Here is a 43,725-nt window from a genome sequence, read left to right as displayed (position 1 = left end):
CGAGGGGGAGGGGGGGGCGAAACTGGCCCGCCTAAGGGGCGGGACCGGCAGGTTAACTCGCTCTTTTTCTGCGCGAAATTCGCGCTGGCGAAACTTTTTCTTTTGGGACGTGGGGTCGGGTTGGCCGCGCGAAAGGGTGAAGCATGGGACGACGCAAGGACGATCCCGCCTTGCAGGCGGCCAAAGGCTATCCCGGCAAGCGCAAGGGAATGACGGATCGGGCCATCAAGGCCCAAGCTGAACGCGCCGAGCATGAGGCGACGGACGCCGATCCGTTCGCGGTGCCGGCTCTATTCAGAAAGGCCCCGGCTTACTACCGGCGCGCAACCGACCTCTGGAAATCGCTGACGGAGACGCTTCGGACCTCCGGGCGTCGTCGGCCTGGCTATCGCGCGGCGCTGACACGTTATTGCATGTGGTCGCAGATGTACGAGGACGCGGCCGAAGAACTGCGCCGGGACTGCCCGAAAGGCGGCAGCACCTACAAATGGACGCCGGTCGGCGGCGAGGAGCGCGTCGGCCAGCATCCTGCGGTCAAGATCATGCGTGAAGCCGAGCCGATCCTGCGCGCGATTGAGGATGATTTCGGCTTCAATCCTCGCTCCGATAGCGCCCTGACCCGCGTCGAAAGCTTCAACCGCTCGCAGCAACCCGACTTGTTTGCGCGATCGGCACCGGCTCCCGAGGCTTCCAGCGCAGTGCCTGCCGAGGCTGATACGGGGAGCGATCCTTTGGACCTTATGAACAGCGCGGACACGCGGTCCCCGCCGACGATGCAGTGACGCCATGACGAACACGATCGCGGCGGCGCTGCCCTCTTGGCTAGAGCCCGTCGCCGACGATCCCGCCTATGAATGGGCGGTGCTGGCGTGGCGGCGCGCCTCGGCCATTGAGGGTGCATGGTTCGATGCGGGCAAGGCGGACAAGATCGTCGCCGCTTGGCCCCGTATCTTTCGACTGACGAACGACCGTTTCCGGGGCGTCCCGTTCAAGCTCCTGCTCTGGCAGGAGATCACGGTGCGCCTCTTGGTCGGCTGGAAAATGTCGATCGAGATCATCGATCCGGCAACGCATCTCCAGACCACGGCGGACGTTCGCGTTTATCGACGGCTAGACCTCTGGATACCGCGTAAGAACGGCAAGTCGGAGTTCCTGGCGGCGCTCGGTGTCCTGTTCTTCTGCTTGGAGAAGCTGCCGGGCGCGGAAGGATACGTGTTCGGCCGCAATGAAGATCAGGGTCGTGTGCCCTTCGAGAAAATGGCGGCGATCATTTCGGAAGGGGTGGGGCTTCGCGAGGACCGGCACGGAAACGTGCGGATCATCCTCATGAAAAAGTCCATCTTCCTGCGCGAGACCGGCTCCACGCTCCATCTTTTGACCGGAAAGCCGGACGGGAAGCACGGGCGCTCGCCGACTGTGATCCTGGGCGACGAAATCCACGAATGGATCACCCGCGAACTGGCGGACACGCTGCGACAGGGAACGGGTGCCCGGCTCCAGCCGATCGAACTCTACGCCTCGACGGCGGGCCGCAAGTCGGGCCGCGTCGGCTGGGAGTGGTATCAGGAAAGCCTGGAGATCATGTCCGGGGCGAAGGACGATCCCCGGACGCTGGTCGTTCACTTCGCAATTGGCGAAGAGGACGATTGGACGGACGAAAAGGTCTGGCGAAAGGCCAACCCTTCGCTGGGCCTGACCCCGACGCTCGATTATCTGCGGACAGAGTTCAAGAACGCCAAGGGAAGCCCGGTCAAGGAAGCCATCTTCCAGTGCTATCACCTGAACCGTTGGGTCGATCAGGTCGGCGGCTGGCTTCCGAAGTCGCAATGGAAGCGGTGCGCTGTCGAGCCGAACGGCTGGCGAGCGCTTCGCCAGCGGATGCGGGGCCGGCGCGCTTGGGGTGCCTGCGACGTGTCGGCAACGCGCGACATCACGGCGCAAGTCTGGCTGTTCGAGCCCGAGGACGAGGACGATCGGTGGACGCTCCTGCCGCTCTTCTGGGTGCCGGAAGAGACCCTGAAAGAGCGCGCTGAACAGGATCGGCGTGTGGACTGGCTCGGCTGGGTTCGCGAAGGCGCTCTCCTGACGACGCCGGGCAACAGTGTCGATCAGGATTTCGTCAAGGAAGCCATCATCGAAGGTGGTCGAGAGTTCGAGCTGTTGGGGCAGGGCTTCGACCCGTGGAACGCGGTGAAGCTGATAAGCGATCTGGAGAAGGGCGGTTTCCCGATCGACATCTGCCACGAGCAACGGCAGGGCCACGCCACGCTTGGCGAGGGCACGAAGCGTTTCGAGCGGCTGGTGTTCGCCAGCCAGCTCGATCACGGGGGGCACCCGGTGCTCGCCTGGATGGCAAGCCATTGCCGCGTCCGGTTCGATGAAAACCTGAACTATGTGCCGGCCAAAAAGGCCAGCGCGGACAAGATCGACGGCATCGTTGCCGCCGTCATGGCGACGGCGCTCGCCGTCAACGCAACCGAGGCCGGCGATCTCGACGGCTTCACCTCCAACCCTGTGATGGTGATTTGATGGGCAAGAAACGGGAGCGGCAGGCGAAGGCCGCGCCGTCGAATGCGATCACGCCGATCGGGTCGAAAGATGAGCGGAGCGGGCTCGCCGATGCCGGCGCGCTGGCGGCGGCGATCGGGCGCAAGAGCCATGCCGGCAAGTCGGTGACGCTCAACGCTGCGATGCAACTCGCCACGGTCTGGGCCTGCATTCGCCTGACGGCGCAAGCCGTGTCGGCTCTGCCGCTCGGCACTTTTCGGCGCGAGGCGGATGGCGGGCGAACGGCGGTGGACGATCACCCGCTCGCCGAAGTGCTGGAAGTCAGCCCGAACGCCGATCAGACCTCGCTGGAGTTTTGGGAGGCGACGGTGGCTTGGCTGATCTCGACCGGCAATTCCTACGCGGAGAAAGTCGAGTTCGGAAAGCGCCTGTCGTCGCTCCAGCCGCTCGCCAGCACCCATTGTCGTCCGGTTCGCCAGCCTGACGGCGAGTTGGTCTATCGCGTCACGGATCGCGGCAAGAGCGAGGACATGCCGCGTTCCAAGGTGTTCCACATCAAGGGGTTCGGCTTCGGTGGCGACCTCGGCCTCTCGGCCATCGCCAACGGTGCCGAAACCTTCGGCGCGGCCATGGCGACAGATGAGGCGGCGGGCAAGATTTTCGGCAACGGCTTGAGTGTCAGCGGCGTCCTGTCGTCCGACCAGCTCTTGAAGGCGGAACAGCGCGAAAACCTGCGCAAGTCGATGCTGGCCTATGCCGGCTCGACCAATGCCGGCAAACTGATGATCCTCGAAGCCGGGCTCAAGTATCAGCAGATGACGCTGAACCCGGAAGACGCCCAGATGCTGGAAACCCGGCGCTTTCACATCGAAGAGATGTGCCGGTGGTTCGGGATGCCGCCCATCATCATCGGCCACGCGGCCGAAGGGCAGACCATGTGGGGCTCGGGTGTCGAGCAAATCCTCCTGGCTTGGCTGGCGCTCGGCATCAATCCGATTTGCCGGCGGATCGAAGCGCGGATCGTCAAAGACCTCGTTCCCCCTGGCGAAAAGCGTCGGCTCTACTGCGAATTCAACCGCGAAGGGCTGCTCCAGATGGACAGCACGGCCAAGGCCGCCTTCCTGTCGCAGATGACGCAGAACGGCCTGATGGATCGCAACGAAGGCCGTGCCAAGCTCAATCTTCCGCGCCGGGAAGGCGCGGGCGTCCTGACCGCGCAGACCAATCTCGCGCCGCTCGACCAGCTCGGCGCGATCGGCGGCGATGCGTCCGCTGCGCGCAACGCTCTGGCCTCCTGGCTCGGCCTTTCTGGGAACTGACGATCATGAGCAAGCGAACACTTCCCGCCGCCACGATCGTGGCGCGTCCCGGTATGCGCACGGAAACGACCCCGGCCGCACTGGAGCGTTGGAACCCTGATGTGCAAGCCGCCAGCGACGGCGAGGCTGACAACACCATTTCCGTGCTCGATGTGATCGGGGCGGACTGGTACGGCGAAGGCGTCACGGCGAAGCGCGTCTCGGCTGCGCTTCGCGCGATCGGCAAGCGCGACGTGGTGGTCAATATCAACTCGCCGGGCGGATCGTTCTTCGAAGGGCTCGCGATCTACAATGCCCTGCGCGAGCATCCGGCGCATGTGACGGTGAAGGTGCTCGGGATCGCGGCTTCGGCGGCGTCCGTGATCGCCATGGCCGGCGACGAAATCCAGATTGCCCGATCCGGCTTTCTGATGATCCACAACACCTGGATCGTCGCCTCCGGGGATCGCCATGCCCTTCGCGACGTGGCGGACTGGCTGGAGCCCTTCGACGCGGCGGCCGTGGACATCTACGCCGCTCGCACCGGCATGGACGCCAAGGAACTGGCGAAGATGCTGGATCGCGAAGCGTGGATCGGCGGCAATGATGCCGTGTCCAAGGGCTTCGCCGATAGCCTTCTCTCGGCGGATGCGGTTGAAAACCGCGCCCGCAACTCGGCCGAGGGCCGCTCCACCGTGGCGGCTCACAAGCTCGATACCCTTCTCGCCCAGCTCAATGTCCCGCGCTCGGAGCGCCGGGAGATCGTCCAGGCGCTGAAAGGCGGCACGCGCGACGCTGCCGCAACCGGCACGCAAGACGCTGCCGTGATCGCCGAGGTTTCCGACCTCCTCGCCAGCCTGAAATCCATCTGATCCCAAGGGGACACTCCCATGTTGACCAAAACGATGCCGCTGGCTCCGCTCGCGGCCCTTCTTGCCATGTCTCGTCCTGCGGCGGCTCTGTCGGACGTGCGCAATGACGCGATGGACGCCGGCAAGCTCGAACAGCTCCTGAAGGACGTGAAGAGCGAGCTGACCCGCGTCGGCGACGACGTGAAAAAGACGGCTGAAAACGCCCTCAAGCAGAGCGCCGACGCCGGCAAGGTGACGGCCGAAGTTGCCCAGAAAGCCGATCAGCTCCTGACGGCGCAGGGTGCGTTGAAGGACGCTCATAACAAGCTCGAAAACCGTCTGAGCGAGCTGGCCGATCGCAATCTCGATCTCGAACAGCGGCTGTCCAGCCGGTTCGGCGGCGCTGGCGGGCGCGAGGCTCCCAAGTCGCTCGGCGAACAGGTCGGCGCGTCCGATGCCGTCAAGCAGTTCGCTGCGGGCGGCGCGCGCGGAACGGTGAAGGTCGAAGTCCAGAACGCGATCACGTCGGCGAGCACCAGCGCCGGCACCTTGATCGTTCCCGAGCGCGAGGCCGAAGTTCTCGGCATCCCGCGCCGGCAGATGACGATCCGCCAGCTTCTCGATCAAGGCTCCACCGCCTCGAACCTCGTCCAGTACGCCAAGCAGACGGCTCGCACGAACGCGGCGGCTCCGGTCGCCGAAGGGGCGCTCAAGCCCGAGTCGAATTACGAATGGCGTCTGTCGGAGGCAGCGGTGCGCACGATCGCGCATTGGATTCCCGTATCGCGTCAGGCGATGGACGACATTCCGCAGCTTCAGGGCGAGATCGACGGCGAGTTGCGCTATGGTCTCGACTTTGCGGAAGAGGCCCAAATCCTCAAGGGCTCGGGCGTCGGCGAAAATCTCAACGGCCTGATGACGCAGGCGACGGCCTATGCGGCGGCCTTCACCCCGTCCAGCAAAACGATGATCGACACGATCCGTTTGGCGCTGCTTCAGGCATCGCTGACGGAGTTTCCGGCTGACGGCATCGTGCTGCATCCGACCGATTGGGCTCGCATCGAACTGACCAAGGATGCCGGCGGAAACTACATCTTCGCCAACATCGTCCAGCTCGCCGGGCCGCAGCTCTGGGGTCGCCCGGTGATCTCCACGCAGGCGCAGGACGAGGATAACTTCCTGGTCGGTGCCTTCCGTTCGGCGGCGAAAATCTACGATCGCATGGACGTGGAAGTCCTGATCTCGTCCGAGGATCGCGACAACTTCGTCAAGAACATGCTGACGGTGCGCGCCGAAAAGCGCCTGGCTCTCGCTGTGAAGCGCCCGGCCGCCCTGATCAAGGGCCGCTTCTCGGCCTGATCCTGACCAGCGGGCGGCGTTCGCGCCGCCCCTTTTGCCCTTCTGACATCACTGGAGACAGGACCATGAGCGTGAAAGCGCGCGCCCTCTGGGGCTTCCAGCACGGCGCGGAAAGCGTCCGCGCTGGCGACACGATCGATGTGGAGCCAGAGACCTTCGACAAGTTGAAGGAAAACGGGCTGGTCGAGAAAGACGGCGGCTCGGCTTCTCTGCCGGCGGCCAGCGGTTCCGGGGCTCCGAATGCCTCGGCCATCGATCTCGACGGCATGTCGGTGCCCGAGCTGCGCGACTTCGCGGCCACGAAGGGGATCGATCTCGGCGAGGCCACGAAAAAGGCCGAAGTGCAGGCGGCTATCAAGGCCGGTCTCGCGGCGGCACCGGAGGCTTAAGGATGGCCGTCGCCGTCATAGAGCCGCCCCGGCCGCTTGTGACGGCGGCGGACATTCCCGGCGTTCACGGCGCGAGCGACCCGTTCGTGACGGCCATGATCGCGGCGGCGCAAGCCGCGATCGACGGCCCGACCGGACCTTGGGGGCTCGCCCTCGGAATTCAGGTGCTGGAATGGGAAACGGACGGGTTCGGCTGCGGGGCAGGCGAGGTGATCCGGTTGCCCTATGGTCCGGTGCTCGAACCCATCGCCGTCAGCTATCGAAACGCTGCCGGCGCTTGGGTGGCGATCAGCGTTTCGGGCTTGGAGGTCTCGCGGTCGGGGATCGTCGCGCCTATCGGCGGATGGCCGGCAACGGCGACGGGCGAGGGCGTCGTCCGCATTCGCTGGCGGGCGGGGTTCGCCAAGCGCGATGGCGGCGCGTTCGTTCCCGATCCGCCCGCAAGCGCGGTGGCGGCGGTGATCCTCGCCGCGCAGCATCTCAAATCCTTGGCCGGTCAGAACCTCTTCCTTCGATCCGAAAAGGTCGATGGCGTCGGCGATCAGACTTGGACGGTCTCGGAGGCGGCGGGCAAGGCGATCGAAGCCGCCACGGCCAATCTGATGAAGCCGCTTCGGGTGTTCTCATGACGCCGAAAGCTCTGAGGATGCTCCAGACCTACCGCCAGCTTATGCCGCGCGCGACGGTCACGTTTAAGCGCGTGGGCGAGGCAGATTGTCCGGCTCGGGCGCGGGTCGAAGGTCTGCCGCCGGATGAACTGGTCGGCGGGCTCGATCAGCTCGTGCGCCGGATGATTGTCCTGGCCGAGGACATCACATTCGCTTCGCCCCTGCGCCGGGGCGACAAGGCTGTCATGGCGAACGGCGACATCCTGACGGTCGAAGTCTGCGACGCGGACAAGCGATGCGTGGACGGGACTGTCATCGCCTACGAACTCACGGCAATCGGATGAAGATCAAAGGTCGTATCACGTCGATCCGTCGCCAAATTCAGGCGATCCAAGATCGGTCTCTCTCGCCGCAGGCAAGGGCCAAGATGCTGGCCGATCGTGCCGAGCGGGCGATCGAAGAGGCGTCCGCCCATAACCGGGCCTTGCTCGGCCGAGCCGTCACCCATCGCGTGACGGTGGACGGGCGCGAGGATGCGCCGCTTTCCAGCGTCAAGCCGAATGGCGTCATCATCGCCAATTTCGACCTCGGGCGCGACGTTCTGGAGTGGATCGGCGAACAGCTCGTGAAGGCGTCTCCGGTGCTGACCGGGGCCTATGCGCGATCTCATGTGCTGGAGATCGACGGCATGGAATGGGATGGTATCGGCCCTATGCCCAAGGGCAAGGTGTTCAAATTCTCGAACCGCCAGCCCTATGCCCGCAAGATGGAGCCGCGAAAGCGGGTCATCTCTGAGGTTCAAGACGCGGCGGGGAACACGGTGCGCGGTAGTCGGAAGATGCGCGGCGGTCGGCGCAATTGGCGCAAGCGGACGAAGACCGATGTCGGCCAATCCGATCAGGCGCCAGAGGGTGTCTATGCCGTCGTTGCGGCCATGGCGCGCGAGCGCTACGGCGATGTCGCCTCGATCAGCTATTCGGTCAAGAACTTCGACCCTGACACGGGGCTGAGCCGCCCCGCCATTACCGTGAAGCTTTACTGATGGCCCGGTTCGAAGTCGTCTTGGCCGTTCGGACGTTTCTGGCCGCGAACTGGACCGAATGCCCGATCGTTGAGGAAAACACCGGGTTCGAGACGCCCAAGAACGGTTCTCCGTTCGTGATGGTCCAGTACCCTTACTCGACATCTGAGCGCCTGACGTTCGGGACGCCCGGCGCGAACACGCATCGCGAGACCGGGGGCTTTCTGATCTCGGTCAATGTGCCGCGCGGCGAGGGCGTCGATCGCGGTCGCCAGTGGGCCGATCGGCTCGCCGACCTTCTGCGCGGAAAGACCTTCGGCCACCTGCGTATCCAGACGCCGAACTCGCCGCCGACAGACGATCGGAACGAGACCGGCAACTATTTCCAACTCAGTTTCGCCGTGCCGTATCGGTTCGATTACGTCGGCTGACGCTCCCTAACATCGCGAGGAGAATACCATGGCATTCGCTGATAGTAGCGAGGTGCGGGTCGCCTATGTGCCCGAAGCCGCGTACGGCGTTACACCCGCCACGCCGAGCTTCAAACAGCTCCGGTTGACCGGGGGTGGCCTGTCTACGAACAAGACGACGGGCGTGTCCAACGAGCGCCGCCCGGATCGCAATGTCTCGGGTGTGTTCGAGACGGGTCAGGACGTGACGGGCGATCTGCCGTTCGAGCTTACCTATGGCAGTTTCGATGACATCTTTGCGGCGGCTCTCTTCGGAGATTGGTCAGCGAACAAGCTCAAGAACGGGAAGGTTCGCAAGAGCTTCACATTCGAGGAGACGATCGAACTCGGCGTGACGGACGCCTATTCCCGCTTCACGGGCGTCATGGTCAATTCTCTGTCGCTGTCGATCAGCGCCCGCGCCGAGGTCACTGGCACCTTCTCGCTCATGGGGCAGAAGGAAGCGCTGGACAATGCGCCGGTGACTGGCGCGACCTATGCCGATCCGGCCACGACGCCGATCCTCACGGCGTCCGCCAATATCGCCAACTTCCAGGTGACGGGGCTGGATGCGGGCGCGAAGGTCCGCTCGATCAGCCTCCAGATCGCCAACAATCTGCGCACTCGGCCAGTCGTCGGCTCCAAGTTCTCGGAAGAGTTCGGGGCGGGGCGGTGTGAGGTCTCGGGCACCGTCGAACTCTATTTCAGTTCGAACGCCCTTTATCAGAAGGTTCTGGATCACGGCTCGGGAAGTCTGTCGTTCGAGATCGGGATCGCGTCCGGTGAGAAGTACCGCTTCACCCTGCCGAAGCTGATTTTCGGCAACGGGCCGCCTCAGAAGGGCGGCAACGATGCGGACGTGATGATCTCGCTTCAAGTGCAAGCCGTGTTCGATCCCGTGACGGCCTGCTCGGTCATGCTGGAAAGGGCCATCGCTTGAAGACGGTCCTGATTCTCGAAGGCTTCCACGCCTATCCGAACGGCCAGCGACGCGACTTCGCGGCGGGCGACACGCCCGATCTGGCTAACACCTTCGCCGATTTGATCATCGGCAAGGGCCTTGCCGAAGAGGCCGGCAAGTCCGCTGGCGGCAGCAAGGCCAATCCCGATCCCGATCCGGCCGCATAGGCCGGTACGTCCGCGCGAGCGGATCGGCCGTGGTGCTCGTCGGGACGCCACGGCCACCCATCCCGACAATCCAAGGACTATGATCATGGACATCGAAGCTATCGTTTCCGACCGCGCCGCCATCGAACAGGGTGCGTGGGTGGATGGCATCCCCGAAATGGGCGAGCTGCGCCTCAAGGTGCGCGGCCAGACGAACCCGGATTTCCAGCGCATGATGCAACGCCTGACGGCGGCTGTGCCGCGCAGCAAGCGCGAGGGCGGGCGCATCGATCCCGTCGAGATGGATCGCATCATCGGCACGACGCTTCACGCCACTGTGCTTCTGGATTGGGAGGGTGTGAAGGTGGGCGGCGAGATGAGGCCTTATGACAAGGCGCTCGCGTTCCGGCTCTGCACCGAACCGCGCTACCTCCGCTTCCGTCAGGCCGTCGCTTGGGCGGCTGGTGAGGTCGATGATCTTAACGCGGAAGCCGAGAAGGCCGACGCGGGAAACTGATCGAATATCTCCGCTGGAGCCGTAAGTGGGCGGACAAGCTCGACTTTCTGGAGCGTGTCGAGCGTGAGGATGGGAAGACGCCGCCGGCGCTTCGGGATCGCCCCGAGCTGGCGGATCATCTCGTCTATATCTGGAACGCCTTCCAGATCGTCTCCACCGACCGGCCCAGCGGCATGGGCCTAGCCCCCATCCCGTTCTCGGCCATCGATCGTTTCGCGCGGCGCTACGCAATCGCCTGCGTCGATGAGTTCGAGCGATTGCGCCGGCTGATCGGCGAGATGGATCGGGCCTTGCTGGACGATCTCGCGGCCGAACAGGAGCGGGACAGGGCGGCCCGCAAAGGTCGAAGATAGGGCGCGGTTGAACCCGCGCCCTTTTTTGTGTTGCGAGGGAGGGCGTCATGGCGACTGCGGGAACGGCGATCGACGAAATCAGGATCGAAGGTTCCTCGGAGGGGCTGGATGATCTCGTTCGCGATCTCAACGATGTCACGAACGCGCAAGACGACCTGGGGCGCAGCACCCGCGAGACCGAAAACATCACGGATCGCTCGACGCGCACGATCGCCGCCGCCGCGAAGGCCAATGAGCGGTTGGCGCGCACGCTCGATGACGGCTATCGACGGACGCAGGATTATTCGCGCGGCGTGTCCATCCTCAATCGCGGGCTCGAACAGGGCGTGATCGATGCCCAGACCTATGCGCACCGTATGGAGTTGCTGGGACAGCGCTTCGGCGTGACGAACGACAATGCCCGAAACGCCGGCAACCAGGTGCGCCTGACGGGCGGTCAGGTCCAGAACCTCGGCTATCAGCTCAATGACGTGACGACGATGCTCGCCAGCGGATCGTCTCCGTTTCAGGTGATGGCGACGCAGGCGGGGCAGGTGCTCCAGGCGCTCGGCGACGGGCCGGGCGGTGTTCGTGGATCGCTCGCCGCGATCGGCTCGGCTGTCATGGGTTTCATGCGCGGGCTTGGGCCGGCGGGCTTGGCGCTCGGCGGTGTCGCCGTGGCGGCGACGGCCTTCGCGCTCGTGATCAAGCGTGACGTGAAGCCGATCGAAGACGTGATCAAGCGGCAGGAAGAGGCTGTTCGCAAGCTGCGGGACGCCTATGGTGTCGCGGGGGATGCGGCCGAGGATTATGCTCGGCGCTCGCCGCAGGCCGTTCGGATGAGTGCGAACGACAATTATAAGGAAGACTTGGAGCGCGTTCGGAAAGAGGCCAGCCAGAAGATGTATAGCATCTTCGGCGGCCCGAGCCTCAGATACCGTGTGGTTCAAGAGCAATTCGAAGGAATTCGAAAGGCCGTCAGGGCGTTCAACGCCGAAGCGAAAGATGGCATTCCGCCATTCGCAAAGCTTGAGGCCGATCTAGCTCAATTCGAAACGGGTGGCGCAACAAAAGAGGCTCAGGCCCTGTCGAAGGCCATTCGGGAATGGACGCAAACCTATATCCCGTTGGAAGAAAAGCTCCGGGGCGTCAACGACCTCATGAGTGACAGTGCCGTCCGCGCGATGGAGATGAAGAAAGCTTACGGGACGGCCATGACGGGCCTTCTCGGGATGGTGCCGGATCTCCGAACGCAGGCCGAGCGGATCAATGATCTTTTCGCGGACGCCTCCAAGAGCGGGCAAGCTGCCGGCGACGAGATGGTAGCGCTCTATCAGAAACAGCGCGCGATGCAGCCGATCACGGACACGGCCAACGCTGCGGTTCGCGAAGAGCAAGCCAAGCGCGCGGCGATCGGGCTCGGCGAAGAGGCGACAGCCATTGCCGAGGTCGTCGCCAAGTATGACGGGCTGCGGGCGAGCGTCAAAGGCAATGCCGACGCCATCGCGGCCTATGATAAGGCGCAACAGGAAGCGATTGCCGGCGTCAAAGATCAGTCGGCGTTCAAGACGGCGGAAGAGGCCGCCAAGAAAGCCGATGAGGCGGCGAAAAAGGCGCAAGCGCAAGCCAAGGCCGCGCTGGATGCCACGCGCGCGCGCCTTGCCGGGATGGACGCCACGGTGCGCGGTCTCCAGACCGAAGCCGAAACCCTCGGCATGTCGGAAGGGGCGGCGGCGGGCTATCGCTTCCAAGTCGAAGCCTTGGCGGCGGCCAAGGCAGCGGCGGGCGCTCAAGGCGTCGTGTCGGACGAAGAGCTGCGCAAGATTGGCGAGGTGAGCGCGGCGATCGCGCGCATGACCGACAATCTGGCGGCTCGGCGCGAGGCGGATGCGGCGATCGGCCAATTCTTCCCGCTGGAAAAGGCCGCGCAGGAGGCCGAGCGGCTGCAAGCCATGGTGTCGAACACGGCCAACGGCTTGAGCGATCTCCAGCGCACGGCCTTGCAGCTCCAGATCGACAAGGGTTTCGTGGATGCGCAGGAGGCCGCCGAGCGGCTTCGCACGGGCGGCAAGGCGGCGGCGAAGGAAATCGGCCAAGCTTTTATCGAGAATGTCGGCGACGTGTTCGCGGACATCTTTTCCTCGGCTACGCGGGACGGCGAAAGCTTCTTCGCGTCGGTGATGCGCGGGTTCGCGGGGATCGGCTCGCAGCTCGCTTCGGCCGGAGCCAAAAATCTGTTCGGTTCGCTCTTCGGCCTGCCGCAGGACAAGGCGGCGGCCGGGATCGGGCCTGTCGGCTCTGCGCCCGTCGTCTCCGGTGGTGGGGTTCGCGTCGGTGCTGTCACGTCAGCCCCGCTCGCCGCCTTGAACGACAATCTCGCCAAGACCTCGCGATCGGCGCTCGACGTCGCTCGGCAGTTCCAAGGGCTCAACGAGCGCGCCGATAGCAAGGTGCTGGACGGCTTCATGCGGGCGTCCGGCAACTGGAGCGGGCTGTCAGCCAAGGACACGGCATGGTGCGCCGCGTTTGCCAATGCGGCGATCGTCCAGGCAGGCGGCAAGGGCACGGGCTCCAACGCCGCCTCGTCCTTCATGGGCTGGGGCACGGCGACAACGCAGCCCAAGGTCGGCGACATCGTGGTGTTGCGTCCGCAGTCTCGCGGCGCGACCGGGCATGTCGGTTTCGTCGCCGGGTTCGGCGACGGGACGGTCCAGATTTTCGGCGGCAACCAAAGCAATTCCGCGAAGGTCTCGACCTACTCGACGCGGGAAGTGGTCGGCTATCGCACCGGCACCGGAACGCAGTCGCAGGGCTCGGTGGTCCTCTCCAAGGCCGAGCAACAGCGGATTGTCGAGCAAGGTACGTCGCGCGGCATCCAGCAAGCCGCGCAACAGATGGCTCCGGGTTTTCATTACCAGAACGCCCAAGGCCAGACCGTCAACCATGTCGGGGTCACGCGCGGGCAACAGCTCATGGGTGGGCTCGGCGCGGGGCTCGGCATCTTCTCCTCGGGCTATCAGGGGGCCGATCCGCTCCTAGGCGGCGTCTCCGGAGCACTTGGCGGCTTCCAGGCAGCTTCCGCGCTGGGGGTGGCCGGGCCGATCGGCGCAATTGCCGGCGCGGCTCTCGGCCTTCTGGGTGGCGCTCTCGGCAAGCGCAAGCAACGGGAGGAAGCGCATCGCCAAGCTGCCGCGAAGTGGGAGGAAATGCTCCCGCAATACCGCGAATATCAGAAGCGCATGAAGGATGGCGTCGGGCCGAATAGCGGCCTGCGTGACGCCTTTGCCGCCGACGATCAGGCCCTCGACAGCTTCATGAAGGTGGGCGGCGCGGCGTGGAAATTCGGCAAGGGCAACTCCTCGGCCGAGTTCTGGCAAACCGGCCTCGACCGCTACTCCTACCAGGAGCGGACCAAGGCGGCCTTCCGCGACAGTTTCGGATCGACCGAAAGCAGCTTGCTTTCGGGGCAGGGTCTGGAAGGCCCTTGGGTTAAGTCGCGGGATGCGATCCGCGAGGCGGCCAAGGCCATGCTCACCTTCGCCGATGACGCCAAGGTGTCGTTCGGGGAAGGATCGGCCGAGGTCGAGCGGGCGAGGGCGGCAGGCGTAACGCAACTGCGCTCCGTCCTGCGGGGCGCGGATCAACTGACCAGCATCGGGGCCGGTCTCCAGTCGCTGGAAGGGGGGGCGTCCGCTCTTCGCACGGAGCTGGTCAAGCTCGGTCTGACCAGCGAGGAGGTCGCCCGCGTGGTGGCGGACGATCTCACTGTAGCCATGGGTAAGATGCGATCCGACTTCGAACGGGGGATTGCCGATCAGGTTGCAGACCTCGACGGCAAGAGCTACCTGACGAAGGTCCGCGATCTCATCGAAACCTTCCGCGCGACGCAGGAGGATGCGGCCCGTCTTGGGGCCGACACGTCGCTGTTGCCGACCCTGTTCCAGAAACAGGCGCAGGCGATCGTGGACGGAGCCGATCTCTCGGCCGACGCGCTCGGCGAGCTGGTCAAGGTCTTCCCTCAGCTCTCGGGCGTGGTGCGGACCTCCACGACGCAGCTTGAAAACGCGGTAGCGACGGCGCAAGGCAACCTGCGCACGGCGTTCGATCGGGTGTCGTCCTTCGTGGACAGCATCCGATCCTTTCGAGACAGCATCCGCCTCGACAGCAATCTCTCGACGCTGGGTCCGCAAGAGCGGTTGCTGGAGGTGCAGACCAAGTTTCGGGAGACGTCCGAGCGGGCGGCCAAGGGTGATGCCGAGGCGCAGGCCAAGCTGATCGAGCTGGGCCGGAACTACCTTGATGAGTCCAAGAGCTACAACGCTTCATCCGAGGCGTACTATGCGGACTTTTCAGAGGTCCAGGCGGTGCTGGGCCGAACGGAGACGGCGGCGATGTCCGAGCTGGAGATGGCCAAGTCTCAGTACGGCGCGTTGCTGGCGATCGACAATTCCGTCAAGTCGGTCACGGAAGCCGTCGCCGCGCTCAATGCCGCTCAAGCGGCTCGGGACGCGGCACAGGTGATCTCGCTCCAGCAATACGTCCAGGCTCTCAACCCAACTGTCGCCCTGCCGGCGGCGGCACAGCCTGCGCCGACGCCGGCCATCGTCTCGACGCCTGCACCGGCCCCGGCCGCCAGCGCGCCGGCCATGGAGTATCGCAACGGCCTCGCCGGACGAACCTTCAGCTTCAACGGCGCGTCGGTGTGGTTGAAGCAGGGCGGCACGTTCGAGGAAGCGTTCAACGCGTGGAGCCAAGAGTATGGCTACTATAACGCGGGGATCGCGCCTCACTTCATGACCGCCTGGAAACAGGCGGGCTTTGCGCGCGGCGGCTACACCGGGGCGGGCGGGGTCTATGATCCTGCCGGCATCGTCCATCGCGGCGAAGTCGTCTGGTCTCAATCCGACATCTCCCGGTGGGGCGGCGTCAGGGTGGTGGAAGCCCTGCGCACCGCACCAACGCCCGCCATGCCGGTGCTTCCGACAGGTTCGGGCTCGGACGATGGCGAGATCGTCGCCGAGCTGCGCGCCATGCGTGAGGCTCTGCGGCGGATCGCCGGCACGGACGACGTGCGCAAGCTGGCCGAGACGATCGTCGCCTCGGACGACGAAACACGCTCCACGATCGGCGAGACTTCGGAGGCCGAGCGCCGCCGGGGTGCCAGCTCCGACCGACTGGCGGCAAGACGCGCCACTATAGCGGCCTGACCGTTCCCGCCTCACGATACACGACTTGCGGCCTCGCCCCTGCGGCGGGGCCTTTTCTTTGCCCTGACGGAGCCGCGCCATGTCCGCGATGACGAACTATCTCGAAAAGAAGCTGCTGGATCACGTCATCGGAAAGACGGCGTATCCCATGCCGAACCCGGTTTATCTGGCGCTGTTCACGGCCGATCCGGGGGAGGCTGGAAGTCTGACGGCCGAAGTCTCTGCCGGCGGCTATGCCCGACAGGCCATCACGGACAAGCTGTCTCAAGCGGACGCCAGCGCCGGCACTACGTCCAATACTGGAGCCGTCACGTTCGGCCCTGCTTCGGCCGATTGGGGCACCATCACCCATGTCGGGGTCATGGATGCAGCGAACGGCGGCAATATGCTGCTCTATGGCGCGCTCGCCGTCTCCAAGGTCATCAACTCCGGCGACAGCCTCCAATACGCGGTCGGGCAGCTCACCATCACCTTCGCTTGAGGTAGGCCATGCTCGGGCTGGCTCCGCTTTCCACGGTCGCGCTCTCGGCCGCGCCACTCGCCGGGGCTGCCGAGTTGCAGGCAAGGGTGCAGGTGGCCGCTGCCGCCTCGTACCGCGTCAACATCTCGGCCAGCCTGACGGCGGGCGCAACGATCAGCGCGCGGGCGGGTCGGCTCCAGCCAACGCAAGCCAGCCTCACGACGCGGGCGGCGCTGGCTGCCGATGCCGATGCCACCTACGCCATTTCGGTCGCGCTCGTCGCCGGCAGCGCCATGGCAGTCGGTGCGCCGGCGGCGATCCGGCGAAGTCCAGCCATCATGACCGCCGTAGCGCTGCTCGATGTCGCCCCTCGCACCTCGTTCGAAGACCTGATTGCCGGCAACGGCCGACGCCGGGTCTATGCGGTCGAGATCGATCCGGTGTTGCTCCTGCCCTATGAGGATGCCGCTTGATGTTGGGGATCGCGCCGATCGGCTCCCTGCCGCTGTCCACCCTGCCGGAGCCTTCCGCGCGGCTGGAAGGTCGGGCGGCTTTTACGCCGGGCTACAAGGCTGTTTCGGCGGCCTTGATCGGTTCGGCGAGACTTGTGGTCAATGCCGATAACCGCCTTTTCGCGGCCACGGAGGATTTCATCAGCCGGACTTCGGATCGCATCCCGTCGCGCCTGTTCGCCGGCACGGTGCGTCAGGCCCTACGCTTCACCCGCTCCCTGCTCGGGGGCGGCGCCTTCTCGGCCTATACGGTGGGGCTCGGCGAGATGATCCTGAACAATGCCAGCGGCGAATATGACCACCTGATCGGCACCCATGCCGTAGACGGGCGGCGCGTGACGGTGAAGCTCGGCGGGGCGGGGGATGCCTATGACAGCTTCGGCGTGATCTTCGACGGCCAGTCCACCGGCTGGCACGTGGACGACGCAGAGCTGATCGTGGACCTTCGCGACTTCGGCTACCAGATGGAGGTGCCGGCGAGCCCGAACACCTATGCCGGCACGGGTGGGGTAGAGGGGGGCACCGATCTCAAGGGCAAGCGCAAGCCGCTGGCTCTCGGGACGGTGTCGAATGTCACCCCGGCCGACCTGACGGCGACGACCAGCCTTGTCTTCCAGGTGCATGACGGGCCGGTGGCAGCCATCCCGGCCGTCTATGTCCGCGCCGCCAAGCTGGCGCTGGATGCAGACTATCCGACGCTCGCCGCGCTCCTGGCGGCGGCGATCCCGCAAGGGCGCTATGCGACCTGCCTCGCGCTCGGTCTGTTCCGGCTGCGCTTTCTGCTGGATGACGACCGGGGCATGGTCACGGCTGACGTACTCGGGGCGGCCCCGCGCGGTGCGCATCTCTCGCACACGGCTGAGATCGTGCGTCACCTTGCCGAGGCGACGGCCAAGGTCTCCCGCATCAACGCGGCGAGCTTTGCCCGTGTGGCGGCGCTCCAGCCAGCTCCGGTCGGTCTCTATGTCGAGCCCGGCAGCGAGGTCACGGTCGCCGAACTCTGCGCGCGTCTCATGCGCGGGATCGGCGGCTGGGTCGGGTTCCGGCGCGCGGGCGATCTGGAGGTTGGCATCCTCACCGCACCAAGCGGCGATCCGAAGGCGTCCTTTGGCGATGTGGAGATCATCCGCATCAACCGCGAGACCTTGCCCGACGCTATCGATCCGCCCGCCTGGCGCTATCGTATCGGCTACGCCCTGAACTGGACGGTGCAGGACGGCGACCGTCTGGCGGACGGCATTACGGACGAGCGCCGCGCCTGGCTGCGCGAGGCATGGCGCATCGCCGAGGCGTCGAGCGATCGGGTCAAGGTCAACCACCCGTTGGCGCAAGACCCGCCGATGGCGGAAGCCTATTTCCGCGATGAGGCCGACGCACGGGCCGAGGCGCGGCGCTGGCTCAACCTCTACCGTTCGTCCCGTTCGCTCTATCGGGCGACGCTCAAGACGCAGCCTTTCGGCCTCGACCTCGGCGACGTGATCCGCCTGACTTATCCGCGCTGGGACCTCGCGGACGGCAAGGCGCTGCGCATCGTGTCCCTGGACGAAGACACCGAGAACAACGTCGTGGAAGTGGTGGCCTACGGATGAGCGAGTTTCGGGCTTGTATCGCCTATGACAATCGGGCCGACGCAGCGACGACGATCCTTCGGGCCTCGTCGTCCGCGCCGTTCCTGCCGCCCTCGCTTCTGCGCGATCCGCACATCGCACGCAAATGGCGCGGGTTGGGGCAGGCGGCGTCTCTGTTCCTCGACTTCCAGTCGCCGACGCCGATCGACACGGTGGCGCTGGTCGGCTGCTCCATGACGCAGGCCGGCACAATGCGCCTGCGCGGCTCCAACTCCGATAGCGAGGGCGGTGCGGCGGTCTTCGACCTGACTGTCACGGGTTGCTGCGATCCGGTCTACGGCTACCAGATGGCGCTTCTGCCCGAGCCCATCAGCGCTCGATACCTGCGCATCGACCTCTTGCAGCCGGGCGCGGATGGGATCGACGCGGGCCGATTGTTCGTCGGGCCAAGGTGTCGCTTCGTGTCCAACTTCGATTTCAACTGGTCGATGCGCTGGGTGGACCCCAGCGTCAAGACCAAGAGCGCGGGCGGCTCCACCCATGTGGACCCCAAGCGCAAATATCGGATCGCGGACCTGACCTTTGCTGAGCTGACCGAGGATCAACGCTGGAGCTTCGTGGAGGCGATCGACGCGAGCAAGGGCGCGAGCGCCGATGTGCTCACGATCCTCGACCCCACGGCCCCCAATCTCGGGCAGGTGACGATCTGGGGATTTCAGAGCGAGACCACGCCGATCGTGCAAGCGGTTTGGGATCGCTTTTCCAAACAGTACCAGATTGAGGAGAGGCTATAGTGGCCCTGATCATCCGCGACCGCGTGCGGGAGACATCCACGTCTTCCGGGCTCGGCAACATGACGCTGGCCGGCGCGCAACTCGGCTTCAAACGGTTCGGCGGCGTGATGGCTGTCGGCGACACGACCTGGTACACGATCACCGGGCCTGGCGGGTCATGGGAAACCGGCGTCGGCACCTATGTGGCGGCCGACACGCTGGAGCGCACAACGGTCCTCGACAGCTCCAATGGCGACGCCAAGGTCAACTTCGCCGCCGGGACGAAGGACATCTTCCTCGGCGCGCCCGGAAAGATGCTTCTCGATCCTGCTGCGGTCGCGGCATTGTTCGCCAATCGCTACACCAAGGCCGAGGCCGACGCGCGCACGATGAAAGTGCTTCTCGCGAACTACGGTCCCGAACTGCTGCTCAACTCGACCGGCGTTGAACTGACGCTGCCCAACGACTTCGCGTCCTTCGAAATCAGCATCATCGGGTTGGCTGCGAAATCCGGCTCCGGTCTCCTCTTCCTGCGGTATGGAGATGGAGCGGGCTACTATACCGGATCGCAGGAATACGCGATGCAGGTCTACGGTCGGGATACGGTGAACGGTCCTCTCAACGCCTCTGTGATCGACAACAAGCACGGCATCATCGCGCTCGATGGCGTCAACGACAATCATGTTGTGATCCGCTATCACGATGGGTCGGACGGAGGCCGGGCCTCGTTCTTCTCGCAGCAGGTCGGAAAGACAGCGGGGGGTGTAGACACGGGAACGTCTCGCGCGGGCGTTCTCAACGCGATTGGGGTCAAAAAGCTTCTCGGCATCTTCTCAACTGTCCAGCTCGCGCAGTCCGGGCGCATCAAGATCTACGGAGTGCGCTGACATGGCCGACGAACTCTACATCATCCGCGAGGGTGAAAAGGTCGCCATGACGGCCGAGGAAATCGCCGCCTGGAAGGCCGAGGGGCCGCCGGCTCCACTACCGACGATCGTCTACCCCGCCGACCTCTGGCGTCGTGCGACCGATCCCGAGGGTGACGCGATCTATGAGGCGATGCAGCGCCAGTCGCGCCGCATCATCGAACTGTTCCGCGCCGCGCAGACCTACCAGTCGGACGATGAGTTATGGCCGCTCCTGATGGGCGCGGCCACGGAGCTGTTCGGCGCGGATCGGGCGGCCGAGCTGCTGGCGCCCTCGCGCTGATCTGACCGCGCCGCCCGTGAGTCGGGGAATGGTGGCGCGGCCAGATAACGACCACTGACGGGTCGTCTCGGCGACCATCGTTCGCAAGACTTGCGAAGTCCAGCCCGCGCGGCTGATGCGCATCTCACTCACCCAAAATCATAGGAGGCCAGCCATGGCCGTTTCTCGGGCGCGTCAGAGCGCCAATCGTCGTTCGCTGGCCGGCGCGATCGGTGCTGGCGTTCTCCTGCCCGGCGGCGGTAAGCCGCGTCTGGTCAACACCGTCATGGGCGGTCTGATCTGCAACAATGCGCTGCCGACCGCCGGGAGCAAGACGCGCTTCAAGGGGCGGCGCGCCTATCAGTTCGGCCTGATGGCTCCCCCGTCGTTCCAGCCGACCTTTTGCCCGTGGTGGACCAACGGCACCTTTGCGCAGCGTGAGGTGGCCGCCGCGCAGGACATCACGATCAGCAAGGCGGCGGTGGTCTATAACGGCGTGTCGGTGCCCGTGACCTACAATGGTTCGCGCACCTTCGTGATCCCCGCCGGGGTGGCCGAGTTCATGTGCGATCCGATCCTGCCGACCGCCTTCGGCGTGTCGTGGTTTGCGCCGCGCAGCTTCGTTGAATATCGCCACCTGTTCGATCTGGTTTCGGGTCAGAGCGCGCCCTATTGCGACTATTCGACGGATTTCAACCAGTCCTGGCGGGGCGCGCCGAGCGACTTGGGCGATGACGTTGACGCGACCGGCCCGATGACCGTGACCAACACGCCGGACGCGCTCAACATCTTCTTTCCCTCGATGATGCTTGGGCCGGTCTCCGGTGTCTTTGCCTCGCTCGGGCTCATCGGCGACAGCCTCCTGCGGCAGCAAAACGATACGGGTGGCCTTGGCCGCGCAGGCGGTTCGTATTTCAAGCGGGCGGCCTATGCCGAGGGCGTCCCGTTTGTCGCGATGGCGGTGGGCGGCAGGACGGCCGAACAGACCGCCAATTCGCCCAAGTTTATGTCGCTTCTGGAGGCGGGCCGCTTCACGGACGTGCATATCGGTCTGGGGACCAACGAGCTGATCGGCTCTCGCGATCTTTCGCTCATCATGGCGGACAACCGGGCCATCTGGGCTTCGGCGCGCAAGGGCGGGGTGCGGACGATTATTCAGAGCAATATCCAACCGCGCGTGGCGGACAATGCCTATAAATGCACCGATCTCGCCAATCAGGTTCCCGTCGCCGGGTTCGAGGCGGGTGGCCGTCGCGATCAATTCAACGCGGCCTTGGCGGCCGAGCGCGGCGTCAATGGCGGCCCTGACATCATCTTCGATTTCGCAAGCTTCTGTGCCGACGCGTCCAATCCGAGCCTGTGGCGTGTTCCCGCTTTCTTGGGGACGTTGACGGCCGACGTGGCGAGCGGTGCGACAAGCATCCAGACCAGTGCGCCGCCTGTCTATGGCGACAACCTCGTGTTCGAGCCGGGCAATTCGAGCAATGTGGACATCGGCGGGCAGGGCGGCCCGCGCGTGGCGTCCGTTTCTGGATCGGCTGCGCCCTATACGGTGTCGTTCGTGCCGACCACTACGAACCCGTGGAACGGTGCAGCGGATGGTGCGCTGGGAACGCCGGGTAAGGCTCACGTCACTGGCTCGGCCGTCAAAGCGACGATCGGCACGGACGGGACGCACGCGGCGATGTCCGCGCATATGGGTGCGGCTGTCCCGTTGCGGACGATCTACCAAAAGCTGGCGGGCGATGCCTCGGCGCAACGCAACATCATCTCGGGATCGGTACGGACCAAGCTTCCTATCAGCCAAGGGGCAGCGATCGCGTCCGCGCAGAAGTATGTCGCTCGCGTCCGGCACAAGGCCAACAGCTATGTGGACGAACCGTTCTTCGAGTATTTCCACGGCCAGATGATCAGCTCGGGCGGCGTCGGGTTCAACCTCCAGCGCGGTTTCCTGAACTCGGATCGCGTTGTGAATTCGGTTGCTGTGTCGGGCACCACGATGACGCTGACCATGGAAACGACGCGCGGCTATCGGACGGGCGATGTCGTCACGGTGCGCAACAATGGCGCGGACTATGCCAGCGGTGCGATCACCATTGCGAGCGACACGACGGCCACGCTGACGGTTGCCAACGGCACCGCTGCGCCGGGCGGCACGGTGGTCTGCCGCAATCCGTTCTATCGCATCGAACGGCGCGCGGCGTTGGTCACGGGCATTGCCGGCGTGGCGCAAGACCAGTCGGCGGCGGTCCTGACCAAAATGACCTGGTTCGGAATGGTGATGGACTATCCGTTCATGCGGGCGGGTGGCGCGGTCTCTGCGGACGGCTTCACTCTCACGGTCCCAAACGGTTTCGCCTATCGCACCGATCGCGTTGCGGGCTTCCGCCTCGCGGCCGGGCGCTATTACATCCAAGAGGAATATCGCGCCTTCGGGACCGGGGACATCATCCGCCCTACGGGTCTTTACGGGCGCGGGACGGACTTCGGCGAATACGGCCTGGGCCTCCCGACCGATACAGCCAACGATCTGATCTTCGCGAAAAACTGGTCGGGCGCGGGGACGGCGGCTCTCACCGCTGCGGCCTCGGGTCCGTGCGCCGTTCTCGGGACCGGGCCGGAGGGTGTCAAATGCGTCCTGGTGGATGGCGACAGCAATATCTGCGAAGCGGCTCTCAGCTCGCGAACCAACGGTGTCGATACGGGCGACGATGACGACTGTCTCGGGCCGGTCAAGCGCGCGCTCAACATGAAGGGCTATTCCTTCATCGACGTGTCGCTTTCGGGGAGCAACATCGGAAATCAGTTCGCGGGTTATGACGCGGGGCCGAGCGCTTTGCGTCGGGTCTTCCGTCAGTATTGCGATGGCGTGATCACCAATCACGCCGGCAACGATCGGCGCTCGGGCATCACGTTTGAAAATGTCGGTGCTGCGCCGGGCTCGTTGAACGACGCAAGCGGCAACGGCCTGCGTATCCTCACGTCGTGGCACAACAGCGATCTGCGGGCGACCCTGCGTGGCCCTAAGCGGATCGTTCGCACCACGCTCCTGCCGGCGACGACCTCGACCGATGGTTATGCGACCACGGCCAACCAAACCGGCAAGAACGACGACGCGGTGTGGGTGTCCGATTACGCCACCAGCGCCAACGGCGATCAGTTCAAGCTGGCCGATCTCATCATGCGGCGCGGGGCCTATGCCACGTTGCCTTATGGTGGGGCCGGCGAGTGCGATGCGGGTTGGGATATGTATGCTGCCTCGGGTCATACGGCCGATGGCAAGTTCGCGCCCAACAGCACGAACGACGGCACTCACCAGTTCGTCGCCAACATCGTCGCAGCGGCCAACGATCTCGCGCCCCGACTGCCTGCGCTTCTCGGCTTCGCGGCCTGATCTGCCCGCCTATCCCTTCTGACTTTGCCCGGCCATAGCGCCGGGCTTTTTTGTTTTCGGAGATCCTATGAGCATTCCCAAATCGTGGCTTCCGGCCGCGACGATGGCGCGCGTCATCCTGCATTGGACGGGCGGGGCGCATGTGGCGTCTACCCTCGACCGCCAGCACTATCACCTGATCGTCGAGGGTGACGGCAACCTCGTGCGCGGCGATCTGCCGATCTCGGCCAACCAGGCGCCGATCCGGGGCAACTATGCCGCTCATACGCTCGGCTGCAACTCGGGCTCGATCGGCCTCTCGCTGTGCTCCATGGCGGGGGCGACGGAAAGCCCGTTCAATCCCGGCAAACAGCCGACCACGGCCGAGCAATGGCGAGCCGGTGTCGAGATCATCGCGGAGCTGTGCCGGACCTACTCCATCCCGGTCACGTCCGAAACCGTGCTGACCCATGCCGAGGTTCAAGGCAATCTCGGGATCAAGCAGCGCGGCAAATGGGACATCGCGCGGTTGGTCTTCGATCCGTCCGTGTTCGGCGCTCGCGTCGTGGGGGATCGGCTCCGGCGCGAGGTGCAAGCCGTGCTGGACGGCAAGTGCACGGTGCCGGCGGTATCCGAGCCTGCGGGCAAGCCGGACGCGCCAGCGGCCAAGGATATGGAGTTGGCGGCCACTGTGACCGCGCCGCGCCTCAATCTGCGCAGCGCCATGGGCGGCGACATCATCGGATCGCTGCCGCGCGGGACGCGGGTGGCCGTGCTCGATCACGATTGCGGCTGGAGCCAAGTGCGGACGCCCGCTGGCTATCTCGGCTGGGTCGCCTCCCAATACCTCACCCTCGACGCCTGAAAGGACACGTCATGCCTCTGTCCACTGTCACCAGCCGGCGCTTCGCTGCCGAAGACCTGGTTGCCTCGCCGATCGCCGCTATCCTCATGGACGCGGCCAAGAACCCCGGCATCTCTCTCGAAAGCAAGGATGTCTCCCGCGTCGCTGCCGGCGTCGTGGAAGCCGTCGCGCCGATCGTCGTCCATGCGACCAACAATGAGCCCTGGTATCAGAGCCGCGTCACCTGGGGCGTGATCGTGGCCGGCGTCTGCACGATCGCCAAACCGCTGATCGGCGAGCTGCCCGTCACGGCCGAGCAAACGGCCGACATCGTTTCGGCGCTCACGACGGCGGGCCAAGCGATCGGCTTCGGTCTGACGCTCTACGGACGGTGGCGCGCGAGGCGGCCAATCGGGAGCTGATCCATGGTGATCGTCGTCCAGCTCGCCCGCCATTTCAGCGTTCGTCGCTTCGAATGGTTCATGGCCCTCGCGCTTCTCTGGATCGGCTGGGCGCTCTACCAGCCCGCCGACACGTTCGCGCGCTCGCCCTCCTATGACATCATGGCCCGATGGGCGAGCGAAGAGACTTGGGCTTATCTCCTGATGGGAACCGGGTTCGTTCGCATCGTGGTCCTGGTCATCAACGGCGTGGTGCTGCGGCGCTGTGCCGAGATCAGGGCGGCGCTCGGGGTCTGGTCCTTCTCGATCGCTATGATGATGGCGATCGGCTTCCATTCCGCGCCGGTCGAAGGGTCGGTTATCGCCTACCTCCTGACGCTCATGGCTCTGTTCGAGCTGTCCAACGTCTGGACCGCCTTTCTTGATGCTCATGATCGCAGGATGGCCCGCCAACATGCCCACGATACCCGCTGACGCTCCATCCTGGGTGCCTGTAGCGTTCTGGATCGCCTTCGCGGTCTTCGCTGGCTTGTTCGGCGCGCTGACACCGCGTCTGCGCGCTTTGGTCGGTAGGTTGCCGGCGACACCGCCCGACCCGGCGTTGCGCGTGATCGGCGCGGCGATCGGCGGTGGGCTCGACGCAACCAAGATCGCGGCCGAGCTGGAGCGGATTGCTGACGCGGCCGAGGTGATTGCCGAGGCCGCCAAATCCCTTGCCAAAAGCGAAGAGCAGGGGACCGCGCGATTGCTCGAAAGCCTGAGCGAACAAGTCGCGCGCCTCGCTCTGCGCCCATAGGAAAGCCCCGCTCTCGGCCAGCCAGCCGGGAGCGGGGCTTTTTGCGTTTCGGGGGTCTGGTCATCAGGCGCGTTTAAGGCTTGGCGAGCATATTACCGGGATGGAACGCACCATCACCATTCTTCGACGCTATGCGGACTGGATACGGGCGATTGGGCGCACGGATCGGCGTAACGAGCTGGATGCTGCTCGCGAGCATGTCGAGCGACTGGTGGCGAGGGTGGTTGCCCTTCGGGGTGCGCGTCGCCCGCTTGCGGATCGCGCCGCCCATGCGGCTTGGGTGGCCGCGTCCAAGGGGCAGTCGCCCGACGAAATTGCCTCGGCCGTGCGCAAATCCTTGGAAGCCGACTGACGGTCGCACTTGCCAAATCAACCGGCCCGTTCTCTATCCGTTCTTATGCCGCGCCGGGACAACATCGGACTGACCCTCAAGCAGACCCACGATCTGGGAATGCTGATCCGTGTCCGCTGCAACATGTGCCGGCGGACACGCCACTACCATTCGGCGGACATGATGATGCTCCTCGGCAATATCGAGGTCGATAGCATGATGGGCCGCCTCAAGTGTGAGGGCTGCGGGTTCAAGGATGCAACGGAGGTCTACGCGGTCGATCCTCCAGCATCCGAGCGACAGAGCCTCAGAGTGCGGACGTTGACCGCGATCAAGATCATTCGGCGGCCGGTCTGGCGGGAGGATTGACGCAGGCTGCTATGACGGTTCCGGGGGTGGCTTCGGCATCCATTTCCAGCCTTCGTATCGATCGCCAACGTTGCGAAGATGCGTGTAGCGCTTGAGGCTGATCCATGAACGATGCCCCGAGACCGCTGCAACGTGCGGGATATTGAGGCCCATCTCGAACAGGCGCGAAATCCCCTCATGTCTGAGATCGTGGAAGTGCAAATCCTCGATCCCCAGAATCTTCCCGGCGCGCGTGAAGTTCGCACTGGTCGCGTCCGTCGAGTAGGGGAAGATTTCTTCGCGCTTCCTCGGCATGGATTGGATGACATGCAAGGCTGGAGCTGGAAGGTCTACCCACGAGTCGTTCCCGAGTTTTTCGCCCGGATGCTTCATATCGCGGACCAGGATGCGGGAGTGCTTCACGTCAAGATCGTCCCATCGGATGCGGATGATCTCTTCTTGCCGGCGCGTCGAGAACAGCGCGAACAGCACCACCTGCGCCATCGGCATGTACTGCGGCACCCGTTTTTTCCGATCGGTGAAATGGTCTAGCAGCTTGTCCAGTTCGTCCAGCGTCGGCCGCCGATCGCGCTGCTTGCTCCTGCTGATGACGCCGAGCCGTTTGCAGACGGTGAAGGCGTCCTTCATCGCGCCGTCGTCCAGCGGATAGCCCCAAGCGGGCCGGGCGATAGCAAAGATCGTCGCGAGGTGGCTGGCGTAGCTGCCGACGGTCTGGGGTTGTGCCTCGATGCTTTGCAGGTATTCCACGATGTGGCGCGCCTCGATGCGATCGCAGGGCATGGCGGCGAGGTCCGACCGTGTGATGGTTCGCAGCACCTGCGTCTTCGTCTTGCCGAGTGCACGGGTGCTTTCTTCGATGTATTGCGCGATGATCTTCGCCAGCGTCACGTCGCTGCCGCGCGCTTGCTCCAGCGCGCCCGGCGCTTCCAGTTCCTTCTCCCGCTTCCGAAGCCAAGCTGCCGCCGCTGGCCTGCGATCAAACGTTTGTGCTTCCGAGTGGACCGTTTGCCCCTCTCGCTGGATGCGGATTTGCGCGGTATAAGCCATCTCGCCATTGGCCCGCTTGCGCGCCCTGATCGTTCCCACTTGGTACACGCCCATCCCGTTGGTACGCCGTACCAATATCAGCCTTCAAACGGGCGCAAAAGAGCGGTAACGGACGGAAATAAGACATGACGAAACGGCCCCTAAATGACTGATGCGAAACGAAAAGCCCACTACGCTAGGGGTCCGCTCTTCGCCGTCGCGCCGATGATCGATTGGACGGACCGTCGGTGTCGCTTTTTTCATCGGCTGCTCGCGCCCGATGCGCTTCTTTATACCGAGATGATCGTGGCGGACGCGGTTCTGCATGGGGACCGAGAGCGCCTGCTCGGCTTCGACTCCGAAGAGCATCCGCTGGCGCTGCAACTTGGCGGCTCCGATCCGGCGAAGCTCGCCGAGGCCGCGCGCATCGCGGAAGGCTTCGGCTATGACGAGATCAATCTGAATGTCGGCTGCCCGTCCGACCGGGTTCAGTCCGGCGCGTTCGGTGCTTGCCTGATGCTTCAGCCGGCGCTCGTCGGCGAATGCCTGTCGGCCATGCGTCAGGCCGTTTCCATTCCCGTGACGGTGAAATGCCGGATCGGCGTCGACGATCAGGACCCCGAAGCCGCGCTCGACGCCCTGGCCGACGCGGCGGTCGAGGCGGGCGTGTCTGCGATTTGGGTCCACGCGCGCAAGGCCTGGCTCCAGGGTCTCAGCCCCAAGGAAAACCGCGACATTCCCCCGCTCGACTATAGCCGCGTTGTCAGATTGAAGGCGCGGCTGCCAGATATGTTCATCGGGCTGAATGGCGGGTTGACCAGCGTTCGCATGGCGGCCGAGCATCTGAAGGGCCTTGATGGCGTCATGATGGGGCGCGGGGCCTATGGCAATCCGTCCGACCTCGCCGAAGTGGGTCCGCTGATTTACGACCGCCCACCGGCCGAGGTCGATTATCCGGCGCTCCTCCAGCGCATGGCCGATTATGCCGGCGCGCATATGGCGCGAGGCGGGCGCCTGTCGCAGGTGACGCGTCATATGGTCGGCCTGTTTCAGGGCCAGCCCGGCGCGCGCCGCTGGCGACAGATCCTGTCGGAGCGCGCCGTTCGCCCGGATGCGACGCCCGATCTCCTTCTGGAAGCCTTTTCGTATGTAAGCCTCACCGGCACGCCGACGGAGACGGCAGCGTGAGGCTTTCTTCCCGCAATCCGAACGTGAGGAGGGCCGAGCCCTGACACACAATCCGCAATCCGAAACCACTGGCAAACCGCCGAAGCGCTCGCCGGTCTGGCTGGCCATCTGGGCCGTGGTCGCAATCGGCTTCGTCGGCAATCTGTCGATCGTCGCCTATCTCTTCCTCGGCAGTCTCGCGAAATAGTCTTTCAATCCCGCATGATCAGCCGATCGCCCCGGAACTCGAACGAGCCGAGTGTGCCGAGGAAGCTCATGCCGAGAAGGCTCGTGCCGATGCCGGAGCCTTCCGTGACGACGGCGCGCACATTGCGCCGTTCGATGCCGCCGATGCGCACAGTGTCCAGCGTCACGTCGGCGGCCTGCGCCACGCCGTTGGCGGTGCGGATGCGGCTCGAATAGCTGAGGCGATCCGGGTCGATGCCGATGCTGCGGGCCACGTCGCGGTCGATCGCAATGACGCTGGCGCCGGTATCCACGAGGAACGAGACCGGGCGACCGTTCACCGTGGCATCGACATGGAAATGCCGGTCGTCGGCCCGCACCGCCATGACCTCGCCCGCCGCGCCTGATGTGACGGCGTAGCCCGGCCAGAGTTCGGCCATGATACGGTCGCGCACCGCGCCGAACTCGTCCCGGTAGGCATAGGCCCCGATCAGTACCAGAAAGGCCAGCGCCCAAATGACGATAGCGCGCAGCGCCTCGCCAAGGCGATAGCGGAACAGGACGAAGACGCTGCTGGCCAGAAGCACGGCCCAGACGCCGAGATAAAGCGCGGAGGCCGTCTGCTCGCCATCGAAGGCGAGGGCCTGTCCACCGAGCGCGAAGAGAAGAAGGACGCTCAGGATGGCGAGGCGAGGAGAGCGGGCGCGCATCTCAAGCGGCTCCCGCCTGGGGTTCCATGCTGTCCAGCCGGCTCGGCAGGCCGCCCATGATCTCCAAGCGGCATTCTTCGCTGAGGCTGCCCCAAGAGATGATCTCCTCGATCGTGCGCCCGCAGCCGACGCACCACCCGCTGGCGGCGTCGAGCACGCAGATTTGGACGCAAGGGGAGGAGACGGAAGCGGACGCAGCGGACATGGGAGCCAAGATGGGAGCGGGGTTTCAGGCGTGCAAGTGACGGTTTCGTCAGACGAAGTCCTGCATGGCGGGCATCACTTCGAGAACGCGCGAGTGGGGGAAGATCGCGATGGCCTCGGTACCACGCCCGAGTTCCGAATGAAGCTCGAAACGGCCATTGTGGAGCGTCATCAAGGCCTGCACGATGGGAAGCCCGAGGCCGGTGCCCTGTTCGGCGGATTTGATGGCGCTCGATCCCTGGCCGAAGGAGGAGAGGACGGTCGGCAGTTCCTCGGCCGGAATGCCCGGCCCGTTGTCGCTCACCGAGACATATTGCCCGCCGCCCGCCGTCCAGCCGACGCGGCAGACGATCCGCCCGCCTTCGGGCGTGAACTTCACGGCGTTGGACAGGAGATTGAGCACGACCTGCCGCAGCGAGCGCGGATCGCCCCAGAGTTGGGGCAGGTTCGGCTCGAACTCCGAGACGATGGAAATGCGCTTCGTGTCCGCCTTGAGCTGGACATAGCCGATGCCCTCGCGCGCCTTGTTGGCCAGAAGCAGCGGCTCCTCGTTCAGCGTGTACCGGCCGGCCTCCACGCGCGAGAGGTCGAGAATTTCGTTGATGAGGTCGAGGAGATGCTGCCCCGATTGATGGATGTCGTTGACATAGTCCCGATAGGTCTCGTTGCCGACCGGGCCGAGGATTTCGTTGCTGATCACCTCGGAGAAGCCGAGAATCGCGTTGAGCGGCGTGCGCAGTTCATGGCTCATCGTGGCTAGAAACTGCGACTTGGCGAGATTGGCTTCCTCAGCGCGCTGGCGTGCCTCGTCCGACTGGATGCGGGCGGTCTCGATTTCCGAGACGAGCTGGTCGCGCTCGGCCCGGTGCCTAAGCCGCTCCACCGAGCCCCGGCGCAGGCGATCCGCCACGAGCGTGAAAAAGGGGATGGCGCAGATCAGAAGGCCGTAGAGGGCCTGCTCGCTGGCGTCCTGGCTGGTGGTCGCGCGGAAGGCCAGCGCGCCGGCCAGCGGCAGGAAGGTGGCGATCACGACGCCGCCCAGCGCCGCGCCGATCATCGCAACGGTCGCGATCGCGCCCAGACTCGTGGCAAACAGAAGGGCATTGGTGTCGATCGGGCCGCAGCTGCGGCAGAGTGGCCAGAGCCACAGAAGCGCCCACGGCAGGCCGGACAGGAAGTGGCCTGCGAGAAACAGACGCTTCCAGGACTGCGCCTGGAAGATCGGCCGCGTTGAGGCTTCGAAGCGCAGGACGACACCCAGCAGAAAACCGCTGGCCACCAGGTGGGAAGCGATCCAGATCCAGGCGAAGCTCGCTTCACGAAGCCCGGCCGCAATGGCCAGAACGGCGACGAGGCCCGAGACGATCGGTACCCCGACCAGGAGCTGCCCGACATGCTGACGCAGAAGCGCCAGCTCGATGCGCGGCGGCAGCCCGGCCGGCGACAGAAGCCGGTCTCGCGCCGAGCGCACGGTCTCCGTCACATCGCCGCGACGCGTCGCCGGCCCGCGATGCGGCAGCGTCTCGTTCAGGGAAGGGGGAGGCGCAAGAGACATGAACCGAGAGACACAGCGAGGTTTCGAGCGACCGGAGCGCGGGAGTCTCATGCTCTTGCGAAAAGCTTAAAAAATTGGATTAAGAAGTCGTCTTTTCCCCCGGTTGCCGCTCGAAATACGGCACGAGCGGCGTCCTCGAAAGCCCGGACGAGACAGGTCGAACAGCAGGCAGGCCTTTGAAAAACATGGATAACGGCAGGACGAGGCCAAGCGTCGATGCGCTCCGGCGGGACATCCGCGCATGCCGGATCTGCCGGGACCAGCCCATCGGACCACCGCTGGAGCGCGAGCCCAACCCGGTCTTCGTTCTATCCGACACCGCGCGAATCTGCATCGCGGGGCAGGCGCCGGGCAATCTCGCCGACCGCTCCGGCCGGCCCTTCACCGACCCGTCCGGCGTCAGGCTGCGCGCGTGGATGGGAGTGGGCGAAGACGTGTTCTACGATGCCAGCCGGGTCGCCATCGTGCCGATGGGCTTCTGCTTTCCCGGCACGGACCCAAAGGGCGGAGACCAGCCGCCGAGGGCGGAGTGTCGGCAGTGGCATCCATCCGTCTTCGCCGCCATGCCGCAGCTGGACCTGATTCTGGCGGTGGGCCGCGCCGCGCAAACCTGGCACCTGCCACGCTCGGGTGTGAGCATCTCGGGTCAGAGCATGACGCAGACCGTTCATGCGTGGCTGGACCGGAAGGACGAGGTTGGGGATGGCCCGGTGATTCTGCCGCTGCCTCATCCGTCCTGGCGCAATAGCGGATGGATTTTGCGCAATCCCTGGTTCGAGGAAATGTTTTTGCCCGAACTGCGCCGCCGGATCGCTGCGCTGGTCTGACGAGGCCGTGCGTCCTGTTGTACAAAACGTCTTTGTGCGAGAGTGAGGCCGAACCATGGATCGTTTGGACAAGAAAATCCTGAGACTGCTTCAGGAGGATGCGACGCTGGCGGTGGCGGATGTCGCCAAGCGGGTCGGCCTGTCCACGACGCCCTGCTGGCGGCGCATTCAGAAGCTGGAGGAAGAGGGCGTCATTAAGCGCCGCGTCGCCATTCTCGACCCGGAAAAGGTCAACACGCGCGTCACCGTCTTCGTCTCGATCCGCACCCATTCGCATTCGGCCGAGTGGCTGAAGCGCTTCTCGGAAGTGGTGAACGAGTTTCCGGAAGTCGTTGATTTCTATCGCATGAGCGGCGACGTGGATTATCTCCTGCGCGTCGTCGTGCCCGATATCGCCGCCTATGACGGCTTCTACAAGCGCCTGATCTCGAAGATCGACATTCGCGACGTGTCGTCGGCCTTCGCCATGGAGCGGATCAAGACCACGACCGAGCTGCCGCTCGATTACATGATCCTCGAAAAGGAACAGCGGGAGAGTTGATCTCCCGCAGCAGGGCCCAAGCTCTCAGCGCGCCAAGCTCTCAGCGCGTCAGCCGGGCCAGAAGCGAGGACGTGTCCCAGCGCCGGCCGCCGAGCTTCTCCACCTCGCCATAGAACTGATCGACCAGCGCCGTGACGGGGAGGGATGCGCCGTTGCGGCGCGCTTCCGTGAGACAGATGCCGAGATCTTTGCGCATCCATTCCACCGCGAAGCCGAAATCGTAGCGCCCCTCGATCATGGTCTTGTGCCGGTTCTCCATCTGCCACGAGCCCGCCGCGCCCTTGGAGATGACGTCGATCACCTTCCCGATGTCGAGCCCGGCGTTCTGGCCAAAATGGATGGCCTCGGACAGGCCCTGCACCAAGCCTGCGATGCAGATCTGGTTCATCATCTTGGCAAGCTGCCCTGCGCCCGCCGGGCCCATGAGCCCGACCATGCGGGCATAGGAATCGATCACCGGGCGCGCGGCCTCGAACGTGTCGCTCTCGCCGCCGACCATCACGGTCAGAACGCCGTTCTCAGCGCCGGCTTGTCCGCCGGACACGGGCGCGTCGAGAAAGCGCTGGCCCCCCTCGCGCGCGGCTTGATCCAGCTCGCGCGCCAGTTCCGCCGAGGCGGTCGTGTGATCCACCAGCACCGCGCCGGGCTTCATGCCGGCGAATGCTCCGGTCTCGCCCAGCGTGACGGAGCGCACGTCGTCGTCATTGCCGACGCAGACGAAGACGAAATCGGCACCCTCGGCCGCCTCGCGCGGCATCTCGCGGAACGCGCCGCCATGCTCGCCGGCCCAGCGCTCGGCCTTCTCCCGCGTGCGGTTGAAGACCGTGACCTCATGCCCGCCCTTGGCCTTGAGGTGGCCTGCCATGGGATAGCCCATCACACCCAGTCCGATGAAAGCGGTCTTCGCCATGCTCTGTCCTTTTGGCTGTATGGGATGCGGCCGTGATCGGCCGTAAGATGCGCTACCGCATGAGATGCCGCGTCAGGCGCTTCTCGGCGAGCGCGGTGAGATTGCGCACGATCTCGACAATGACGAGATAGAACAGCGCCGCCCAGACATAGGTCTGGAAGTCGAAGCTGCGCGAGAAAGCGCGGCGCGTTTCCCCGAAGAGATCGAACACGGTGATGATGGCGACGATGGCCGAGGCCTTCACCATCAGGATCAACTCGTTCGCATAGGGTCGCAGCGCCACCATGAGCGCCTGCGGCACGATGATCTTGCGGAAGGTCACGTGGCGCGGCAGGGCGAGGGAGCGCGCGCCTTCCCATTGGCCCTTGGGAATGCTGAGCAGCGCACCGCGCAGGATTTCGGTCTGATAGGCCGCCGTGTTGAGCGCCAGCGCAAAGACCGCGCAGTACCAGGCCTCCCGGAAGAACCACCAGAGGCCGAACGCCTCGAAGGCCGGGCGGAAGCTGCCGAAGCCGTAATAGATCAGGAAGAGCTGCGCGATGAGAGGCGTGCCACGGAAGAAGCCGACATAGGCCGAGCTGATGCCGCGCGCCAATCGGTTCTGCGACAGACGGCCGGCGGCCAGCGGCACGGACAGCGCCATGCCGCAGAGATATGACAGCGACACGAGGATCAGCGTCGTGCGCAAGCCTTGGAGATAAAGCGGGCCGTAGCGCGCCACGAGATCCGGGTTCCAGACCGCGACGAGATACCAGACGAGGCCCACGCCGCCCACGATCCAGACAAGAAGCGTGGCAAGGCCGAGCCAGCTCGAACGCTTCGCAAAATCGGCGATCCGTGACGTCATCGCGCGGCCTCCCCACGCCGGGTCCAGCGCTCCAGCCGCCCGAGGGCGAGCGAGGAAACGAAGGTGAGGATGAGATAGAGAACGCAGGCAAGCGCGAAGAAGAAGAACGGCTCACGCGTCACCCGCGCTGCAACGCCTGTCTGACGCAGAATATCAGAGAGACCCACGACCGAAACGAGCGCCGTGTCCTTCAGAAGATTCAGCCAGACATTGGACAGGCCGGGCAGGCTGATGCGCAAAAGCTGGGGAAAGATCACCAGCCGGAAGATGCGCCGCTCGCGCAGCCCGAGCGCTCGCCCGCCTTCCCATTGGCCGTTCGGAATCGCCTGGAAGGCCGATAGGAACACTTCGCTCGAATAGGCGGCGAAGACGAAGCCGAGCGCGATCATGCCGGCCAGAAAGCTGGAGATTTCGATATTGCCCCAGCCGAGCGTCGTGCTCACCGAATTCAGGAGGTTCTGCCCGCCGTAATACACGAGGAAGAGCGTCAGAAGCTCGGGCAGGCCCCGAAACAGGGTGGTGTAGATATTGGCCGATAGCGCCAGCGCCGGGTCGCCGCCGCGTTTGGCCAGCGCCAGACCGAGGCCGAGCAGGAGGCCCAGCGGCAGGGTCGCCAAAGCCAGCGAGAAGGTGATGAACAGGCCGGAGAGGAGTTCGTCGCCCCAACCATCGGCACCATAGGAGAGGAGAGACAGATAATCGGTCGTCACGAGGGGCACCGGTCAGGGCGAGACGCGCCTTTGCGGACTGATGTCATCGTTCCCCTGGCCTTCAAAATGGAAAGCTGCTGGTAACACCTCTCGCAGCCCCGCGAAAGCGTATCCCACCCGAGGTTCAAGCTCGGCCTGGAAACTCTCTCGAACCGGCGACGGGTCGGGTATTGGCGTTTGTGGAAGGGGAAGGCCGGGCGATCCGGCCTTCCCGAGATCAGGCTGCGATCACTTCCCGTAGACGTCGAACTTGAAATACTTGTCCTGGATCTTCTTGTAGGTGCCGTCGGCGCGGATCGCGGTGATCGCATCGTCGAACATCTTCTTCAGCTTGGTGTCGCCCTGGCGCACCGCGATGCCGAGACCCTTGCCATAGACGCTCTCGTCCATCGGCAGCGTGCCGAGCAGCTTGCAGCAGGCACCTTCCGCACTTTCCAGCCAAGGACCGAGGACGACGATGTCATCGGTCACTGCGTCGAGGCGACCGTTCGCGATGTCCAGCTTGTATTCCTCGGCCGTCGGATACACGCGCACGTCGGCGTCGGGGAAGAATTTCTCGGCGGCCTGCGAATGGGTTGTGGACGCCTGAGCGCCGATCGTCTTGCCGGCGAGCGAGGCGGCGGAGGTGTCTGCGATCGTCGAGTCCTTCGGCACCGCGACGGCACCGGGCGTATTGAAATATTTGTTGGTGAAGAGAACCTGCTTCTCCCGCTCGGGCGTGATCGACATGCCGGACATGATCGCATCGAAGCGATTGTTCTGGAGAGCCGGAATGATGCCGTCCCAATCCTGCGTGACGAAGGTGCACTTGACCTTCATCTGGTCGCAGAGGGCATTGGCGATGTCGATGTCGAACCCGTTCAGCTTGCCGGAAGCGTCGAGCATGTTGAACGGCGGATAAGCGCCTTCCGATCCGATACGGACCTCGGTCCAGGTCTTGTTGGCGTCGCTCTCCTGCGCCGCCGCCAGAGACGTGGTGAGGGCCAGGGCGGACAGGGCGAGCAGAGCCGTTTTGATGGATCGCATGGTCAACCTTCTTGCAAGTCTGCGGCAGCCCGACAAAAGAGCATGCCTATTATGCAAGCAATAAGGCTTAGCTTCCGGCCTTGGCAAGTCTTCGGTACCATCACCCTCATCTTTCGATCGCGCTCAGATGGCGACGTGCGGTCCCCAAGTCTTCTGATGTGTTGACGTTGAAGAAGGGATCGCCGTCCGGGGCTGAGAGTGTCGGCCCAAACTCGATCACCTCGTGCGGATGGCGCGCAATCCAGTGGCGAATCGAAACATTGGACGTATCGCTGTCGAGCCAGGCTGGCAGGTCTTCCAAGGCCGTATCCGGCCAGAGCGCGACGGTCGGTTGCCAATGCGGGCCGAGCGCGGCGACGCGCACGGTGCCCGGCGGCGCATGGATGAGGAGACGCGGGGCTAGATCGCGGGGAAGAAAAGGCGTGTCGCCCGGCACGGTGAGAAGCGCGAAGGGCGCGTCGTCCTTGCGTCGGATCGCTCCATAAAGCGCCGCGAGGCCGGCAAGCGGGCCGAGGCGCTCGGGCCGTCCGTCTTCCACCGTCTCGAAGCCGAACGGCGCGAACAATTCGTGCCGATCCGTCGAGACGAGAATCCTCTCGACGTGACCGCGCAGTGGCATCAGCGCGCGCTCGGCCATGGTGCAGCCCGCCAGATCGAGAAGCGGTTTGGCGACGCCGCCGAGGCGCGAGGCCGCGCCGCCCGCCAGAAGCGCGCCATAGACCTTCATGGACCCGTGCTTCCCGTGCGCGCCGCGCGCCGTGCCACCCCTTCGCGGTGGATCGTATAGGCACCGCTACCCACGACGATGAGCGAGCCCAGGATCTCGAAACCGTCCGGCCGCTCCTCGAAGACCAGGGCTCCAAGAGCCATGGCGAAGATCAGGATCGAATAGCGGAAGGGTGCGACGAAGCTCATGTCTCCGACGCGCATCGACGCGACGATCATGATGTAACCGGCCCCAATGGCAAACGCCCCACACAGAAGAATCAGCCAGCTCGCTCCGGAGACGGGCGACCAGCCGACCGCCGGCAGCATCAGAAAGCCGGTGATGGCGACGGCAATCGATGTGACCGTCGCCACCTGCAGAGAGGAAATGGAGGTCGGCATCCGGCGCGTCACGAGATCGCGCATCGCGGCGAAGACGACGGAGATCAGAACCCAGACGGCGTAGGTGTTGAACCCGTCCGTCGCCGGCCGCAAGATCACCAGCACGCCCACGAAACCGACCGCGATGGCGACCCAGCGCCGCCAGCCGACACTTTCTCCCAGAAACAGCGCCGCCCCGATCGTGATCGTGAAGGGCAGGGCCTGGAAGATCGCCGAGGCATTGCCCAGCGAGAGATGCTTGAGCGCCGAGATGTAGGAGATGGTCGTCAGGATGTCGGCCAGGGTGCGCAACAGAACGGCGCGATGACGAAGGCGCGACAGTGGACGGAGAACGCCTTGTTGCAGGCCGAGCGCGATCAGGAGGCAGGATACGATGACCCCGCGAAGGGCCATGATCTGAGGTGCCTCCATCGAGGCGGAGAGCGTTTTCACCATCATGTCGTTGAGGGCGAAACAGGCCATGGCGCCTGTCATCAGGAGGCTCGCGCGCGCATTCTCGCTGGCGAGAGAGGACCCTGACGCGTTCATAGGCATTCGCCTTCACCATATCGATGCCTGCTTCTAAAGGCTTAAGGTGAGCGCGGACAAGCGCCATCGGCTTTCGCAATGCGTGGCCGGGTCGGCGCTTTGGCGAGGGCGTTGACGCTACGACAGGGTTATCCACAATTTGAAATGTCTCGCGAAGAATCCGGCAAGACAATCGCTCTAGATTGGAAGCGAGCAGTTGCTTCAGCCTATGTGAGGGCTGGCCCCGATCTCGGGACTGCGGAACGTGGGACGACGCCAGATCATGATGGATCGATTGGCATTTTCAGATGATGCGGTGCGAAGCCAGCAATTGACGCAATGGCGCACCACCTGGAGCAAAGCCGACGCAACCGCGACGCTCGCCAATCCGGCCGAGGTGCAGGTCCCTGGACCGGCCTCTGCGATCGCGGGCGGGCTTGCCGCCGCCGCGACACTTTCACCCGCCTTCGTGGCTTTGCCGATCTCCGTCAGCGGCGGGGCCTATGCGATTTCAGCGACATCGGCATCCAACGCCTACAAGGAAGACGGCAGCCGATAGCGCGCTCTCGTTTCTTATAGCGGCGATACGCCGAAAGCATCAGGGGATCGACCACGAGCGCGTCAATCCCCTGAAGCATAAGTGTCAGAGCTTCGTCTCGGCTCAGTATCCTCGATAATATCCGTTGTTGGCCCGGCGACCGGACTCGCGGCCGATCAGCGCGCCCGCCGTGCCGCCGGCCAACCCGCCGATCACCGCGCCGCCCGAACCGCCGATCGCATCGCCAACCACCGCGCCGCCCGCGCCGCCGATCAAGGCACCGCCCACGGTGCGCTCCGTGGTGGTGCAGCCGGCCGTCACCATCACCACGGCACCAAGGGCCAAGCTGGTCTTCACAAAGGTTTTCATCGGAGCCTTCCAAACGCTGGTGCTGAACTGACCGGGGTAACGCGAACCGTTAACAGGTCGTTCCAAGTTCAGCCGCCCGAGCGTTGCGGCAAATACCGTGGCTCCCTAGAAATCCACCAGTATAGCGCGTTCCCGCGTCGGGCTTTCGCAATTCGGCGAAGCGCTTTGCGGAGATCAGCCGCCCGTCACGCTCATATGGCGGGACACGGACGGGCGTTTGGTCGCGCGATCGATGACGAAATCGTGACCCTTGGGCTTGCGGGAAATGGCTTCGTCGATCGCCCGATGCAGCGCTTCGTCGCCCTCCGAACCGCGCATCGCGCCGCGCAGATCGGCGGCGTCCTCCTGCCCGAGGCACATGTAGAGCGTGCCCGTGCAGGTCACCCGAACCCGGTTGCAGCTTTCGCAGAAATTGTGGGTCATCGGCGTGATGAAGCCCAGGCGCCCGCCGGTCTCCGCCACGTCCACATAGCGTGCGGGGCCGCCCGTCTTGTAGGGAATGTCGCGCAGCGTGAAGCGCTCTTCAAGGCTGCGGCGAACCTGGTTCAGCGGCAGGTAGCGATCGGTGCGATCCTCGTCGATTTCGCCGAGCGGCATGGTCTCGATGACCGTCATGTCCATGCCGCGCTCGTGGGCCCAGCGCATCATGAAGGGCAGTTCGCCTTCGTTGAAATTCTTGAGCGCGACAGCGTTGAGCTTGAGCTGGATGCCCGCCGCCAAAGCCGCGTCGATGCCGGCCAGAACCCCGGCGAGATCGCCGCGCCGCGTGATGTGGCGGAACTTGTCCGGGTCGAGCGTATCCAGCGACACGTTGAGGCGTTTCACGCCGCAGGCTGCGAGATCCCTGGCAAAACGCTGGAGCTGCGAGCCGTTGGTGGTCAGCGTCAGCTCGTCCAAATGCCCGCTCTCCAGATGACGAGACAGGGAGCGGATGAGGTAGAGAATGTTCTTGCGCATCAGCGGCTCGCCGCCCGTCAGCCGGAGCCGGCGCACGCCCCGCTCGATGAAGGCCGACGACAGGCGGTCCAACTCCTCCAGCGTCAGGAGATCGCGCTTGGGCAGGAACTCCATATCCTCCGCCATGCAATAGGTGCAGCGGAAGTCGCAGCGATCGGTCACGGAAACACGGAGATAGGTGATCGCCCGCTGGAACGGGTCGATCAGCGCGGGCTTCTCCGGGCGCGGGGCGAGAGGCGTGATCAGGGTCATGCTCGGCGGCGTCGAACCGCCATCCTTTCCTTGCGTCGTGTGACGAATGTGGAAAGGCTTGCCAACGCGGTCAAGCGGGAGCATCACACTCGCTAAGGAGAATGACCATGTGCGCCGCGCCTGTCCCCGAAGAAATTCGCGTTTTGCCTGATCGCAAGACCCTGGTTTTGCGCTTCGGAAGTGCGCCGCCGGCCGAAATCACGGCCGAGATGCTGCGCGTTCTCTCGCCTTCGGCCGAGGTGCAGGGCCATTCGCCGGACCAGCGCGTCACCGTCGGCGGCAAGCGCGAGGTGCGGATCGCCAATATCTTCCCGGTCGGCCATTACGCCATCCGGATCGCCTTCGACGATCGGCATGATACCGGGATCTACACCTGGACCTATCTGCTCCAGCTCGCGCGCGACGGCGGGCGTCTTTGGAACGCCTATCTGGACGAACTCGCGGCTAAAGGCCTTAGCCGCGATTCCTGACGAATCGGGTCAGCGCTCGACACCTGCCGGACTGAAAGCCGGCAGTTGATCGAAGGCTGATTTCAGCGCATCCCCCCAGCCTTCCGAAATCTGCCGGTAATAGGGGTCGCGATCGTCGAAGCGCTGGCGATAGCCGGTTTCGAGCTTGTCTGTCTCGTAGACTTGAAGATCGATCGGCAGGCCCACCGAAAGGTTCGACTTGATGGTCGAATCGAAGGACACGAGCAGAAGTTTCACCGCATCTTCCAGCGACATGGTGGGCTCGTAGGTCCGCACCAGAATCGGGCGACCATATTTGTGCTCGCCGATCTGGAAGAACGGGTTGTCGGGGCCTGCCTCGATGAAATTCCCTTCGGGATAGATCATGAAGAGGCGAGGGCGGCCGCCCTTGATCTGCCCGCCCAGAATGAAGGAGCCGAGGAAGCGGCTCGATCCGTCGCTGCCTTCGTTCGTATAGGAGATCACCTCGCGCAGTGTCTCGCCAACGAGCTTGGCCGTCTGGAACATGGTCGGCTGCGTCAGGAGTTTGGGCTTGCGATCATGCGAGGCCAGGCCGCGCTCTTCCAGAAGCGAGATGGTGGACTGCGTCGTCGCCAGATTGCCCGCCGACATGAGGCAGAGAAAGCGATCACCCGGCATGTTCCAGGTGCGCAGCTTCGTGACGACGGAAATATTGTCGATCCCGGCATTGGTGCGGGTGTCCGACATGAAGACCATGCCACGATTGAGAAGGAGACCGACGCAATAGGTCACTTCGAACGCTCCCTGACGCTTTCTGCTCCCACGGGAGCCGTTCGGCGGCAGCTTATGCCGAAGCAGGTTAACGCCCGCAACCACACGCGGCGCGGCATCGCAACAGAAGCGTCCCGCTATCGAGGGCACATGTGCCGTGACGATCAGGAATAGAAGCTGAAGTCGCGCGCGATCTCGTTGGACAGGCGGTTGTTGTCCACGATCAGCGTTTCCAGGAACTCATGCAGCCCGGTCTCCAGGATTTCGGTGACGCTGTGCTGCTCCAGCCGGGTGGAGATGGCGCGAGCCGTCGCATGGCATTCGCGCTCCTGCCCGTAGGCACGGGCGAGATAGTCGAGGCTGTCGTTGATGCAGCGATAGGAATAGGCGAGCGAACGCGGCATCCGCCGATTGAGAAGCAGGAAGTCGATGATGTCGACCGCCCGAAGATCTGCGTCATATTCCCAGGCATAGGAGCGCAGCGCCGAGACCGAGCGCAAGATCGAGCCCCACTGATAATTGTCGAGCGACGAGCCGACCGACGAATGGGTCGGCATGAGCACCCAATATTTCACGTCGAGAATGCGGGCGGTGTTGTCGGCGCGCTCCACGAAGGTGCCGAGATTGCAGAAGTCGAAGATCGGATTGCGCAGCATCGTCCCGTGGAACGAGCCGCGAATCAGTGCCGTGCGGGCCTTCACGAGGTCGAGAACGGCCGGAAGATCGTCCACGGGCTGAGAGAGATGCTGGCGCAGGATCAGCCAGCTTTCGTTGATCGCTTCCCACGTCTCGCGCGTCAGCGCCGTGCGCACCATGCGCCCGTTGGTGCGCGCGATGCCCATGGAGGAGATGACGCTCGACGGATTGTCGAAGTCGCGCAGCATGTAATCGACGATCTGGTTCGGCTCGAAGCTCCGGTATTTCGCCAGATACCCTGTCTCGACGCCTGCCGACACGAGCACGGACTGCCATTCGTCGGGTTCGGCCGAAAGGTTGGTCAGCGACAGGCGCAGGCCGGCATCGAGCAGACGGGCCATGTTCTCGGCACGCTCGATATAGCGCTGCATCCAGAAGAGTCCGTTGGCGGTGCGTCCGAGAAGAGCCATGTGTCGCGATTCTGATCCTGTTGGGGCGGCGCGAGCCGAAGACGGTTACGTGCGTACGATGACCGAGCGAAAAGGGAAATGGCCCGGCCGCGAACGGCCGAGCCGGGAGGACATCAGTCTTCCAGAACCCAGGTGTCCTTGGTGCCGCCGCCCTGGCTGGAATTCACCACGAGCGAGCCCTCTTTGAGCGCGACGCGCGTCAGCCCCCCCGGAATGATCTTCACGCTATCGGACACGAGCACGAAGGGGCGCAGGTCCACATGGCGCGGCGCGAGGCCTTTTTCGGTGAGGATCGGGACGGTGGACAGGGCCAGCGTCGGCTGGGCGATGTAGTTTCCAGGGCGCGCGCGCAGCTTGGCGGCGAAGGCCTCCCGCTCGGCCTTCGAGGCCGCAGGGCCGACCAGCATGCCGTAGCCGCCCGAGCCGTGCACTTCCTTCACCACCAGGTCTTCGAGGTGCTCCAGCACGTAAGAGAGGCTCTGTTCCTCGGCGCAGCGCCATGTCGGCACGTTTTCGAGAATGGCCGGCTTGCCCGTGTAGAACTCGACGATCTCCGGCATGTAGGAATAGATTGCCTTGTCGTCCGAAATGCCGGTGCCCGGCGCATTGGCGATGGTGATGCCGCCGTTGCGATAGACGTCCATGATGCCGGGAACGCCGAGCACGGATTCAGGCCGGAAGACGTCCGGGTCGAGGAAGGCGTCGTCCACCCGGCGATAAAGGACATCGATCGGCACGTAGCCTTGCGTCGTGCGCATGGCGATCCGGCCGTCCACCAGCTTCAGGTCGGTGCCTTCCACCAGTTCGACGCCCATCTGGTCGGCGAGGAAGGCGTGCTCGTAATAGGCCGAATTGTGGATGCCCGGCGTCAGCACCGCAACGCGCGGCGTGCCCTTGCAGGCGGGCGGGGCGACCGCCTGAAGCGAGCGGCGGAGATGGCGCGGATAGGTTTCCACCGGGCGCACGCGATTCTGCGCGAAAAGCTCGGGAAACATCTGCATCATCGTTTCCCGGTTCTCGATCATATACGAGACGCCGGAGGGCGTGCGGGCATTGTCTTCCAGCACGTAGAACTGGTTCTCGGCCGTGCGCACGATGTCGACGCCGATAATATGGGTATAGACGCCGCCGGGCGGTCGGAAGCCGACCATCTGCGGAATGAAGGCCTCGTTGCCCTTGATCAGCCGCTCGGGAACGATGCCGGCCTTCACGATCTCCTGGTCATGATAGATGTCGTCCAGAAAGGCGTTGAGCCCGCGAACGCGCTGTTCGATGCCTTCCGCGAGCTTCGACCATTCGCGGCCGGAAATGATGCGTGGAACGAGATCGAAGGGGATCAGGCGCTCGGCGGCTTCCTCATCGCCATACACGTTGAAGGTGATGCCGGTGCGGCGAAAGAACCCTTCGGCCTCGGTGGCCTTGCGCGAAAGAGTCTGGGGAACCTGCGTCTCGAACCAGGAATGGAAGCGGCGATAAGGATCGCGAACGCCTGCTTCGCTCGCCAGCATTTCGTCGAATGCGCTCAACCCAACCCCCCGATTTATCAACCATCACAAGAATGGCCTAAACCGTCCAAATGCCAAGCCTCGTGACGCGGCATGGCTGATATTCCGTCGCGTCGAGCGGTCTCGGGTCAGGCTCGGGCGGTCACGTCGCTTATTCCGGCGGCAAGGCGTGGCGTGAATCGAGGCATCTGCCAAATGGATGGGCGGAGGGC

General features: G+C 64.5%; 48 protein-coding genes. 33 read left to right on the top strand and 15 right to left on the bottom strand.

All coding sequences use genetic code 11. The annotated features are described in order from the left end of the window. Window positions 1-143 precede the first annotated feature (143 nt). The 28 genes from NS365_RS04200 to NS365_RS04065 all read left to right on the top strand — a co-directional run bounded on the left by NS365_RS04200 (window position 144) and on the right by NS365_RS04065 (window position 26,261). Window positions 144-782, top strand: coding sequence for a P27 family phage terminase small subunit (locus NS365_RS04200; protein ID WP_058599025.1), 639 nt, complete (start codon window positions 144-146; stop codon window positions 780-782). 4 nt (window positions 783-786) lie between these two features. Beyond that, window positions 787-2,529 (top strand): terminase large subunit, encoded by a 1,743-nt coding sequence (locus NS365_RS04195; protein ID WP_058599024.1) that lies wholly within the window; start codon window positions 787-789, stop codon window positions 2,527-2,529. Continuing rightward, window positions 2,529-3,827 carry a phage portal protein gene (locus NS365_RS04190; protein WP_058599023.1) on the top strand — a complete coding sequence of 433 codons (1,299 nt, stop codon included), beginning with the start codon at window positions 2,529-2,531 and terminating at the stop codon, window positions 3,825-3,827. Before NS365_RS04195 ends, NS365_RS04190 begins: the two co-directional genes overlap by 1 nt. Before the next feature lie 5 nt (window positions 3,828-3,832). Then, a complete protein-coding gene (locus tag NS365_RS04185) occupies window positions 3,833-4,678 on the top strand; it encodes a head maturation protease, ClpP-related (RefSeq protein ID WP_058599022.1) in 846 nt (281 codons plus the stop codon). Between the two features lie 18 nt (window positions 4,679-4,696). Next, window positions 4,697-6,016 carry a phage major capsid protein gene (locus tag NS365_RS04180; RefSeq protein ID WP_058599021.1) on the top strand — a complete coding sequence of 440 codons (1,320 nt, stop codon included), beginning with the start codon at window positions 4,697-4,699 and terminating at the stop codon, window positions 6,014-6,016. A gap of 65 nt (window positions 6,017-6,081) precedes the next feature. Then, window positions 6,082-6,405 (top strand): hypothetical protein, encoded by a 324-nt coding sequence (locus NS365_RS04175; protein ID WP_058599020.1) that lies wholly within the window; start codon window positions 6,082-6,084, stop codon window positions 6,403-6,405. 2 nt (window positions 6,406-6,407) lie between these two features. Further along, the gene (locus tag NS365_RS04170) at window positions 6,408-7,034 is read left to right on the top strand and encodes a hypothetical protein (RefSeq protein WP_058599019.1); all 627 of its coding nucleotides are present in this window, start codon (window positions 6,408-6,410) and stop codon (window positions 7,032-7,034) included. A 17-nt stretch (window positions 7,035-7,051) separates the two neighbouring features. Next, the gene (locus tag NS365_RS04165; RefSeq protein ID WP_058599018.1) at window positions 7,052-7,357 is read left to right on the top strand and encodes a hypothetical protein; all 306 of its coding nucleotides are present in this window, start codon (window positions 7,052-7,054) and stop codon (window positions 7,355-7,357) included. Further along, window positions 7,354-8,055 (top strand): hypothetical protein, encoded by a 702-nt coding sequence (locus NS365_RS04160; RefSeq protein ID WP_058599017.1) that lies wholly within the window; start codon window positions 7,354-7,356, stop codon window positions 8,053-8,055. Before NS365_RS04165 ends, NS365_RS04160 begins: the two co-directional genes overlap by 4 nt. Beyond that, window positions 8,055-8,465, top strand: a complete 411-nt coding sequence (locus NS365_RS04155; RefSeq protein ID WP_058599016.1) for a phage tail terminator-like protein — start codon at window positions 8,055-8,057, stop codon at window positions 8,463-8,465. Before NS365_RS04160 ends, NS365_RS04155 begins: the two co-directional genes overlap by 1 nt. 28 nt (window positions 8,466-8,493) lie before the next feature. Beyond that, window positions 8,494-9,423, top strand: coding sequence for a phage tail tube protein (locus NS365_RS04150; protein ID WP_058599015.1), 930 nt, complete (start codon window positions 8,494-8,496; stop codon window positions 9,421-9,423). Continuing rightward, on the top strand, window positions 9,420-9,611 hold the full coding sequence (locus NS365_RS04145; RefSeq protein ID WP_058599014.1) for a hypothetical protein: 192 nt from the start codon (window positions 9,420-9,422) through the stop codon (window positions 9,609-9,611). The genes NS365_RS04150 and NS365_RS04145 overlap by 4 nt, the downstream gene beginning before the upstream one ends. 85 nt (window positions 9,612-9,696) lie before the next feature. Beyond that, a complete protein-coding gene (locus tag NS365_RS04140; RefSeq protein ID WP_153003644.1) occupies window positions 9,697-10,107 on the top strand; it encodes a hypothetical protein in 411 nt (136 codons plus the stop codon). After that, complete coding sequence (locus NS365_RS25295; protein WP_430515410.1) at window positions 10,104-10,460, top strand: phage tail assembly chaperone; 357 nt, start codon at window positions 10,104-10,106, stop codon at window positions 10,458-10,460. The genes NS365_RS04140 and NS365_RS25295 overlap by 4 nt, the downstream gene beginning before the upstream one ends. Window positions 10,461-10,507: 47 nt before the next feature. Continuing rightward, window positions 10,508-15,646: a TIGR02594 family protein gene (locus tag NS365_RS04130; protein WP_058599011.1), complete on the top strand. Its 5,139-nt coding sequence runs from the start codon at window positions 10,508-10,510 to the stop codon at window positions 15,644-15,646. A gap of 79 nt (window positions 15,647-15,725) precedes the next feature. Further along, entirely contained in the window at window positions 15,726-16,127 is a 402-nt protein-coding gene (locus tag NS365_RS04125; RefSeq protein ID WP_058599010.1) for a phage tail fiber protein, read from the top strand. A gap of 8 nt (window positions 16,128-16,135) precedes the next feature. Then, complete coding sequence (locus NS365_RS04120) at window positions 16,136-16,579, top strand: hypothetical protein (RefSeq protein ID WP_058599009.1); 444 nt, start codon at window positions 16,136-16,138, stop codon at window positions 16,577-16,579. Next, on the top strand, window positions 16,576-18,207 hold the full coding sequence (locus NS365_RS04115) for a hypothetical protein (protein ID WP_193753383.1): 1,632 nt from the start codon (window positions 16,576-16,578) through the stop codon (window positions 18,205-18,207). Before NS365_RS04120 ends, NS365_RS04115 begins: the two co-directional genes overlap by 4 nt. Next, window positions 18,204-18,980 (top strand): hypothetical protein, encoded by a 777-nt coding sequence (locus NS365_RS04110; protein ID WP_058599007.1) that lies wholly within the window; start codon window positions 18,204-18,206, stop codon window positions 18,978-18,980. Before NS365_RS04115 ends, NS365_RS04110 begins: the two co-directional genes overlap by 4 nt. Next, on the top strand, window positions 18,980-19,846 hold the full coding sequence (locus tag NS365_RS04105) for a hypothetical protein (protein ID WP_058599006.1): 867 nt from the start codon (window positions 18,980-18,982) through the stop codon (window positions 19,844-19,846). The genes NS365_RS04110 and NS365_RS04105 overlap by 1 nt, the downstream gene beginning before the upstream one ends. 1 nt (window position 19,847) lies before the next feature. Beyond that, window positions 19,848-20,168, top strand: coding sequence for a hypothetical protein (locus NS365_RS04100; RefSeq protein ID WP_058599005.1), 321 nt, complete (start codon window positions 19,848-19,850; stop codon window positions 20,166-20,168). A 154-nt stretch (window positions 20,169-20,322) separates the two neighbouring features. Beyond that, entirely contained in the window at window positions 20,323-23,541 is a 3,219-nt protein-coding gene (locus NS365_RS04095; RefSeq protein ID WP_058599004.1) for a hypothetical protein, read from the top strand. 67 nt (window positions 23,542-23,608) lie between these two features. Beyond that, entirely contained in the window at window positions 23,609-24,385 is a 777-nt protein-coding gene (locus NS365_RS04090; protein WP_082684405.1) for an SH3 domain-containing protein, read from the top strand. Between the two features lie 11 nt (window positions 24,386-24,396). After that, on the top strand, window positions 24,397-24,786 hold the full coding sequence (locus NS365_RS04085) for a hypothetical protein (RefSeq protein WP_058599003.1): 390 nt from the start codon (window positions 24,397-24,399) through the stop codon (window positions 24,784-24,786). A gap of 3 nt (window positions 24,787-24,789) precedes the next feature. Then, window positions 24,790-25,239, top strand: a complete 450-nt coding sequence (locus NS365_RS04080; RefSeq protein WP_058599002.1) for a hypothetical protein — start codon at window positions 24,790-24,792, stop codon at window positions 25,237-25,239. Next, complete coding sequence (locus tag NS365_RS04075; protein WP_153003642.1) at window positions 25,220-25,561, top strand: hypothetical protein; 342 nt, start codon at window positions 25,220-25,222, stop codon at window positions 25,559-25,561. Before NS365_RS04080 ends, NS365_RS04075 begins: the two co-directional genes overlap by 20 nt. A 100-nt stretch (window positions 25,562-25,661) precedes the next feature. Continuing rightward, window positions 25,662-25,913 (top strand): hypothetical protein, encoded by a 252-nt coding sequence (locus NS365_RS04070; protein ID WP_058599000.1) that lies wholly within the window; start codon window positions 25,662-25,664, stop codon window positions 25,911-25,913. A 99-nt stretch (window positions 25,914-26,012) separates the two neighbouring features. Next, window positions 26,013-26,261 carry a hypothetical protein gene (locus NS365_RS04065; protein WP_153003641.1) on the top strand — a complete coding sequence of 83 codons (249 nt, stop codon included), beginning with the start codon at window positions 26,013-26,015 and terminating at the stop codon, window positions 26,259-26,261. Window positions 26,262-26,270: 9 nt separating this feature from the next. Here the strand turns inward: NS365_RS04065 and NS365_RS04060 are convergent, their stop codons facing one another. Next, complete coding sequence (locus NS365_RS04060; RefSeq protein ID WP_058599034.1) at window positions 26,271-27,347, bottom strand: site-specific integrase; 1,077 nt, start codon at window positions 27,345-27,347, stop codon at window positions 26,271-26,273. A gap of 105 nt (window positions 27,348-27,452) precedes the next feature. On the opposite strand from NS365_RS04060, the gene dusA reads away from it, so the two are divergent. Beyond that, window positions 27,453-28,475, top strand: a complete 1,023-nt coding sequence (gene dusA / locus NS365_RS04055) for a tRNA dihydrouridine(20/20a) synthase DusA (protein ID WP_058598998.1) — start codon at window positions 27,453-27,455, stop codon at window positions 28,473-28,475. Between the two features lie 191 nt (window positions 28,476-28,666). Here the strand turns inward: dusA and NS365_RS04050 are convergent, their stop codons facing one another. From NS365_RS04050 to NS365_RS04040, 3 genes are read right to left on the bottom strand one after another with little or no spacing between them, the layout of a single operon-like run. Continuing rightward, window positions 28,667-29,350 (bottom strand): retropepsin-like aspartic protease family protein, encoded by a 684-nt coding sequence (locus NS365_RS04050; protein WP_058598997.1) that lies wholly within the window; start codon window positions 29,348-29,350, stop codon window positions 28,667-28,669. Between the two features lies 1 nt (window position 29,351). Further along, window positions 29,352-29,555 (bottom strand): DUF1289 domain-containing protein, encoded by a 204-nt coding sequence (locus NS365_RS23450; protein ID WP_082684404.1) that lies wholly within the window; start codon window positions 29,553-29,555, stop codon window positions 29,352-29,354. A 48-nt stretch (window positions 29,556-29,603) separates the two neighbouring features. Beyond that, entirely contained in the window at window positions 29,604-31,109 is a 1,506-nt protein-coding gene (locus NS365_RS04040; protein WP_058598995.1) for a sensor histidine kinase, read from the bottom strand. A 185-nt stretch (window positions 31,110-31,294) separates the two neighbouring features. Here NS365_RS04040 and NS365_RS04035 point away from each other — a divergent pair, with 185 nt between their 5' ends. Beyond that, complete coding sequence (locus NS365_RS04035) at window positions 31,295-31,936, top strand: uracil-DNA glycosylase family protein (RefSeq protein WP_058598994.1); 642 nt, start codon at window positions 31,295-31,297, stop codon at window positions 31,934-31,936. Window positions 31,937-31,991: 55 nt separating this feature from the next. Next, complete coding sequence (locus NS365_RS04030) at window positions 31,992-32,477, top strand: Lrp/AsnC family transcriptional regulator (protein ID WP_058598993.1); 486 nt, start codon at window positions 31,992-31,994, stop codon at window positions 32,475-32,477. 40 nt (window positions 32,478-32,517) lie between these two features. Here the strand turns inward: NS365_RS04030 and NS365_RS04025 are convergent, their stop codons facing one another. The 6 genes from NS365_RS04025 to NS365_RS04000 form a co-directional block, all read right to left on the bottom strand. After that, a complete protein-coding gene (locus NS365_RS04025) occupies window positions 32,518-33,387 on the bottom strand; it encodes an NAD(P)-dependent oxidoreductase (protein WP_058598992.1) in 870 nt (289 codons plus the stop codon). A 52-nt stretch (window positions 33,388-33,439) separates the two neighbouring features. Continuing rightward, entirely contained in the window at window positions 33,440-34,234 is a 795-nt protein-coding gene (locus NS365_RS04020; RefSeq protein ID WP_058598991.1) for an ABC transporter permease, read from the bottom strand. Further along, window positions 34,231-34,953: an ABC transporter permease gene (locus NS365_RS04015; RefSeq protein WP_058598990.1), complete on the bottom strand. Its 723-nt coding sequence runs from the start codon at window positions 34,951-34,953 to the stop codon at window positions 34,231-34,233. Before NS365_RS04015 ends, NS365_RS04020 begins: the two co-directional genes overlap by 4 nt. A 219-nt stretch (window positions 34,954-35,172) precedes the next feature. Continuing rightward, a complete protein-coding gene (locus NS365_RS04010) occupies window positions 35,173-35,970 on the bottom strand; it encodes an ABC transporter substrate-binding protein (protein WP_058598989.1) in 798 nt (265 codons plus the stop codon). Window positions 35,971-36,076: 106 nt separating this feature from the next. Then, on the bottom strand, window positions 36,077-36,697 hold the full coding sequence (mobA, locus tag NS365_RS04005) for a molybdenum cofactor guanylyltransferase (RefSeq protein ID WP_058598988.1): 621 nt from the start codon (window positions 36,695-36,697) through the stop codon (window positions 36,077-36,079). Beyond that, entirely contained in the window at window positions 36,694-37,605 is a 912-nt protein-coding gene (locus NS365_RS04000) for a DMT family transporter (RefSeq protein ID WP_058598987.1), read from the bottom strand. Before NS365_RS04000 ends, mobA begins: the two co-directional genes overlap by 4 nt. Before the next feature lie 262 nt (window positions 37,606-37,867). On the opposite strand from NS365_RS04000, the gene NS365_RS03995 reads away from it, so the two are divergent. Continuing rightward, window positions 37,868-38,143: a hypothetical protein gene (locus NS365_RS03995; protein ID WP_153003640.1), complete on the top strand. Its 276-nt coding sequence runs from the start codon at window positions 37,868-37,870 to the stop codon at window positions 38,141-38,143. Between the two features lie 102 nt (window positions 38,144-38,245). On the opposite strand, the gene NS365_RS03990 is transcribed toward NS365_RS03995, so the two are convergent. Together NS365_RS03990 and moaA are read right to left on the bottom strand one after the other, a co-directional pair. Continuing rightward, window positions 38,246-38,491: a YMGG-like glycine zipper-containing protein gene (locus NS365_RS03990; RefSeq protein WP_058598985.1), complete on the bottom strand. Its 246-nt coding sequence runs from the start codon at window positions 38,489-38,491 to the stop codon at window positions 38,246-38,248. A gap of 174 nt (window positions 38,492-38,665) precedes the next feature. Next, the gene (moaA, locus tag NS365_RS03985) at window positions 38,666-39,700 is read right to left on the bottom strand and encodes a GTP 3',8-cyclase MoaA (protein ID WP_058598984.1); all 1,035 of its coding nucleotides are present in this window, start codon (window positions 39,698-39,700) and stop codon (window positions 38,666-38,668) included. Between the two features lie 107 nt (window positions 39,701-39,807). On the opposite strand from moaA, the gene NS365_RS03980 reads away from it, so the two are divergent. Continuing rightward, window positions 39,808-40,170, top strand: coding sequence for a gamma-butyrobetaine hydroxylase-like domain-containing protein (locus NS365_RS03980; RefSeq protein ID WP_058598983.1), 363 nt, complete (start codon window positions 39,808-39,810; stop codon window positions 40,168-40,170). Between the two features lie 9 nt (window positions 40,171-40,179). On the opposite strand, the gene NS365_RS03975 is transcribed toward NS365_RS03980, so the two are convergent. From NS365_RS03975 to NS365_RS03965, 3 genes are all read right to left on the bottom strand, one after another. Then, window positions 40,180-40,923, bottom strand: a complete 744-nt coding sequence (locus tag NS365_RS03975) for a peptidase (protein WP_058598982.1) — start codon at window positions 40,921-40,923, stop codon at window positions 40,180-40,182. Between the two features lie 143 nt (window positions 40,924-41,066). Continuing rightward, window positions 41,067-42,008 (bottom strand): alpha-E domain-containing protein, encoded by a 942-nt coding sequence (locus NS365_RS03970; RefSeq protein WP_058598981.1) that lies wholly within the window; start codon window positions 42,006-42,008, stop codon window positions 41,067-41,069. A gap of 113 nt (window positions 42,009-42,121) precedes the next feature. After that, the gene (locus tag NS365_RS03965; protein WP_153003639.1) at window positions 42,122-43,534 is read right to left on the bottom strand and encodes a circularly permuted type 2 ATP-grasp protein; all 1,413 of its coding nucleotides are present in this window, start codon (window positions 43,532-43,534) and stop codon (window positions 42,122-42,124) included. Window positions 43,535-43,725: the final 191 nt, after the last annotated feature.

Origin of the sequence: Aureimonas ureilytica (genome assembly GCF_001475935.1) — a bacterium.
Taxonomy (GTDB): domain Bacteria; phylum Pseudomonadota; class Alphaproteobacteria; order Rhizobiales; family Rhizobiaceae; genus Aureimonas; species Aureimonas ureilytica_A.
The sequence above is the reverse complement of the archived record's forward strand: the minus strand, read 5'-3'. Positions and strand labels throughout refer to the sequence as shown.

What these genes read in the sequence shown, in the direction of transcription:
- NS365_RS04010 (WP_058598989.1), bottom strand. Translation starts at nt 35,970, where the DNA reads ATGCGATCCATCAAAACGGCTCTGCTCGCCCTGTCCGCCCTGGCCCTC.
- NS365_RS03970 (WP_058598981.1), bottom strand. Translation starts at nt 42,008, where the DNA reads ATGGCTCTTCTCGGACGCACCGCCAACGGACTCTTCTGGATGCAGCGC.
- NS365_RS04125 (WP_058599010.1), top strand. Translation starts at nt 15,726, where the DNA reads ATGTCCGCGATGACGAACTATCTCGAAAAGAAGCTGCTGGATCACGTC.
- NS365_RS04090 (WP_082684405.1), top strand. Translation starts at nt 23,609, where the DNA reads ATGAGCATTCCCAAATCGTGGCTTCCGGCCGCGACGATGGCGCGCGTC.
- dusA (WP_058598998.1), top strand. Translation starts at nt 27,453, where the DNA reads ATGACTGATGCGAAACGAAAAGCCCACTACGCTAGGGGTCCGCTCTTC.
- NS365_RS03995 (WP_153003640.1), top strand. Translation starts at nt 37,868, where the DNA reads ATGATGGATCGATTGGCATTTTCAGATGATGCGGTGCGAAGCCAGCAA.
- NS365_RS04160 (WP_058599017.1), top strand. Translation starts at nt 7,354, where the DNA reads ATGAAGATCAAAGGTCGTATCACGTCGATCCGTCGCCAAATTCAGGCG.
- NS365_RS04070 (WP_058599000.1), top strand. Translation starts at nt 25,662, where the DNA reads ATGGAACGCACCATCACCATTCTTCGACGCTATGCGGACTGGATACGG.
- NS365_RS04000 (WP_058598987.1), bottom strand. Translation starts at nt 37,605, where the DNA reads ATGAACGCGTCAGGGTCCTCTCTCGCCAGCGAGAATGCGCGCGCGAGC.
- NS365_RS04085 (WP_058599003.1), top strand. Translation starts at nt 24,397, where the DNA reads ATGCCTCTGTCCACTGTCACCAGCCGGCGCTTCGCTGCCGAAGACCTG.
- NS365_RS04065 (WP_153003641.1), top strand. Translation starts at nt 26,013, where the DNA reads ATGCTGATCCGTGTCCGCTGCAACATGTGCCGGCGGACACGCCACTAC.
- NS365_RS04120 (WP_058599009.1), top strand. Translation starts at nt 16,136, where the DNA reads ATGCTCGGGCTGGCTCCGCTTTCCACGGTCGCGCTCTCGGCCGCGCCA.
- NS365_RS04050 (WP_058598997.1), bottom strand. Translation starts at nt 29,350, where the DNA reads ATGCGCGCCCGCTCTCCTCGCCTCGCCATCCTGAGCGTCCTTCTTCTC.
- NS365_RS04175 (WP_058599020.1), top strand. Translation starts at nt 6,082, where the DNA reads ATGAGCGTGAAAGCGCGCGCCCTCTGGGGCTTCCAGCACGGCGCGGAA.
- NS365_RS04190 (WP_058599023.1), top strand. Translation starts at nt 2,529, where the DNA reads ATGGGCAAGAAACGGGAGCGGCAGGCGAAGGCCGCGCCGTCGAATGCG.
- NS365_RS04170 (WP_058599019.1), top strand. Translation starts at nt 6,408, where the DNA reads ATGGCCGTCGCCGTCATAGAGCCGCCCCGGCCGCTTGTGACGGCGGCG.
- NS365_RS04100 (WP_058599005.1), top strand. Translation starts at nt 19,848, where the DNA reads ATGGCCGACGAACTCTACATCATCCGCGAGGGTGAAAAGGTCGCCATG.
- NS365_RS04180 (WP_058599021.1), top strand. Translation starts at nt 4,697, where the DNA reads ATGTTGACCAAAACGATGCCGCTGGCTCCGCTCGCGGCCCTTCTTGCC.
- NS365_RS04185 (WP_058599022.1), top strand. Translation starts at nt 3,833, where the DNA reads ATGAGCAAGCGAACACTTCCCGCCGCCACGATCGTGGCGCGTCCCGGT.
- NS365_RS04110 (WP_058599007.1), top strand. Translation starts at nt 18,204, where the DNA reads ATGAGCGAGTTTCGGGCTTGTATCGCCTATGACAATCGGGCCGACGCA.
- NS365_RS04155 (WP_058599016.1), top strand. Translation starts at nt 8,055, where the DNA reads ATGGCCCGGTTCGAAGTCGTCTTGGCCGTTCGGACGTTTCTGGCCGCG.
- NS365_RS04035 (WP_058598994.1), top strand. Translation starts at nt 31,295, where the DNA reads ATGGATAACGGCAGGACGAGGCCAAGCGTCGATGCGCTCCGGCGGGAC.
- NS365_RS04025 (WP_058598992.1), bottom strand. Translation starts at nt 33,387, where the DNA reads ATGGCGAAGACCGCTTTCATCGGACTGGGTGTGATGGGCTATCCCATG.
- NS365_RS23450 (WP_082684404.1), bottom strand. Translation starts at nt 29,555, where the DNA reads ATGTCCGCTGCGTCCGCTTCCGTCTCCTCCCCTTGCGTCCAAATCTGC.
- NS365_RS03990 (WP_058598985.1), bottom strand. Translation starts at nt 38,491, where the DNA reads ATGAAAACCTTTGTGAAGACCAGCTTGGCCCTTGGTGCCGTGGTGATG.
- NS365_RS04140 (WP_153003644.1), top strand. Translation starts at nt 9,697, where the DNA reads ATGGACATCGAAGCTATCGTTTCCGACCGCGCCGCCATCGAACAGGGT.
- NS365_RS04040 (WP_058598995.1), bottom strand. Translation starts at nt 31,109, where the DNA reads ATGTCTCTTGCGCCTCCCCCTTCCCTGAACGAGACGCTGCCGCATCGC.
- NS365_RS04195 (WP_058599024.1), top strand. Translation starts at nt 787, where the DNA reads ATGACGAACACGATCGCGGCGGCGCTGCCCTCTTGGCTAGAGCCCGTC.
- NS365_RS04165 (WP_058599018.1), top strand. Translation starts at nt 7,052, where the DNA reads ATGCTCCAGACCTACCGCCAGCTTATGCCGCGCGCGACGGTCACGTTT.
- NS365_RS04150 (WP_058599015.1), top strand. Translation starts at nt 8,494, where the DNA reads ATGGCATTCGCTGATAGTAGCGAGGTGCGGGTCGCCTATGTGCCCGAA.
- NS365_RS03980 (WP_058598983.1), top strand. Translation starts at nt 39,808, where the DNA reads ATGTGCGCCGCGCCTGTCCCCGAAGAAATTCGCGTTTTGCCTGATCGC.
- NS365_RS04030 (WP_058598993.1), top strand. Translation starts at nt 31,992, where the DNA reads ATGGATCGTTTGGACAAGAAAATCCTGAGACTGCTTCAGGAGGATGCG.
- NS365_RS04095 (WP_058599004.1), top strand. Translation starts at nt 20,323, where the DNA reads ATGGCCGTTTCTCGGGCGCGTCAGAGCGCCAATCGTCGTTCGCTGGCC.
- NS365_RS04200 (WP_058599025.1), top strand. Translation starts at nt 144, where the DNA reads ATGGGACGACGCAAGGACGATCCCGCCTTGCAGGCGGCCAAAGGCTAT.
- moaA (WP_058598984.1), bottom strand. Translation starts at nt 39,700, where the DNA reads ATGACCCTGATCACGCCTCTCGCCCCGCGCCCGGAGAAGCCCGCGCTG.
- NS365_RS04130 (WP_058599011.1), top strand. Translation starts at nt 10,508, where the DNA reads ATGGCGACTGCGGGAACGGCGATCGACGAAATCAGGATCGAAGGTTCC.
- NS365_RS04020 (WP_058598991.1), bottom strand. Translation starts at nt 34,234, where the DNA reads ATGACGTCACGGATCGCCGATTTTGCGAAGCGTTCGAGCTGGCTCGGC.
- mobA (WP_058598988.1), bottom strand. Translation starts at nt 36,697, where the DNA reads ATGAAGGTCTATGGCGCGCTTCTGGCGGGCGGCGCGGCCTCGCGCCTC.
- NS365_RS04075 (WP_153003642.1), top strand. Translation starts at nt 25,220, where the DNA reads ATGCCCACGATACCCGCTGACGCTCCATCCTGGGTGCCTGTAGCGTTC.
- NS365_RS04080 (WP_058599002.1), top strand. Translation starts at nt 24,790, where the DNA reads ATGGTGATCGTCGTCCAGCTCGCCCGCCATTTCAGCGTTCGTCGCTTC.